At 62.6% G+C, this 56,456-nt stretch carries 53 protein-coding genes, 1 pseudogene and 1 riboswitch (1 of these 55 running past the window's edge); of the genes and pseudogenes, 26 read left to right on the plus strand and 28 right to left on the minus strand.

The genetic code is table 11. The features are described from left to right. Positions 1-586 precede the first annotated feature (586 nt). The 5 genes and pseudogenes from gspD to gspG all read right to left on the minus strand — a co-directional run bounded on the left by gspD (position 587) and on the right by gspG (position 5,911). Positions 587-2,895: pseudogene (gene gspD / locus D109_RS01000000131660) on the minus strand (type II secretion system secretin GspD). Then, the gene (gene gspM / locus D109_RS0101480) at positions 2,892-3,416 is read right to left on the minus strand and encodes a type II secretion system protein GspM (protein WP_017475325.1); all 525 of its coding nucleotides are present in this window, start codon (positions 3,414-3,416) and stop codon (positions 2,892-2,894) included. Before gspM ends, gspD begins: the two are co-directional and overlap by 4 nt. After that, positions 3,409-4,521 carry a type II secretion system protein GspL gene (gene gspL / locus D109_RS0101485; RefSeq protein ID WP_017475326.1) on the minus strand — a complete coding sequence of 371 codons (1,113 nt, stop codon included), beginning with the start codon at positions 4,519-4,521 and terminating at the stop codon, positions 3,409-3,411. Before gspL ends, gspM begins: the two co-directional genes overlap by 8 nt. Next, positions 4,518-5,465: a type II secretion system minor pseudopilin GspK gene (gspK, locus tag D109_RS0101490; RefSeq protein WP_026077708.1), complete on the minus strand. Its 948-nt coding sequence runs from the start codon at positions 5,463-5,465 to the stop codon at positions 4,518-4,520. Before gspK ends, gspL begins: the two co-directional genes overlap by 4 nt. Positions 5,466-5,473: 8 nt before the next feature. Continuing rightward, complete coding sequence (gene gspG, locus D109_RS0101495; RefSeq protein WP_017475328.1) at positions 5,474-5,911, minus strand: type II secretion system major pseudopilin GspG; 438 nt, start codon at positions 5,909-5,911, stop codon at positions 5,474-5,476. Positions 5,912-6,059: 148 nt separating this feature from the next. On the opposite strand from gspG, the gene gspI reads away from it, so the two are divergent. Then, complete coding sequence (gene gspI / locus D109_RS0101500) at positions 6,060-6,458, plus strand: type II secretion system minor pseudopilin GspI (RefSeq protein ID WP_017475329.1); 399 nt, start codon at positions 6,060-6,062, stop codon at positions 6,456-6,458. Here gspI and D109_RS0101505 read toward each other — a convergent pair. Further along, positions 6,445-6,876: a type II secretion system protein N gene (locus D109_RS0101505; protein WP_017475330.1), complete on the minus strand. Its 432-nt coding sequence runs from the start codon at positions 6,874-6,876 to the stop codon at positions 6,445-6,447. The genes gspI and D109_RS0101505 overlap by 14 nt on opposite strands. An 85-nt stretch (positions 6,877-6,961) precedes the next feature. On the opposite strand from D109_RS0101505, the gene gspH reads away from it, so the two are divergent. After that, the gene (gene gspH / locus D109_RS0101510) at positions 6,962-7,414 is read left to right on the plus strand and encodes a type II secretion system minor pseudopilin GspH (protein WP_017475331.1); all 453 of its coding nucleotides are present in this window, start codon (positions 6,962-6,964) and stop codon (positions 7,412-7,414) included. Beyond that, entirely contained in the window at positions 7,407-8,003 is a 597-nt protein-coding gene (locus D109_RS0101515; RefSeq protein ID WP_017475332.1) for a type II secretion system protein GspJ, read from the plus strand. Before gspH ends, D109_RS0101515 begins: the two co-directional genes overlap by 8 nt. A 623-nt stretch (positions 8,004-8,626) precedes the next feature. On the opposite strand, the gene D109_RS0101520 is transcribed toward D109_RS0101515, so the two are convergent. From D109_RS0101520 to D109_RS0101530, 3 genes are read right to left on the minus strand one after another with little or no spacing between them, the layout of a single operon-like run. After that, complete coding sequence (locus D109_RS0101520; RefSeq protein ID WP_017475333.1) at positions 8,627-9,553, minus strand: FecR domain-containing protein; 927 nt, start codon at positions 9,551-9,553, stop codon at positions 8,627-8,629. 38 nt (positions 9,554-9,591) lie between these two features. Continuing rightward, complete coding sequence (locus tag D109_RS0101525; RefSeq protein WP_017475334.1) at positions 9,592-10,137, minus strand: RNA polymerase sigma factor; 546 nt, start codon at positions 10,135-10,137, stop codon at positions 9,592-9,594. Next, on the minus strand, positions 10,134-10,808 hold the full coding sequence (locus D109_RS0101530) for a secretin and TonB N-terminal domain-containing protein (protein ID WP_050555035.1): 675 nt from the start codon (positions 10,806-10,808) through the stop codon (positions 10,134-10,136). The genes D109_RS0101525 and D109_RS0101530 overlap by 4 nt, the downstream gene beginning before the upstream one ends. A 162-nt stretch (positions 10,809-10,970) precedes the next feature. Between D109_RS0101530 and D109_RS0101535 the strand changes: the two genes are divergently transcribed. From D109_RS0101535 to D109_RS0101570, 8 genes are all read left to right on the plus strand, one after another. Further along, positions 10,971-11,282 (plus strand): hypothetical protein, encoded by a 312-nt coding sequence (locus D109_RS0101535; protein ID WP_017475336.1) that lies wholly within the window; start codon positions 10,971-10,973, stop codon positions 11,280-11,282. A 137-nt stretch (positions 11,283-11,419) separates the two neighbouring features. Further along, positions 11,420-12,274: a MurR/RpiR family transcriptional regulator gene (locus D109_RS0101540; protein WP_026077710.1), complete on the plus strand. Its 855-nt coding sequence runs from the start codon at positions 11,420-11,422 to the stop codon at positions 12,272-12,274. Positions 12,275-12,295: 21 nt separating this feature from the next. Continuing rightward, positions 12,296-12,838 carry a D-alanyl-D-alanine dipeptidase gene (gene ddpX / locus D109_RS0101545; RefSeq protein ID WP_017475338.1) on the plus strand — a complete coding sequence of 181 codons (543 nt, stop codon included), beginning with the start codon at positions 12,296-12,298 and terminating at the stop codon, positions 12,836-12,838. Between the two features lie 118 nt (positions 12,839-12,956). Further along, complete coding sequence (locus tag D109_RS0101550) at positions 12,957-14,507, plus strand: ABC transporter substrate-binding protein (RefSeq protein WP_017475339.1); 1,551 nt, start codon at positions 12,957-12,959, stop codon at positions 14,505-14,507. A 166-nt stretch (positions 14,508-14,673) separates the two neighbouring features. Beyond that, positions 14,674-15,690, plus strand: coding sequence for an ABC transporter permease (locus D109_RS0101555; RefSeq protein ID WP_017475340.1), 1,017 nt, complete (start codon positions 14,674-14,676; stop codon positions 15,688-15,690). A gap of 19 nt (positions 15,691-15,709) precedes the next feature. After that, positions 15,710-16,591: a D,D-dipeptide ABC transporter permease gene (ddpC, locus tag D109_RS0101560; protein WP_032868129.1), complete on the plus strand. Its 882-nt coding sequence runs from the start codon at positions 15,710-15,712 to the stop codon at positions 16,589-16,591. Continuing rightward, on the plus strand, positions 16,588-17,580 hold the full coding sequence (locus D109_RS0101565) for an ABC transporter ATP-binding protein (protein ID WP_017475342.1): 993 nt from the start codon (positions 16,588-16,590) through the stop codon (positions 17,578-17,580). The genes ddpC and D109_RS0101565 overlap by 4 nt, the downstream gene beginning before the upstream one ends. Continuing rightward, positions 17,580-18,530, plus strand: a complete 951-nt coding sequence (locus D109_RS0101570) for an oligopeptide/dipeptide ABC transporter ATP-binding protein (protein ID WP_017475343.1) — start codon at positions 17,580-17,582, stop codon at positions 18,528-18,530. Before D109_RS0101565 ends, D109_RS0101570 begins: the two co-directional genes overlap by 1 nt. An 18-nt stretch (positions 18,531-18,548) precedes the next feature. On the opposite strand, the gene D109_RS0101575 is transcribed toward D109_RS0101570, so the two are convergent. From D109_RS0101575 to D109_RS0101585, 3 genes are read right to left on the minus strand one after another with little or no spacing between them, the layout of a single operon-like run. Next, a complete protein-coding gene (locus D109_RS0101575) occupies positions 18,549-19,889 on the minus strand; it encodes an MFS transporter (RefSeq protein ID WP_017475344.1) in 1,341 nt (446 codons plus the stop codon). Positions 19,890-19,931: 42 nt separating this feature from the next. Beyond that, positions 19,932-21,464 (minus strand): class I adenylate-forming enzyme family protein, encoded by a 1,533-nt coding sequence (locus tag D109_RS0101580; protein WP_017475345.1) that lies wholly within the window; start codon positions 21,462-21,464, stop codon positions 19,932-19,934. A gap of 1 nt (position 21,465) precedes the next feature. Next, entirely contained in the window at positions 21,466-22,644 is a 1,179-nt protein-coding gene (locus D109_RS0101585) for an acetyl-CoA acetyltransferase (protein ID WP_017475346.1), read from the minus strand. 130 nt (positions 22,645-22,774) lie between these two features. Here D109_RS0101585 and D109_RS0101590 point away from each other — a divergent pair, with 130 nt between their 5' ends. After that, the gene (locus D109_RS0101590) at positions 22,775-23,347 is read left to right on the plus strand and encodes a LuxR C-terminal-related transcriptional regulator (protein ID WP_017475347.1); all 573 of its coding nucleotides are present in this window, start codon (positions 22,775-22,777) and stop codon (positions 23,345-23,347) included. Positions 23,348-23,372: 25 nt separating this feature from the next. Here the strand turns inward: D109_RS0101590 and D109_RS0101595 are convergent, their stop codons facing one another. Further along, positions 23,373-24,287, minus strand: a complete 915-nt coding sequence (locus tag D109_RS0101595; RefSeq protein WP_017475348.1) for a LysR substrate-binding domain-containing protein — start codon at positions 24,285-24,287, stop codon at positions 23,373-23,375. Positions 24,288-24,447: 160 nt separating this feature from the next. On the opposite strand from D109_RS0101595, the gene D109_RS0101600 reads away from it, so the two are divergent. The 4 genes from D109_RS0101600 to mntP all read left to right on the plus strand — a co-directional run bounded on the left by D109_RS0101600 (position 24,448) and on the right by mntP (position 28,552). Further along, entirely contained in the window at positions 24,448-25,749 is a 1,302-nt protein-coding gene (locus D109_RS0101600; RefSeq protein ID WP_017475349.1) for an MFS transporter, read from the plus strand. 18 nt (positions 25,750-25,767) lie between these two features. Further along, entirely contained in the window at positions 25,768-26,991 is a 1,224-nt protein-coding gene (locus D109_RS0101605) for a CaiB/BaiF CoA-transferase family protein (protein ID WP_017475350.1), read from the plus strand. After that, a complete protein-coding gene (scpB, locus tag D109_RS0101610; protein ID WP_017475351.1) occupies positions 26,988-27,770 on the plus strand; it encodes a methylmalonyl-CoA decarboxylase in 783 nt (260 codons plus the stop codon). The genes D109_RS0101605 and scpB overlap by 4 nt, the downstream gene beginning before the upstream one ends. Before the next feature lie 41 nt (positions 27,771-27,811). After that, positions 27,812-27,978, plus strand: a riboswitch (yybP-ykoY riboswitch). Positions 27,979-27,988: 10 nt separating this feature from the next. Further along, a complete protein-coding gene (gene mntP, locus D109_RS0101615) occupies positions 27,989-28,552 on the plus strand; it encodes a manganese efflux pump MntP (protein ID WP_017475352.1) in 564 nt (187 codons plus the stop codon). Between the two features lie 144 nt (positions 28,553-28,696). On the opposite strand, the gene D109_RS0101620 is transcribed toward mntP, so the two are convergent. Continuing rightward, positions 28,697-29,764, minus strand: coding sequence for an NAD(P)-dependent alcohol dehydrogenase (locus D109_RS0101620; protein ID WP_017475353.1), 1,068 nt, complete (start codon positions 29,762-29,764; stop codon positions 28,697-28,699). Between the two features lie 150 nt (positions 29,765-29,914). Between D109_RS0101620 and D109_RS0101625 the strand changes: the two genes are divergently transcribed. The 3 genes from D109_RS0101625 to D109_RS0101635 all read left to right on the plus strand — a co-directional run bounded on the left by D109_RS0101625 (position 29,915) and on the right by D109_RS0101635 (position 33,105). Next, positions 29,915-30,811 (plus strand): hypothetical protein, encoded by an 897-nt coding sequence (locus tag D109_RS0101625; protein ID WP_017475354.1) that lies wholly within the window; start codon positions 29,915-29,917, stop codon positions 30,809-30,811. Beyond that, positions 30,808-32,199 carry an alginate export family protein gene (locus D109_RS0101630; protein WP_017475355.1) on the plus strand — a complete coding sequence of 464 codons (1,392 nt, stop codon included), beginning with the start codon at positions 30,808-30,810 and terminating at the stop codon, positions 32,197-32,199. The genes D109_RS0101625 and D109_RS0101630 overlap by 4 nt, the downstream gene beginning before the upstream one ends. 87 nt (positions 32,200-32,286) lie before the next feature. Continuing rightward, positions 32,287-33,105, plus strand: a complete 819-nt coding sequence (locus D109_RS0101635; protein ID WP_017475356.1) for an alpha/beta fold hydrolase — start codon at positions 32,287-32,289, stop codon at positions 33,103-33,105. Between the two features lie 60 nt (positions 33,106-33,165). Here D109_RS0101635 and D109_RS0101640 read toward each other — a convergent pair whose 3' ends face one another. After that, positions 33,166-33,582, minus strand: coding sequence for a DoxX family protein (locus D109_RS0101640; protein ID WP_017475357.1), 417 nt, complete (start codon positions 33,580-33,582; stop codon positions 33,166-33,168). 108 nt (positions 33,583-33,690) lie between these two features. Then, the gene (locus tag D109_RS0101645) at positions 33,691-34,566 is read right to left on the minus strand and encodes a LysR family transcriptional regulator (protein ID WP_017475358.1); all 876 of its coding nucleotides are present in this window, start codon (positions 34,564-34,566) and stop codon (positions 33,691-33,693) included. A gap of 176 nt (positions 34,567-34,742) precedes the next feature. On the opposite strand from D109_RS0101645, the gene D109_RS0101650 reads away from it, so the two are divergent. Beyond that, the gene (locus tag D109_RS0101650; protein WP_017475359.1) at positions 34,743-35,741 is read left to right on the plus strand and encodes an NAD(P)H-quinone oxidoreductase; all 999 of its coding nucleotides are present in this window, start codon (positions 34,743-34,745) and stop codon (positions 35,739-35,741) included. A 15-nt stretch (positions 35,742-35,756) separates the two neighbouring features. Here the strand turns inward: D109_RS0101650 and D109_RS0101655 are convergent, their stop codons facing one another. Next, positions 35,757-36,656, minus strand: coding sequence for a LysR substrate-binding domain-containing protein (locus tag D109_RS0101655; protein WP_026077712.1), 900 nt, complete (start codon positions 36,654-36,656; stop codon positions 35,757-35,759). Between the two features lie 101 nt (positions 36,657-36,757). Here D109_RS0101655 and D109_RS0101660 point away from each other — a divergent pair, with 101 nt between their 5' ends. Further along, a complete protein-coding gene (locus D109_RS0101660) occupies positions 36,758-37,363 on the plus strand; it encodes a glutathione S-transferase (protein WP_017475361.1) in 606 nt (201 codons plus the stop codon). Between the two features lie 6 nt (positions 37,364-37,369). Here D109_RS0101660 and D109_RS0101665 read toward each other — a convergent pair whose 3' ends face one another. Both D109_RS0101665 and D109_RS0101670 read right to left on the minus strand, forming a co-directional pair. Beyond that, complete coding sequence (locus tag D109_RS0101665; RefSeq protein WP_017475362.1) at positions 37,370-38,494, minus strand: alkene reductase; 1,125 nt, start codon at positions 38,492-38,494, stop codon at positions 37,370-37,372. Positions 38,495-38,589: 95 nt separating this feature from the next. Beyond that, entirely contained in the window at positions 38,590-39,267 is a 678-nt protein-coding gene (locus D109_RS0101670) for a type 1 glutamine amidotransferase domain-containing protein (RefSeq protein WP_026077713.1), read from the minus strand. 167 nt (positions 39,268-39,434) lie between these two features. Here D109_RS0101670 and D109_RS0101675 point away from each other — a divergent pair, with 167 nt between their 5' ends. Then, complete coding sequence (locus D109_RS0101675) at positions 39,435-40,391, plus strand: GlxA family transcriptional regulator (RefSeq protein WP_017475364.1); 957 nt, start codon at positions 39,435-39,437, stop codon at positions 40,389-40,391. 4 nt (positions 40,392-40,395) lie between these two features. Here the strand turns inward: D109_RS0101675 and D109_RS0101680 are convergent, their stop codons facing one another. Further along, positions 40,396-40,911, minus strand: a complete 516-nt coding sequence (locus D109_RS0101680) for a GNAT family N-acetyltransferase (protein WP_081253123.1) — start codon at positions 40,909-40,911, stop codon at positions 40,396-40,398. A 180-nt stretch (positions 40,912-41,091) separates the two neighbouring features. On the opposite strand from D109_RS0101680, the gene D109_RS0101685 reads away from it, so the two are divergent. Further along, positions 41,092-41,961: an undecaprenyl-diphosphate phosphatase gene (locus D109_RS0101685; protein ID WP_017475366.1), complete on the plus strand. Its 870-nt coding sequence runs from the start codon at positions 41,092-41,094 to the stop codon at positions 41,959-41,961. A gap of 90 nt (positions 41,962-42,051) precedes the next feature. On the opposite strand, the gene D109_RS0101690 is transcribed toward D109_RS0101685, so the two are convergent. The 5 genes from D109_RS0101690 to D109_RS0101710 all read right to left on the minus strand — a co-directional run bounded on the left by D109_RS0101690 (position 42,052) and on the right by D109_RS0101710 (position 48,086). After that, positions 42,052-43,008: a Dyp-type peroxidase gene (locus D109_RS0101690; RefSeq protein ID WP_017475367.1), complete on the minus strand. Its 957-nt coding sequence runs from the start codon at positions 43,006-43,008 to the stop codon at positions 42,052-42,054. Between the two features lie 103 nt (positions 43,009-43,111). After that, the gene (rtcA, locus tag D109_RS0101695; protein WP_017475368.1) at positions 43,112-44,137 is read right to left on the minus strand and encodes an RNA 3'-terminal phosphate cyclase; all 1,026 of its coding nucleotides are present in this window, start codon (positions 44,135-44,137) and stop codon (positions 43,112-43,114) included. 9 nt (positions 44,138-44,146) lie between these two features. After that, positions 44,147-44,941, minus strand: coding sequence for a nucleotidyltransferase domain-containing protein (locus tag D109_RS0101700; protein ID WP_026077715.1), 795 nt, complete (start codon positions 44,939-44,941; stop codon positions 44,147-44,149). Positions 44,942-44,977: 36 nt separating this feature from the next. Beyond that, positions 44,978-46,204 (minus strand): RtcB family protein, encoded by a 1,227-nt coding sequence (locus D109_RS0101705; RefSeq protein ID WP_017475370.1) that lies wholly within the window; start codon positions 46,202-46,204, stop codon positions 44,978-44,980. A gap of 331 nt (positions 46,205-46,535) precedes the next feature. Beyond that, positions 46,536-48,086, minus strand: a complete 1,551-nt coding sequence (locus D109_RS0101710) for a TROVE domain-containing protein (protein WP_017475371.1) — start codon at positions 48,084-48,086, stop codon at positions 46,536-46,538. 204 nt (positions 48,087-48,290) lie between these two features. Between D109_RS0101710 and rtcR the strand changes: the two genes are divergently transcribed. Beyond that, positions 48,291-49,898 (plus strand): RNA repair transcriptional activator RtcR, encoded by a 1,608-nt coding sequence (rtcR, locus tag D109_RS0101715; protein ID WP_017475372.1) that lies wholly within the window; start codon positions 48,291-48,293, stop codon positions 49,896-49,898. Between the two features lie 7 nt (positions 49,899-49,905). Here rtcR and D109_RS0101720 read toward each other — a convergent pair whose 3' ends face one another. Continuing rightward, a complete protein-coding gene (locus D109_RS0101720; RefSeq protein WP_017475373.1) occupies positions 49,906-50,823 on the minus strand; it encodes an ADP-ribosylglycohydrolase family protein in 918 nt (305 codons plus the stop codon). A 205-nt stretch (positions 50,824-51,028) separates the two neighbouring features. Here D109_RS0101720 and D109_RS0101725 point away from each other — a divergent pair, with 205 nt between their 5' ends. Continuing rightward, positions 51,029-52,768, plus strand: coding sequence for a dipeptidase (locus D109_RS0101725; RefSeq protein ID WP_017475374.1), 1,740 nt, complete (start codon positions 51,029-51,031; stop codon positions 52,766-52,768). 174 nt (positions 52,769-52,942) lie between these two features. Beyond that, positions 52,943-53,692 (plus strand): carbonic anhydrase, encoded by a 750-nt coding sequence (locus tag D109_RS0101730; RefSeq protein ID WP_017475375.1) that lies wholly within the window; start codon positions 52,943-52,945, stop codon positions 53,690-53,692. A gap of 18 nt (positions 53,693-53,710) precedes the next feature. Here the strand turns inward: D109_RS0101730 and D109_RS0101735 are convergent, their stop codons facing one another. Both D109_RS0101735 and D109_RS0101740 read right to left on the minus strand, forming a co-directional pair. Further along, entirely contained in the window at positions 53,711-55,450 is a 1,740-nt protein-coding gene (locus D109_RS0101735) for an ABC transporter ATP-binding protein (RefSeq protein ID WP_017475376.1), read from the minus strand. Then, positions 55,444-56,456 carry the 3' portion of an ABC transporter ATP-binding protein gene (locus D109_RS0101740; RefSeq protein WP_017475377.1) on the minus strand. Its footprint extends 781 nt past the window's final position, so the window shows 1,013 of its 1,794 coding nt (coding positions 782-1,794); the start codon falls outside the window, past its right edge; it ends in the stop codon at positions 55,444-55,446. The genes D109_RS0101735 and D109_RS0101740 overlap by 7 nt, the downstream gene beginning before the upstream one ends.

Genomic DNA, 56,456 nt, shown 5'->3' on the forward strand with positions numbered 1-56,456 from the left:
ACGGGGCGCCTAAGATCAAGATCAAGATCAAAAGCAAGAGCACAGCGGCCTACCGGCCGACTTGAGTGCTGAAGAGCAAAATCAAAATCTAAAGCGGGCACGGTCAAATGTGGGAGCTGGCTTGCCTGCGATAGCATCAACTGGGTACACCTGATGCACCGAGGTGTCTGCATCGCAGGCAAGCCAGCTCCCACAGAAAAGCAGAGCTGCTTTCGCTCTGGCTCTGGCTTTTGATCTGGCTTCTAACACTCAAGCCGGCCGGTAGGCCGCTGTGCTCTGCTTTTGATCTGCTTTTGATTTTGATCTTCGGGCCCCGTCAACCACGATGGCCGCAAGTAGGCACGGTGGAGCGGGTAAATCGGCAGGGATGCCGATTTAGCCGCGCCGGGCCATGGATGGCCCGTCGCGGCGGCCCGCGGAACCGGGCCGGAGTGCGGGCATGCCGAGCCTAGGCGAGGCACCAAGTGGTGGGGCAAAGACCTTTTGGTTACTTTTGGGGCGTTTGCCAAAAGTGACCCGCTGTAAGAGCGGAACCATAGGTGGCCGTTACCGCAGCAACGGATATGCCCCCCATCCAAAACCCAAATCACCGCGGCACCGCCCGAATCACCGCCCTAACACCCTGCGCCTCGGGAATCGCCTTATCCACCGAAGGCAACTGCGGCGCCTGCACATCGGGCATCGCCCAACTGCGCTCCGGCTGCAACCCACCCTGGGCCCTGCGCATAAACTCATAGCGATTGAGCGTAATACTGCGCCCCGCCCCACTGTCGCGAATAATGTAAGGCCGCAAAAACACCATCAAATTGGTCTTCGTCACACTGCGCTTTTCATTCCTGAACAACGCCCCCAACCCCGGGATATCCGACAACCACGGCACCGCGTCGTTACCCTGGCTGTACCCATCCTGCAACAGCCCGCCGAGCACCATGATCTGCCCGTCATCCAGCAAAATACTCGTATCAATCGCCCGCTTGTTCGTCACCGTCCCGGCGTCCACCGAACCCCGCGTGTCGACACTGCTGACCTCCTGGTAAATATCCAGCTTCACCGTCCCACCCTCGGAAATCTGCGGCCGCACGTTCAGCTTCAGCCCCACCTCCTCCCGCTGCACCGTCTGGAACGGGTTATTACTGGTGCCGCCACCACCGGTCACATAACTGCCGGTGACAAACGGAATCGTCTGCCCCACAAAAATACTCGCCGCCTCGTTATCCAGGGTCAGCAGGTTCGGCGTCGACAACACATTGGTCCCGCCCTTGCTCTTCAACGCCCGGGCCAGCACCTTGAGGTCGAGCACCTTGCCGATCCCGGGAATATCCACCGTGCCGTTCACCAGCCCGATGTTCAAACCCTTGGGCAGCACATCAATGCTGGTCTTGCTGGTGGGGGTTCCATTCAAGCCGCTGCCCCCCAGGTTCACCCCGCCAAAGCCACCCTTCCCACCCAGGTTCCCCGCCTGCCACTGCACCCCGAATTCGCTGGCATCGTCCTCGCTGACTTCGACAATCAAACTCTCGATCACCACCTGGGCGCGACGCTGGTCGAGCATGTCGATCACTTCCCGCAGGTTGCGATACAGCGGGTCCGGCGCGGAGATCAATAAGGTGTTGGTGGTGGCGTCCGCCTGGATGGTCACGCCACCGGCGCTGAACGCGGTGTTCTGGTCGCTGGAGGAAGAGGCGCCGGTGGCACTGGTGTCTTGCCCGTAACCGCTGGGCTGGGCAGTGCCGCTGCCGGTGGGGGTGCCACTGCTGTTCTGGGTACTGCCCTGGCCAGTCTGGGTGTTGCCGCCCATGCTGCTCAACTTGCCCCGCGCATTGTCACTGGTACCGGTGTCGCTCTCGCCAGTGAGCAAGCCCCGCAGGGACTGCGCCAACTTGCCGGCTGGGCGTTGCGCAGGTACACCACGTGCATATTGCTCGGGTTGCTCTGGGCGTTGTCGAGCTTGTAGATCAGGTTGCGCGCCAGTTCCGTGCGCTCCGGACTGCCGGCGCGGATGATGATGGAGTTGGAGCGCGGGTCACCGATCACGTTGATCTTCTGGGTCTGGTCGGCGCCCTGGGTTTCGAGGAGTTCCGAGACCATGGCGGCGATGTCCACGGCGATGCCGTTCTGCACCTTCACCACGTCGGTGTCGATGGCGCTCGGGGTGTCGATGCCGTCGATGATCTGTGCCACCCGTGCAAGGTTTTCTGCGTAGTCGGTGATGACGATGCTGTTGTTGCCGGGGTAGGCGTTGATCGGGTTGTTCGGCGACACGATGGGACGCAGCACCGGGATCAGGTTTACCGCGTTTTCGTATTGCAGGCGGAAGGTACGGGTTTGCATGCCCTGCCCGCCCGGGTTGGCGCCACTGTAGATCGGCCCGCCCAGCAACTTGGCATCTGCCTCCGGCACCACCTGGGCCACGCCGCCCACGTCGACCACGCTGAAGCCCTGCATGCGCAGCGCCGCCAGCAGCATGTCGTAGGCCTGATGCGCCGGTACCTGGCCTTCGCTGACCAGGGTCAGGTTGCCTTTCACCCGTGGGTCCACCAGGAATTGCTGGCCGGTGGCGCGGGACAAGGCGCGCACCACGGCCTGGATATCAGCGTCGACGAAGTTCAGTTGCACCGGCTGATCGCCCAGGGGGTTGCGCGCCTTCGCCGGGGCGGCGGCGTGGCTGCGGGCACTGTTGGTCACCGGGTGTTGCACTCGGGGTGGCGGCAGCGGTTCGCGCTGGCGGTCCAGTGGGGTATCACCGCTGCGCCGGGTGTCGGCCAGGGGCTGGCCGAGTTCGCTGTCCACCAGCAGCGGTGTGGGCGATTGGGGGTGGCTGCACGCTCCCAGCGCCAGCAACAGCAAAGGGGCGACCTTGCGATAAGGCGCAGCGTTGGGCAATGACCACTTCATGAAGCTTCCTTAGCGCCAGGCGCCTGATCCATGCGAACGGTCCCGGACAAGGTGCCGGCCGAGTTTGAAGGGGTGGCAGCGCCGGCGCGTTGCAGGCGAGCCTCGGAGACGTCCAGGGAGAATGGCCGAGGGTTGGCCAGCAGCCAGTCGACCACGGCATCCGCCGGGGCTTGCTCGAAGGTCAGGCGCCAACTACCGGCGTCCTGCGCCTGCAATTGATAGCGGCCCTGCAGCCCGGCGTTGTCGAGGGACTGCTGCAAGGCGGTTTCCAGATCACGGCTGCGCGGGGCTGCGGCGACGCCTTGCAGCAGCACCTGCAAGGCCTCGGCCTGGCTGCGCAGTTTCGGGGTTTCGGCTTGCCAGTAATCGATCTTCTTCAGCGGTGGCTGGATCAACAGCAACCAGGTCAGCAGCCCCGCCAACACCAGGCCGGCGCCCACCAGCAGACGTTTTTCACGTACGGCCAGGCCATCCCAGAACACCTGGGCCTGGCTACGCAGAAGCTGCCAGCGCTTATTCATCTTCAGCCTCATCGTCTGCATCGGCTTCAACGCGCTCGGCGAGCGGGCCGAGGGTCCAGCCCTGGTCGTCGCGGGTGGCGCTGAACCCGGCCTGGGCCAGCAGCGCCTGCGCGTCCGCCGCCAGCGCTGGACTGCGGGTGTCGGGCAGCAGGCTCACCTGCAAACGGCCTTGCTCGTAGCTCAGGCTCTCGACGCTGCCCGCCATGGACGGCAGGCTGCTACCCGCCAGCGCCAGCAAGCCGGTAAAGCGCTGGCCCGGCTCAGCCGCCGCGCCACTCTGGCGTGCGGCCAATTGCTGACGGGCTTGTTGCAGCGGGTTGAGAATCACCGGCAGCTCGGGGAAGGCCTGGCGCACTTGCTGGCTCATCTGCGCCTTGAGGCGCTGGCCTTCGTCGACCTGGCGGGCGGCGTAGAGGTTCAGGCCCAGGGTCCAGATGGCGACCGCCAGCGCCGTGCAAGCCGCCGCCCTGCCCCAGCCACCGGTGGCCGCCTGCTGAAGCCGACCGTGCAACCCCCAGCCCGGTAATGGCCCACTCCAACGAGCCTCGCCGGTCACTTGATGGACATCGAAGCCGGTGGCGAGCAGATCATCCAGCGCGGGCTGTCCCAACGGATGCACCGCACCCTGCTGGACACTGAGGCGCAGCAGCAAATGCCCGTCGCTGAATGCCGCGCTCGCTGGCTCGCTGACTGGCAACGCATACGGCGCCGGGTACAGGCCACGCACTTTGATTTTCAGTTGGGTGGTTATCCGGCCCAGGTGTTCAAGGCTGCTTTTGGGCAACCAGCCCACCTGCACCCGTCCGCTGCTTTCCCGTGGACCGTGGGCCACATGCATCAATTCCAACGAGCCAAGGATCAATGCCTGGGCCGCGCACGTCACTGCGTCGTCGACCTTGGCGGAGGGCAATTGCGGCAGCTCCAGGCTGGTCAGCAGGCTGTCCCGCGGGTGCAGAAAAAATGCCGCCGGGTTATTCGCCAGTTGCGCCAGACTGCCCTGGCCTTGCTGGCTGACCTGCCCGGCGCGGTCCAGCCAGGCGAACGGCACCTGGCTCTCGGTGGTGAGTTCATCCAGTGGCGGCAAGCCGATTCGCAAACGCTTCATACGCCCACCCGCGACCAGATCACCTGAGGCTGACGGTCTTCGGGGCGATACAGCAACGCCTCCAGCGTGACCCGACGCTGCTCGCGACGGACCTGGCCCTGCACGCGAAACCACTCACTGGTGATCCCCACCTGCACCGTATCCACCGCGACCTGTGGCATGCGCAACCGGTTGACGAAATCTCCGCGATTGATAAACCAGCGCCCGCCGTCGCGCTCGGCCACCAGGGCCTGGGCCTGCGACAGGCTAAGCCCCGGCACCACGCTACTGAGCACCTCGGCGCTGGCGGTATTGCCGTTGACCCAGGTATTGCCGGGCAGCACGCTGACGTAGCTCGCCATGCGCCGCAGTTGGCGCGGGTCGAGGCCTTCGATACCGCTGAGGTCAGTGAGACTGCGCAGCATCGGGTACTTGGCTGGAATCAATGGCGCCGCGGCTCCGGGCGAGGTATCGCGGCTGCTGTTGAAACCGCCGGTGAGTGAGGCGGTGACCTCGCGCTGGTCGTATGAGTCGATCACCCGCCGGCTGATGCGGCGGCTCACGGCCGGGTCGATGCCGATCAATTGGCACAGGCGCTCGAAGCTCTGCAATTGCACGGCGTCCGGGTGTTGTTGGGTCACCAGATTGCGCAGGTTGAACTTGCCCTGCTCGTCTTCTATGCGCCCCTCAAAAGCACCGCCGAGGGGGCGTGCCCACGGTTGATCGAGCCGGGTCAATACGTCCTGGCGGCGCGCGTCCCACAGCAGTTGGCGACTGATTTCCAGGCCGCCATTCAACAACCATTGACCCTGGATACGCCGCTGTTCGGCTTCCAGGCTGCGGGTGAACACGGTTTGCCGGGTGAGCATCGCACCGGCAATCACCGCAACCACGGCCGCGATCAGCAAGGCGCTGATAATCGCCATGCCGCACTGCTTCGCCGCTGGGGGCGAATGGCTGTTCATCGCCGGCCTTACAGCTGCCAGGAGCCGATATCGGCATTCACACCGTCACCATCGGGTTTCCCGTCGGCGCCGAGGGAGAACACGTCCACCTCACCGTTGGCCCCTGGGTTGAGGTAGTGATAAGGGTTGCCCCACGGGTCGTTGGGCAAGCGCTCGAGGTAGGCGCGCCAGTTGCTGTTTTTCGCGTCGGCCGGGCGCTCCACCAGCACCTTCAAGCCCTGGTTCATAGTGGGATAAGAACCGTGGTCAAGGCGGTAGAGTTTCAGGGCCTGCATCAGCCCGCCAATGTCCTGCTTGGCGGCTGTGGCCCGCGCCTGGTCCGGGCGGTCGAGCACCTTGGGCACCACCAGCGCCGCCAGAATCCCCAGGATCACCACGACCACCATGATCTCGATCAGGGTGAAACCACGCTGCCTGCGTGGGGAGGTGAAGTGTGCGATATCCATCTCGACATTCCTTGGCTTGAGTGCATTTCGTGGCGCAGTGTTGCAAGAACACATGTCAGTCATGTTGAAAATCCTCGGGAGCTTTGGTCGCCAATCGGTCAACTGCGGGGGCTAGTCTGCGGGCCTGATTCCCGGTTTTGAGTACGCCATGGGCGGCCCCCGCAACGAGCAAGGTTTCACCCTGATTGAAGTGTTGGTGGCACTGGCGATCATCGCCGTGGCCATGGCCGCAGCCGTGCGCGTGGCCGGGCTGATGACCACCAGCAACGGCCTGCTGCGGGACAAGTCGATGGCGCTACTGGCGGCCCAGAGTCGCCTGGCGGAACTGCGCCTGGAAGGTCGGGTGAGCCCCGGGCGCATGACCTTCGACTGCGACCAGGGTCGGCTGAAACTGCGCTGCGAACAGACCATCAATAACGGGCCGGAGGGTCGCCTGTTCCAAGTCAGCGTGCGGGTGCTGGACGCGACCCGTGAAGCGCCACCCCTGGCGCGCCTGGAAACCTTGATGGGGCGCCCGCCGGTGAAGCGCGCGGTTACTGCCGAGTGAGGTTGGGCAAGGCCGGGCCGTCGGGCAACTTGTCGAGGGGCACGCGGATTTTTTCCGCGCCGCGCTCGATCTCCACGCTATCGCCTTCAATGGCCGTCAAGCGCACGCCGGGGCTTAGCCGCTCACCCAACAAAAAACTGCGGGGCGGCCCGTCGTTGAGGCTGAGGATCGCCACCGCACCACGGGCACCGGCAAGCACCCCGGAGACCTTGATCTGCATCACCGCCGGGGTATTGGAAAACCACTGCACGGCAGGGTTGTCACTGCGGGCGACCAATGCCTGGGGCGCGGCCTGCGGGGTGTGGGACTCGGCCGACGTGAGCAGCAACGGCGTCCAGGTCGCCACCCCTGCCAGCGCTGCCAGCAACGCCAAGGCCTGGACGCCATGGGCGGGTGAAAAACGATGGGTGAATGCCATGGGCGGGACCTCCTGTTTGTCCGTTGCCTCAGGCTACAGGGCAATTCACACCTTTTTATTTCAGCGGTTGATCAGGGAGCAAAAAATGAAACAGCGGGGCTTCACGTTGATCGAGCTGATGGTGGTGTTGGTGATCATCGGCATCGCCAGTGCGGCCATCAGCCTGAGCATCAAGCCTGATCCGCTGCACCTGCTGCGCAAGGACGCGGAACGCTTGAGCCAGTTGCTGCAGGTGGCCCAGGCCGAGGCTCGCGCGGATGGCCGGGCGATTACCTGGAAGGCGGATGCCAAGGGGTTTCGCTTCAGCCGCGTTACCGATGATGGGCTGGGGTTGGAGGACTTCAGTGGCGATCAGCAACTGCGTCCGCGGGCCTGGGACAGCACGCCGATGCAGGTGCGCATCGAGCCTGGCAAGAACCTGGTGCTGGATGCTGAATGGGTGAATCCGCCGATGCGAGTGGTGCTGTCGGATGGGCAGCACAGCCTGAGTCTGCAACGGGATGCGGCGGGGTTGTTGCGGGTGGTGAGTCATGAGTGACCAGAAGGGTTTTACGCTGATCGAGGTGATGGTGGCGATCATGTTGATGGCGGTGGTCAGTGTGATTGCCTGGCGCGGGCTGGACAGTGTGACCCGGGCTGATCAGCACTTGCAGGTCAGCAGTGAGGAGACTGAGACCTTGTTGCGGGCGCTGAACCAGATGCAGCTGGATCTGAGTTTGCGTGCGGGGGTTGAGTTGGGGCCGCCGATTGGGGATGAGGCGCCGAAGCCTGGGGGGTTGGCGGCGGTGTCGGTGAGGAGTTCGGATAGCAAGGGGTTTAGGTTGGAGGTGATCCGGAGTGCGCCGGTTCCCGGGGATGGGTTGCAGCGGGTGCGGTGGTGGCTCAAGGGAGACACGCTGTATCGGGCGGCGGCACCGGCGCGGGATCGGTATCCGCTACCGGCGCCCAGGGACGCGGTGGCGGTGCTTGGGCAGGTCAGGGATTTGCAGGTGCGGGTTTGGGATAAAGGGTGGCGGCAGTTGAGTGGGAATCGGCAGGAGGAGCCGCTGGGGGTTGAGGTGGTTCTGGTGCGGGAGACGGGTCAGGGGGTGGAGCGGTATCGGCAGGTTTTTGGGCCCTTGCGGTAGGGCTTTTTGGGGGGCGTGTACATATCCGTTATTTGGGTGATGGCTTGTATGGGTTCCGCCCTTACGGCGGCTCACTTTTGAAGAGCGCACAGCAGCCTACCCGGCCTCCCGGCCGGCTTGAGTGTTAACAGCAAAATCAAAAGCTAAAGCGGGCACGGTCCAAATGTGGGAGCGGGCTTGCTCGCGAAGGTCGTTAACGATGACGCTGGCATTCTGGATGAACGCGGCGCCCTCAGGTTTTTCGCGAGCAAGCCCGCTCCCACAGAAAAGCAGCTCTGCTTTCGCTCTGGATCTTGCCTTTGCTTTTAACACTCAAGCCGGCCGGTAGGCCGCTGTGCTTTGCTTTTGATTTTGATCTGACTGCCCCAATAAGCCCGAGGCCGAACGCAGGTATTGCGGAGCGGGTAAACCGGCAGGACGCCGGTTTAGCCGCGCCGGGCCATGGATGGCCCGTCGCGGCGGCCCGCTTCGCGGTGCCGGAGTGAGGGAACGCCGAGCCTAAGCGAGGCGCCGACAGGCGGGGCAGAGCCCTTTGGTTACTTTGGGGCTTTTCCAAAGTGACTCGCTGTAAGAGCGAAACCATAAGCAGCCGTTACCTAAATAACGGATATTCACACCACCGCTTAACTCAACAAAACCACCCCCCCAGGCAACTCCGTACACTTGGCCCCATACGCATCGCGAATCAAAAGCGCCACCCCCGCCAACTGATGCAAACTAAACCGCGCCTGCACCCGCCGCTTGCCCAACTCCGCATTCATCAGCAGCAACATCCCCGGCCGATAGCGATTAATCTCATCCACCACCGTCGCCAAGGTCGCGTTATCAAACACCAGCACCTGCTCCCGCCAGGCCACTACCGCCTGCACATCCACCGCCAACGGCTCACCCACACCGCCAGCGTCATAAGTCAGTTGCCGCCCACCCTCAAGCCGAACCGTACGCCCACCCACAGCCACCGCCACCGCCCCATCAATACACGTCACACACACACTGTGATCCGTATTGCGCACATTGAACCGCGCCCGAGCCGCACTCAACCACCCTCCACCGGCCTGAACCTGGAGCGGCATCGCAGCATTGGCAACCACCTCAACCTCCCCCTCCACCAACTCAATCCCACCCTCACGCCGACTGATCCGCGTCTGGGTATTGAGCTCCAGCCGAACCCCCTCACTCAATTCCACCCGCCGCTGCTCCCCAACCTCGGTGCGATAATCCGCCGTCAACCCGGCAAACCCACCCGGCACGGTAAACCGCACCATCAACACCGCCGCCGACGCCGCAATCGCCCCACCCAAAAACGCCCGTCGCCCAAAATGCCGTGGACGGGAAACCTGCTCGGCGGCCGGCGCCAATTGCTGCCACAACACCTTGGCCTGCTCGAACGCCCGGGCATGTTCCGAACTCTGGGCGCACCACTGGCGCAAAGCTTTGGCGTCCGCGACGGTGGCCCGACCCGAAGACAGCAGCACCAGCCAATCACGCGCTTCATCGTGCAGGGGGCTGTCTGGCGTATTCCGAGCAGCGGAGAAGTTAAAAATGTTCAAGCGCGCAGGTACTCAACGGATTATCAGGGACTCAATCACTAAGACGGTTTTCCGGCCCCGGGACCGAACCGCTGGATCACTTTTCTTTCAAGGCGCTGCGCGCAGTGGCCCAGCCCAGCCTTGATTTCCTTTTCGACCATGCGCGTGGAAATCCCGAAACGCTTGGAGATTTCCAGGTGCGGCGCCTCTTCCAGGCGCGCAGCGATCAGGATCTGGCGCCGCCGCGCCGGCAGTTCGTAGAGGGCCTTGAGCAAGGACTGGATTTCCCGCTGGCCACCCACCACCCGCGAGGGGTCCTGGGCTTCATCGGCTGTCTGCAGCAGCTCTTCGACTTCACTGCCGGTCAGCAGCCGCGCATCCGCCTGGCGTCGGTCGGCGGCGATGTTCAGGGCCATGCGGTACAGGTAAGCATTGGGTTGCGCCAGGTTCGGCGGCACGTCCATGCGGTCGACCCGCAGGTAGGTTTCGTGCAGCACGTCGTTGGCCAGGTCCTCGGACCCGAGGCGCTTGCGCAGGCGTACCTTGAAGTCCTCGTAGGACGCCAGGAACAGGCTGACCATCGTGCTGTGGCCGGTGTCTTTCATGCCCCGGAAACTCCTTCCCCTGCTGTGCATTCCATGCGTGTTCCTGTTGAATCGGGCACCAAAAGTAAGGTCACCGGCAAGCGCAGTGAACTGGGCGCCGGGCGTTCGACACGGGTGGTGCCCAGGCCGCGCACCAGCGCTTCGTCACGCTGCAGGTCACCTGTGGAACTGACCAGGCGGCTGTGTTCGATCACCCCGTCACCGTTGACCCACACCTGCACCAGCGCGCGGTAACTGCCGGGGCGGGTCAGGGGCGAACGGCACAAACTGCGCTCGATCGCCTGCTGCAAGGCCGTGGCGTAGCTGTTGTTGATCCGTGCTGCATGGCCGGCCTTCAGTCCCCGCGTCGTTGCCGGCTGGCTGACCTCGGGGACTTGCAGGGTGAACGCATCGCTGCGGGCATAACGCGCCATCAAGCCACTCCCTGTCAGCAGCAGGCCCAGGGCTTGCTGCGCGCTGTAGCGGCCATGTACACCGATGGAACGCCGGCCCCGGGTCAATTCGCGATCCACCAGCACCGCCATGCCGGTGGCACGGCTGAACGCTTGGAGGGCGTTGTCCAGGTTCTGGGCAGGCAGGTCCAGGATCACTTCGGCGCGCACGCTCTGCGCCAGCCCCAACAACAGAGCCAGGCAGCAACCCGCGCGCCTCCAAGCCCCCCTGCTCAGCATCGCAACACGTCCGACATAGCCTACAAAACCGTCATCCTGAGGCCCGTTTATGAACCTGATGTTACGGTGCCAGCAAAAAAAACATCACGGTGACGGGCAGCCCGCTGCACTACACTTTCGCCCCATACCCGCCCGTTTCCCAAGGCGCGCCAGGAGGCACCGATGAACCTGTTCCCGACCCTCGCCAGCCTGTTGCTGTGTGCAACCCTGCCGCTGATGGCCCACGCCGAAGGCACACCCAGTGGCTGCGCCGAGGTCAATGTGGATGGCTACAAGGCGCCGGACTATGGCTGCCTGAGCCAGCAGATGGGCAACAGCCCGGACGCCGCCAAGGCCACGCAAAAGAACCAGGAAGCGCAACAGGTGCCCATCGAAAAACGCAAGCCGAACCAGATCGGGCTCTCTACCCCGGCGGCGACCAGCGTGCGCATGGGCAATACCTTTGGTACTTCGGTGAAACCCCAGCGGCCTTGATCGCCGCTTGTCCCCCTCCTGCGCGCCCGCTCGAAAAAAAGCCATTGTGTTATCGCGATTGCCGATGTTATGTTTCTAACAGACATCAAAATCATGAAACCTGAGTAACATCAATGACCGGTCTCCGCGAAAACGTCATGGATAAAAGCAGCTTCCAGCGCACGCTGGAACAGCAGTTCCCGACGCTGACGCCCACCGGCAAGCGCATCGCGACCTACCTGCTGGGCAACCTGCAACAGCTGCCGTTCGAAACCGCCGACAGCATCGCCCAGCAAGCCGGCACCACCGGGATTTCAGTGGGGCGTTTTTTGCGCGCCTTGGGTTATCGCAACCTCGATGACGTCAAGCAAGGCCTGCGCGGCGACCCGCAAGCGTCCTGGCTGATCACCGACCGCCTGGGTGCCTTTCGCCAGGAGAACGATCAGGAAGACGCCCTCGACCGTTCCCTCAACCGCGAGATCGAAGCCATCCAGCACGTCTACGGCCTGGCCCGCAGCCAGGGTTTCGCCGACATCGTGCAGCACATCGTGGACGCCGACGCCGTGTTCATCCTCGGCATCCAGTCCACCCGGGGCATCCTCAACGCGTTCCACAGTCACCTGGAATACATTCGCCCCAAGGTCTATTACGTCGATGGCCTGTCGGGGATCTACGCCGAGACCCTGAACTCCGGTTTTGAAAAGCCCTACGCCATCACGGCGGACTTCCGCGCGTATTCGAGCATCACGCCCACGTTTTGCGAGACCGCCAATGCCCAGGGTCTACCCTTGGCGCTGATCACCGATTTGCAATGCCCCTGGGCCCGGGACTACGACCTGGACCTGCTGCAACTGAAAACCGATGTCGGCCAGTTCTGGGACTCCATGGCGCCCCTGACGTGCCTGTTCAACCTGATGGTGTCTGCCGTCGCTGACCGCTACGGCGAGCGACTGGATGCACGCCTGGCAAAAAACCGCGCCCTGCAACAGGCCTTCGGCCAGTTCGAATCCTGACCCTGGAAAGGAAATCTTTGAGTGAATACCAGCCCATTGGTAGAAATCGCCCCACCGGAATACCCGGTACAGGTCGACCTGATCTACGCCAGTGCCGACAACCTGGCAGGCACCGTGATCTACCGCAACGCCCGCTGCCTGCTGCACACCGAAGCGGCGGCCTGCCTGCGCAAGGCGAGCCTGTTGGCACGCCAGGCCGGCATGACCCTGCTGATCTACGACGCCTATCGGCCGGCCTACGCCCAGCAACTGCTGTGGCAAGCCCTGCCCAACCCGGACTACGTGCGCGACCCGCGCCTGGGCTCGCACCACACCCGTGGCGTGGCCGTCGACCTGACGCTGATTGATGAACACGGCATCCCCCTGGACATGGGCACGGCGTTTGATGCCATGGAGCCGAAGTCCCACCCGTTCTACCCCGACCTGCCGCCGCAGGTGCAGCGCAACCGCCTGCTGTTGTTGGGCATCATGCTCGGCGCCGGCTTCAAGGCGATTGCCACCGAGTGGTGGCATTACGAATTGCCGGATGCCGAACTTTTCCCATTAATTGAGGAGTCGCACTGATCACAAGGACCGTACCATCACAATAATTAGCAGCACCCTTTAGCGCCAACTGCCCGGTTATAGATTTCATAAAAATAAACCAACCCGCTTTTTCCTCTAAATAATCAAGGAAACCGGCATGACCCCAAGCAACCGCAAGACCCTCGCACTCTCCCTGCTGTGCGCCGCCCTGAGCCTGGGCGCGTGGCAATCGGTAAGTGCCGCCGCCCCCAAAGACACCCTGATGATCGGCAAGGCCGCCGACCCGCAAACCCTCGACCCGGCCGTGACCATCGACAATAACGATTGGGCGGTGACGTACCCGGCGTACCAGAAACTGGTGGCCTACAAAGTCGAAAACGGCAAGGGCAGCACCGAGGTCAAGGGCGACCTGGCCGACAGCTGGACCACCTCGGCCGACGGCCTGGTGTGGGACTTCAAACTCAAGCCCGGCAACAAGTTCGATGACGGCGCCGAGGTCGACGCCAACGCAGTGAAGTTCTCCTTCGACCGCGTGATGCAGCTCAAGCAAGGCCCGTCGGGCGCGTTCCCGGATGACATGAAAGTCACCGTGGTCGACCCGCTCACCGTGCGCTTCACCCTGACCAAACCCTACGCGCCCTTCCTCTACACCCTCGCCCACAACGGCGCCGGCATCATCAACCCGGACGTGGTGAAACAGGGCGACGTCAACGCCTACCTCTCCACCCACACCGCCGGTTCCGGCGCGTTCCGCCTGACCAACTGGCAGAAAGGCCAGAGCCTGACCCTGGAACCCAACACCTACTACGCCGGCCCCAAGCCCGCGCTGAACAAGGTGGTGATCAAGATCATCAGCGAAGCCTCGGTACGCCGCCTGCAACTGGAACGCGGTGACCTGGACATTGCCGAAGACATGCCCCAGGACCAGCTCACCAACCTGGCCAAAAAGAAAGACGTGGTGATCAAGGAGTTCCCGTCGCTGCGGGTGACCTACCTGTACCTGAACAACCAGAAAGCCCCGCTGAACAACCAGAACGCCCGCCAGGCGATCGTTGATGCGGTGGACTACAAAGGCATTGTCGACGGCATCCTCAAGGGCCAGGCCAAGTTGATGAACGGGCCGATTCCTGCCGGCATGTGGGCCAATGACCCGAGCCTGCCAATGATGAAACAGGACCTGGACGGCGCGGGTGCGAACCTGAAGAAGCTCCCGACAAAAATCACCACCCTGAACTACATGTACTCCGACAAGGACCCGGACTGGGAATCCATCGGCCTGACCCTGCAAGCCAGCCTGGCGCCGCTGGGGATCAACCTGAAGATGGAAAAACTGGCCAACGCCACCATGCGCGAGCGCCTGGGCAAGGGTGACTTCGACGTGTCCATCGGCTCATGGGCGCCGGACTTCTCCGATCCCTACATGTACATGAACTTCTGGTTCGACTCGTCCCTGCAAGGGCTGCCGGGCAACCGCTCGTTCTACAGCAACCCGGTGGTGGACAAGCTGATTCGCGATGCGGCCGCCAACAACGACACGGCCAAACGCACCGAGCTGTACCAGGAAGCCCAGAAGATCGTGCTCAAGGACAGCGTGTACGCCTACCTGTATCAGAAGAACTACACCCTGCCGATGCGTGATTCGGTGAAGGGGTACGTGTTCCATCCGATGCTGGAGCAGGTGTTCAACGTGGCTGAGATCAGTAAGTAACACGCGATCAAATGTGGGAGCGGGCTTGCTCGCGAATACGGTGGATCAGTCATACATCGGGTAACTGATACACCGCTTTCGCGAGCAAGCCTGCTCCCACACGGGTCATGCTGTGTTTCCAGGCTGTATTCCTGATCCAAATGTCTCGCGTTACCGAGGAGCCCTCATGGCCTTCCTGAATATGTTGCGCAAACGCCTGTTCGGCCTGATTTTGGTCGTCGTCGGCGTTTCGCTGATTACCTTTTGCATCTCTCACCTGATCCCGGGTGACCCGGCACGCCTGATTGCCGGCGACCGGGCCAGCGACGCTATCGTCGAGAACATCCGTCATCAACTGGGCCTCGACCTGCCGCTGTACCAACAATATGGCCGCTACATGAGCGACCTGCTGCACGGCGATCTCGGCACATCGATCCGCACCAGCCGTCCGGTGCTGGAAGACCTGAAAGCCTTCTTCCCCGCGACCCTGGAACTGGCGGTTGCCGCCCTGTTGCTCTCCGTATTGGTAGGCGTGCCGCTTGGCGTGCTGTCAGCGGTGTATCACAACCGCGCCATCGACCAGATCGCCCGAACGCTGGCGGTCACCGGCATTTCCACGCCGGCCTTCTGGCTTGGCCTGGGCCTGATCGTGTTGTTCTACGGCCAGCTCGGCTGGTTGCCCGGCAGCGGTCGGCTGGATGAAGGCCTCGAACCACCCCGCACCATTACCGGGTTCTACCTGATCGACTCGCTGCTGGCCGGCGATATACCGCTGTTCCTGAATGCCCTGGAACACCTGATCCTGCCCGCCGTCACCCTGGGTTTCGTCAATCTCGGCGTGGTCGCCCGGCAGATCCGTTCGGCAATGCTCGACCAGTTGGGCGAGGACTACATTCGCACCGCCCGTGCCTATGGACTGTCGCGCTGGGCGGTGATTTTGCGCCACGCCCTGCCCAATGCGCTGATCCCGTCGATCACCGTGCTCGGCCTGACCCTCGGTGACCTGCTATACGGCGCGGTGCTGACGGAAACCGTGTTCGCCTGGCCGGGCATGGGCGCCTATGTGGTGAAGTCGATCCAGTCCCTGGATTTCCCGGCGGTAATGGGCTTCGCGATCATGGTGTCGTTTATTTATGTGCTGCTGAACATGCTGATCGACCTGCTCTACCGGGTGGTCGACCCACGCATCGGCGAGGTGAATTGAGATGACCGCCCCCGTGACCATGCCCGTACCGGTGCCCCTCGAGCAACGCCCCACCTGGCGTGCGCGAATGGAGTACCTGGGCTATCAAATACGCCGCAGCCCGCTGACCATCGCCGGCCTGACCATCACCTTGATCGTGCTGATCTGCATGGCCTTCGCTCCGTGGCTGGCCAGCCATGACCCCAACGCGTTGAACCTGGCCCAGCGCCTGGCCGAGCCCTCCGCCGAACATTGGTTCGGCACTGATGAAGTCGGCCGCGACCTGTTCAGCCGGGTGCTGTACGGCAGCCGCCAGTCGGTGGGCGTCGGCTTGTTCGTGGCGTTTTCTTCGTGCCTGGTGGGCGGGCTGCTGGGCTGCCTGTCGGGGATCATCGGCGGGCGTTTCGACAGCCTGATCATGCGCCTGATGGACATCATGCTGTCGGTGCCGTCCCTGGTGCTAATCATGGCGCTGGCCGCCGCCCTGGGCCCGAGCCTGTTCAACGCGATGCTGGCGATCACCGTGGTGCGCATTCCGTTCTATGTGCGCCTGGCCCGCGGGCAAGCCCTGAGCATTCGCCAGATGGGCTACGTCAAGGCGTCCCAGACCTTCGGCGCCGGGCGCTGGCACATCGTGTCGTGGCACGTGGGCCGCAACGCCATGCCGCCGTTGCTGGTGCAACTGAGCCTGGACATCGGCAGCGCGATCCTGATGGCCTCGGCCCTGGGCTTCATCGGCCTGGGCGCGCAACAGCCCACCGCCGAATGGGGCGCGATGGTTGCCACCGGGCGCAATTTCATTCTCGACAACTGGTGGTACTCGACCTTTCCGGGGCTGGCGATCCTGGTCACCGCGACCGGTTTCAACCTGCTGGGTGACGGTGTTCGTGACCTGCTCGACCCACGGCAACAGGGGAAATGACCATGTCCAGTCCGGCAGTCCTTGCCATCGATAACCTGAGCCTGGAATTCCCGGCTTACCGTAACAACGTCCAGGCACTCAACGGCGTGTCGTTACACGTCAACCCCGGCGAAGTGGTCGGCGTGGTGGGAGAGTCCGGCTCCGGCAAATCCGTGACCGCCATGCTCAGCCTGCGCCTGCTGCCGGAGCGCAGTTACCGGATCACCGCCGGCAGCTTGCAGATGCTTGGCCGCGACATGCTCGGCGCCAGCGAAAAAGAGCTGTTGCAGATTCGCGGGCGGGACGCGGCGATGATCTTCCAGGAGCCGATGACCGCGCTGAACCCGACCCGGCGCATTGGCCGGCAGATGCTCGACGTGATCATCCATCACCAGCGCCTGAGCAAGGCTGCCGCCCGCGCCAAGGCCATCGCCCTGCTGCGGGACATGCACATCGCCGACCCCGAGCAAGTGCTCGACAGTTACCCTTTCGAACTGTCCGGCGGCATGCGCCAGCGGGTGATGATCGCCCTGGCGTTTTCCTGCGACCCGCAGTTGCTGATCGCCGACGAACCCACCACCGCCCTCGACGTCACCGTGCAACGCCAGGTGCTGTTGCTGCTGCGGGAAAAAGCCCGGGAGCGCGGCACCGCGATCTTGCTGATCACCCACGACATGGCCGTGGTCTCGCAGTTCTGCGACCGGGTCTACGTGATGTACACCGGCGCGGTGGTAGAAGAAGGCCCGACCGCCCAGGTGATGAGCGATCCGCGCCATCCCTACACCCAAGGCCTGCTCAGCGGCTTGCCGGAACAGGTAAAGCCCGGCGACGACCTGCTGACCATCCCCGGCCAGGTGCCCAACCTCGCCGCCCTGCCCTCAGGCTGCACCTTCCGCGAACGCTGCCCCCAGGCCATGAGCCAATGCATCGAGCGCCCGCGCCTGAACCTGATCAACCCTGTCGGCACTCGCAAAAGCGCGTGCTGGCTGACTTCCGGGGAGTCGGTGTAATGACAGTGCCTCAAGATTCACTGCTGGCCCTGCGGGATGTACGGGTCAAGTTCCCGGTGAAAACCGACTGGCTGGGCCGCCCGCGCGGTTATGCCCACGCCTTGAACGGCATCGACTTGCAGGTGCGCCGTGGGGAAACCCTGGGGATTGTCGGCGAATCCGGCTGCGGTAAAAGCACCCTCGCCCAATTGCTGATGGGCCTGGTCAAGCCCAGTGACGGCGAAGTGGACTGGGTCTACGAAAGCGCCCGGGAACGTCACCGCCATGTGCAGATCGTGTTCCAGGATCCGCAATCGTCCCTCGACCCGCGCCTGCCCATCTGGAAAATCATCACCGAGCCGCTGTTCGCCCTCGGCGACACGCCCAAGGGTGAAATGCGCACCATCGCCGCCAAGGTCGCCGCCCAAGTGGGCATCCGCGCCGAATACCTGGACCGCTACCCGCACCAGTTTTCCGGTGGCCAGCGCCAACGCATCGCCATCGCCCGCGCGCTCGCCTCCAACCCGAGCATCCTGGTGCTGGACGAACCGACCTCGGCCCTGGATATCTCGGTGCAGGCGCAAATCCTCAACCTGCTGGCCGAGCTGCAACGCCGGCTGGGGCTGACCTACATCCTGATCTCCCACAACGTGTCCGTGGTGCGGCACATGGCCGACCGGGTGGCGGTGATGTACCTGGGGCAGATTGTGGAACTGGGGTGTGCCGAGCAAGTGCTGGAGCAGCCGAAGCATCCCTACACCCAGCTGCTGCTGGAGGCCGTCCCCAAGCTGGGGGTGGCACTGGATGATGCCTACGTCAGTGCGCCCACCGAGTTGCCGGGGAACCGGGTATTGCCGGGCGGGTGCTTTTTCCTTGATCGCTGTCCGAGGCGTACACAAGGATGCGAGCGGCCGCAGCGGTTGACCGGCGGGATGAGTCAGCAGGTGCGGTGTCATCTGGAACATCCATAAACCGCACCTGCCGAGGCTTCAGGGTGTAGGTTCCATCCCCAGTGTTGCCGACGCGACACTGGGGACTGCGGCTGGACTGCCGCTGGCGACAAAATCCTCTTTGCGCAGCACCACCAATGCAATCAACGACACCGCCCCGGTCGCCACATAAAAGTACCAGGGTGACGTGATGTCGCCGGTGACCTTGATCAGCCAGGTGGAGATCAGCGGCGCACTGCCGCCGAACACCGCCACCGGGATGTTGTACGCCACCGCGATCCCGGTGGAGCGAATGCGCGTGGGCAGCAGCTCGCTCATCAACGCGTACGTCGACGAGGCATACAGCCCGAACAGAATCGCCACCGCCATCAGCGGCCAGAAGAACGAGGCCGGCGTGGCCGTGGGCGCCGATTTGAACATCCAGAACATGGCCAGGGTGGCCAGCGTGCCGATCACCAGCAAGAACGGTTTGCGCCCGTATTTGTCGGTGAAGGCACCACCAAACGGCATCACGAATGCCGCCGAGAAGCTGGCGACGAAGACGTAGAGCAAAGTGGTGCCGCTGTCGAACTTGAGGATTTTCGACATGTAGGTCGAGGCGAAGGTCAGCACGAGGTAAAAGATCGAGCTGTGCAGGGTGATGATGAAGAACACCAGGGCGATCGCCCGCTTCCACTGCCAGACTTCACGCAGGGGCGCCTTGGAGGTTTCACCGGCGCGTTGCAGGGCCAGGAACTCGGGGCTGTCTTCCAGCTTCAGGCGGATGTACATGGAGATCATGCCCAGTGGCGCAGCGATCAGAAAGGGAATGCGCCATGCCCATTCCTGCATCAAATCAGCGCCCAGGATCCAGGTCATGCCATTGGCGACCGCACCGCCGAGCAACAGGCCGAGCACCGCCGTGACCATCAGCCAGCAAGTGGCAAACCCGCGGCGGCCGGGACCGGCGTATTCAGAGATAAAGCTGGTGACAGTGCCAATCTCGCCGCCGGCTGAGAAGCCCTGCACGCAACGCACCAGGATCAGCAACACCGGCGCGGCGATGCCCAGGGTCGCGTAAGTCGGCAACAGCCCCAGCAGGCAGGTCGAGCCGGTCATCATCACCAGGGCCATGATCAGGGTTTTGCGTCGACCGATCTTGTCCGCCAGCGGGCCGAAAAAAAGCCCGCCCAGAGGCCGGATGAAGAAGCTCAGGGCAAATGCCGCAAAGCTCGCCAGCAGGCTGGTGGTGGGGTCGTCGGAGACAAAAAACGCCTGGCCGATGTAGACCGCCAGAAAGCCGTAGACGCCGTAGTCGTACCACTCGATCAAGTGACCGGAAGTGGCACCGAGAAACGCACGGCGCCGCTTGCGGGCCGTGTCTTGCTGTTGAATGCCCATCGATGGGACTCCTTGTCTGATGTCTATCCATGAAAAGCGGGGTCAGTGAGCGGCGGTGATGCTCTGCTGTTTCAGCCACGCCCGCAAGTCGGTCTTGAGGATCTTGCCGTAACTGTTCTTGGGAAGTTCGTCGCGAAACACGTATTTCCTGGGCTTTTTGAACGAAGCCATGCGCTCGATAAACCAGGCACCCAGTAGCTTTTCATCGAGGGTTTGCGCGCCGCGGGTCACCACAAAAGCTACCACCGACTCGCCCCACTGCGCATCGGGCTCGCCCACCACGCACACTTCAAACACATCGGGATGCTGGGCCAAAACCTCTTCCACTTCACGGGGGTAGACGTTGCTGCCACCGGTAATGATGACGTCCTTGGAGCGATCCGTGAGGGTCAGGTAGCCGGCCGAATCGAGAAAACCGATGTCGCCGGTCAAGAGCCAGCCATCCACCAGGGCCTGGCGGGAGGCCGCTTCGTTGCGCCAGTAACCCTGCATGACGGTCGCGCCACGCACGGCAATTTCACCGCGCTGCCCCGCCGGCAGGGGCTGGTGATCGGCGTCCAGGATGCGGATTTCCATACAGGACTGCGCCTGGCCAACGGAGGCCGCCAGGGTTGCCCAGTCCGGGCGCTGCCGGTCGGCGATCAGTGCGCGGGGCAGCACGCTGATGGTCATCGGGGTTTCGCCCTGGCCGTAGATCTGCACCAGGCGCGGGCCGAACGTGTCGACGGCCTCTTGCAGGTCCGCCAGGTACATCGGGCCACCACCGTAGACGATGGTCTTGATCCCTTCCCCGCCATAGCCCTCGCGCCGCGCCTGTTCCACCATCCGCTTGACCATGGTGGGCGCGGCAAACAGCGAGACATTGCCCAGTCCGGCAGCCAGCCCGAACAACTCGCCAGCGTCGAAACCACGGGACCCAGGGACCACGTGCCGTGCCCCGCAGCGCACATGGATAAAGTTGTAGAGCCCGGCTCCATGGGACATCGGCGCGGCGTACACCACCGCGTCATCGCCGCTGACCGGGTCAACATCTGTGGGGTAACACAGCGACATGGCGATCAGATTGCCGTGACACAGCATCACCCCCTTGGAACGCCCGGTGGTGCCGGAGGTGTAGAACAGCCACGCCAGGTCCTGATCCTCGCGGCGGCAAGGCTGATCCAGCGACGGGCCGGCGAGCGCGGTCGGCAAGACACGCCCATCCCACTCGCTACAGCCTTCAGGCAAAGCCCCGTGCGCAAACACCTGGCCACCGTCGGTAAAGATCAATCGCGCCTGGGCGTTATCGGTAATCCAGGCCGCTTCCGCCGGGTGCAATTTGCTGTTGATCGGCACTGCTACACCGCCGATCCACCAGATGGCGTAGAGCAGTTCCAGGTACTCGCAGCAATTCTTCATCAGCAGCGCCACATGATCGCCGGGCACCAGGCCGTGCTGGTCGACCAAGGCGGCAGCGCGTTGCCGCACCCGTGCCGCGAAGGTCCCATAGTCCGCCACCTGGCGAGTCCCTTCGAACAACGCAGGTCGTTGCGGATCGCGACGTTGGGTGTCGTGCAGCCAGTTGGCAATATTCATCTCAGTACCGCCGTGCTTGCAGCACCGAGGCGTAGTTGGCCACGGCCATTCCGCCCATGTTGAACACCAGGCCGAACTCGGGATTGGGCACCGACAGGCCGATTGCCTCCCCCGTCAGTTGCCGAAATGCCAGAGCATGCATCGACACGCCCGTGGCGCCTACCGGATGCCCCTTGGCCTTGAGCCCGCCGGACAGGTTCACCGGCAAACGCCCTCCCGCCCGCACGGAGCCGTTATCCAGGGCACGATGCCCTTCGCCCTTGGGCGCAAGGCCCATGGCTTCGTAGATCAGCAACTCGGCGATGGTAAAGCAGTCATGCACCTCGGCAAAACTCAGGTCTGCCAGGGTTACATTGGCCCCACGCAACGCCGAGTGGATCGCCCGCTGCGGGCCCTCAAACGCCAGGATGTCGCGCTGGGCGATCGGCAGAAAGTCGTTCACTTGGGTCATTGCCCTGATCTGCACATCACGACGAAACGCCCGGGCCCGCTGGGGCGAGGCCAGGATAATGGCCGCAGCGCCGTCGCTGATCAGCGAGCAGTCCGTCAGGCGCAACGACGGCGCCACCAGCGGATTGCCCTGGGAGACGTTGTTGCAGTATTCGAAATCCATCACCCGGTGCATCTGCGCCAAGGGGTTGGCCATGGCATTGGAGTGGTTCTTGGTGGCGATGGCCGCCATGGATGACAGCGGGCAATGGTAGCGCTCGGCGTATTGGCGCGCCGCCATGCCGAACAGTTGCGGAAAACTCAGGCCCGCCTCGGCCGGATCATTCTGATAGCCGGCGCCGGCCAGCGCGTGGGTCACCTGCGCGGTGGTGTTGTGGGTCATTTTTTCGGCCCCCACCACCAGCACCAGTTCGGCGCTGCCGGACAGGATGGCATTGACCCCCGCCTGAATCGCTGCCGAACCGGATGCGCAGGCATTTTCACAACGGCTGGCAGGCGTGAAACGAAATCCCGGGTCGGCTTGCAGCAGCAACGAGGCGGCGAAACCGTCGGGCACCATCCCCGCGTTGAAATGCCCGAGAAACAACGCGTCGATTTCCGACGCATCAAGGGCGGCATCCGCCAGGGCTTCGCGGGTGACCTGAACGATCAAGTCTTCCAGGGTAGAGCCTTCCAGGCGGCCAAACCGTGAGTGGCCAGCGGCAACAATCGAAACGCAATCAACGGGCATGTGTATTTTCTTCTGTGCTTGGTGCGGACATTCCTTAGAATGACCCACCGAACAGCCCCCTTGCCAGTTCGTGCAACTACTTACATGGATAAGTAGCGTGGGCCGGATACCCCCTGAGGCAGGATGCCCGATGAGCGTTTTCGCACACCAACTCCAAGACATCGAACGCCTGGCGTTCAGAGTGTCCCCGGCCCCACAACTGATCACCAGCCACCGGGTGATACTCGATTGCAATGAAGCCTTCCTGCAGCTGTTCGGCTACCCGCGTGAAGCACTGCTCAACCAGTTGACCCTGTTGATCTACCCCTCCCAGGCCGACTATCACGCCATCGGCAAGCGCAGCCATGACTGGTTGCTCGACAGCAAGAACGGCTCCTACTCCGATGAGCGCTTCATGCAGCACCGCAGCGGCGAAGTGTTTTGGGCCAGGTCCCACGGCTACACGTTGACCCCGCACGACCCTTTCAAGCTGATGGTCTGGCACTTCGAGCGCCTCAACCGTACCCACCAGGGCACGGACGACCTGACGCCCCGGGAGCGGGAAATCGCCATGCACATCGTCAACGGGCTCAAGTCCAAGGAAATCGCCCAGCGCCTGGGCATCTCCCACCGCACCGTGGAGGTTCACCGGGCACGCCTGATGAAAAAGTTGCAGGCGAAGACCATTGTCGAGCTGGTATCGAAAATTATCCGGGTGGGCTGAAGCACCTGGCTTGAACCACAGAGGATTACCCCGCCGCCCACACCGGCTGGCGTTCAAACTCCTCGAACAACTCCAGGATCGTCTCCCTGACTTTCTGCACCGCGTTGCTCTGCACCGCCGTGTCCGGCCAGCACAGGGACAGTTCACGGGTGAACAACCGGTGATCGATCCGCGCCAGCTTGAGTTGCTGCTGCTCCAGCTCAACATGGGCCGCCGCCCACGGCAAAATCGTCACCCCCAACCGCGCCTGCACCGCCGAGAACAACAGGTTGGTGGAGTTGGCTTCGAACTCCACCTCAAACGGCAACCCGGCTTCCTGCATGGCGGCCTCTACGCGACTGCGAATGGTGTTGGGCGCACACGGCAGCACCAGCGGCATATTCGCCAGCGCCTCGATGCTGACGGGCATGTCCGCCAGGGCAAACTCCGGCCACGCCACCAGGTACAGGGTTTCGGTGAGCAAGCGTCGGGACGCCACGCTCCGGGTCGGCACCCCGTCGACAATCACCGCCATCGCCACCCGCCCCACGGTAATCAGCCCACCCAGGTCGGCGCTGGGAGCGTCGATCAGTTCCAGCTTGATCCCCGGATAGCGGCTGCGGATGGTGCGTGCCAGGGGAATCGCGAGCATCCGTGCGGTACTCGATGGCATGCCGACCGAGACCTTGCCCTGGGGGTATTCGGCGTCCTGGCGCAGCAGTTCGCGGGTGCCGTCGGCCTGGCGCAACAGCTCGATGGCATGCCGGTACAACGTCTGGCCCGCGGCGGTGGGCACCACGCCCTGCACGCTGCGCTCGAGCAGTTGCATGTCCATGTCCCGCTCCAGGTTACGCATCTGCTGGCTGATGGCGGGCTGGGCGATGTGCAGCGCCTCGCTGGCGCGGGTGATGTTGGCGCACTCGACCACTTTGACGAAGTAGCGCAACTGGCGCAGGTCCATGGGAGCCTCCCCAAAAAAATCGACTCTATATAAAAATCCGATGGGACCAAAGGAATTTCATATTTGTTACTTATGTAGGACCGGCATAGATTGATTTCACAATAAACGAAGCGCCTCGCCGCGCTTCTATAGGCCCGATCAGGGTCAATGGGAGGTCGTCATGTCCAAAGCGTTAACCGCATCGGCAACGAGGGTAAAACCCCACAAAACACCGCTGTCCCGCGAGCAGATTCGTGGCTTCTGGGCGGTGTACCTGGGCTGGGTCCTGGATGGTGTGGATTCGGTGATCTTCGCCCTGGTGCTGATCCCCGCCCTGACCGAGTTGCTGCCCAATTCCGGGCTCGCCCCCACGGCGGCGAACATCGCCATGTATGGCTCGATCATGTTCGGCCTGTTCCTGGTGGGCTGGGGCTTGTCGTTTATCTGGGGCCCGCTGGCCGACCGCTTCGGACGGGTCAAGGTGCTGGCCGCGAGCATCCTGGTGTACTCGATTTTTACCGGTGCGGCAGCCTTCTCCGACAACATCTGGCAACTGGCGATTTTCCGCTTGATCGCCGGGATTGGCGTCGGCGGTGAGTGGGCGCTGGCGGGCACCTACGTGGCCGAGAGCTGGCCCGAGGACCGGCGCAAGATGGGCGCCGGGTATCTGCAAACTGGTTACTACCTGGGCTTTTTCATCGCCGCGCTGCTCAATTACACCGTCGGCGCCACTTACGGCTGGCGCGTGATGTTCTTGTGCGGGCTGTTTCCGGCGGTCGTGGCGATCTACACCGCGCTGAAGGTCAAGGAGCCGCAAGCCGTGCGCAGCACACCCAAGGCAGGTGCATCTGCGCCCTGGTGGGAAATTTTCGCCCCGGCCTTTCGCCGTCGCACCTTGACCAGCTCGGCCTTGGTCGGGGTGGCAATTGTCGGTCTATGGGCCGGTTCCGTGTATGAAGCCACCGCCGTGGTCACCCTGGCGACCCGCGCCGGTATCGACCACGTGGGCGCCGTGCACCTGGCGTCGATTGGCGCGGCGGTGCTGTCCCTGAGCACCATTCTCGGTTGCCTGGTAGCGCCCTGGTTGGCCGAACAACTCGGTCGGCGAATGGCCCTGGGGATTTATTTCAGCGGCATGGCGGCGTCGATCATCTTTGCTTTTGGCTGGGTGTTTTACCTGGACGATGGCCTGCACCTGTTCATGGTGTCGCTGGTCTTCCTCGGCTTTTTCGGCGGCAATTTCGCGATCTTTTCCCTGTGGTTGCCGGAACAATATCCCACCCGGATCCGCGCCACCGCATTTGCCTTCAACGCGTCGGTGGGGCGTTTCATCGGCGCCGGCGTCAACTTCCTGCTGGCCGCCGCCATTCATTGGTATGGCTCCATCGGCGCGCCGATTGCCTGGACCGCCGCAGCCTTTGTACTGGGCGTGCTGATCCTGCCGTTTGCCGTCGAAACCCGTCATCAGACATTGCCGCAATAACCCCGACTGGAGAAGTCCATGCAAGCGTTGCAAGGCATCAAGATCATCGACCTCAGTCGCGCCCTCTCGGGACCGTTCTGCACCATGGTGCTGGCGGATCTGGGCGCCGATGTGATCAAGGTAGAGCCCGGGCCGGCCGGCGACATGAGCCGGACCTGGGGCCCGTTCGACCGGGGTACCAGCACCTACTACCTCTCGTGCAACCGCAACAAGCGTGGCCTGTGCGTGGACTATCGCAACCCCAAGGGCCTGGACACGATCCAGCAGTTGATCGACGACGCCGACGTGGTCATCGAGAACTTCAAGCCCGGCACCCTGGAGAGCATGGGCCTGGGTTATGAGGTGCTCAGCGCGCGTAATCCAAGGCTGATCCTGGGCAGTATCAACGCGTTTGGCAGCGACGGGCCGATGAGCAGTTGGCCGGGATTCGACCAGATTGCCCAAGGCTATTCCGGGCTGATGAGCCTGACGGGTTTCAACGAGGGCGACCCGACCCGTACCGGCACCGCCATCGGCGACCTGACTTCGGGCATGTGGCTGGTGAGTGCGGTGCTGGCGGCACTGCTGGAACGCGAGCGCACCGGGCGCGGCCAGCACGTCAACACGTCGCTGCTGGCCAGCCTGGTGGGCCTGCTGAGTGTGCACGGCCAGCGTTACCTGAGCCTGGGCGATGTGCCTCGGCGCACCGGCAATGCCCATGCGGTGATTGCACCCTACGGCGTGTTCCAGACCCTGGATGGCCCGTTGAACCTGGCGCCGATCACCTCGGCGATGTGGGGCCGGTTGTGCGTGTTGCTGGACCTGCCCGAGCTGCCGGACGACCCGCGCTTCGCCAGCAACGAAGCCCGGGTGGAACGCCGGGATGAGTTGAAAGCGATCCTGGAAACCCGCCTGAAAACCCGCGGCAAGCGTGACTGGACCGAACGCTTTATCGCCGCCGGATTGCCTGCCGGCCCGATCAACACCCTCGACGAAGTGTTCGCCGACCCGCAGGTGCTGCACAGCCAGTTGACCCGCACCCTGAACCATCCCAACCTGGGTGCATTGCGCCAGGTCGTCACGCCGATCTTCAGCGACGCCGCGCCGACCGAGCTGCAACGCCCCCCGCCGCTGCTTGGGGAGCACAGTGTCGAAATCCTCCAGCAAGCCGGTTTCGACCCGGCCTCGATCCAGGCCTTGCTCAACTCCCATGTCATCTTGCAAGCCACGCACCCCGAACACGCCACAGGAGTCGCACCATGACCGTTAACGTTTCCCTCACACTGCTCGACAAGCGTATCGCCCGCCTGGTGTTCAGCAACCCCAGCCAGCGCAATGCCCTCAGCGCGCAACTGCTCAACGGTCTCGACGAAAGCCTGGTCGCCCTCGCCGCCCAGGGCGTCGGCGTGGTGATCCTCGGCGCTGAGGTGGGCCATTCGGTGTGGAGCGCCGGCCACGACATCGGCGAAGTGGCGCACGACCGCGACCCGGTGGCCTACGGCAAGCCGCTGGAGCAAGTGCTGCGGCGCATCCGCGCCTACCCCGGCGTGGTGATCGCGGCGATCTCGGGCTCAGCCTGGGGCGGCGCCGTGGACCTGGCCATGAGCTGCGATATGGTGGTCGCCGACCACAACGCCAGCTTCGCCATGACCCCGGCCAATATCGGCCTGCCCTACACCACCAGCGGCCTGCTGCGGTTCTTCAACAACCTGCCGATTCACGTGCTCAAGGAAATGTTCTTCTGCGCCCAGAAGCTCGACGCCGAACGCGCCGAACGCTTCGGCGTGATCAACCGCTTGGTGGCCACCGACGCCCTGGAAGCCACCGCTCTGGAGATCGCCCGGGGCATTGCCGCCAAGGCACCGTTGGCAATCCAGGCAGTGAAGGAGCAACTGCGTATCCTCGAAGACCTGCAACCAATGCCGGTACAGGCCATGGAGCAGATCGCCGAACTGCGACGCCAGGCCTGTGAGAGTGCCGACTTCGGCGAAGGGTTGGCGGCGTTTGCCGAACGGCGACCGCCGGTGTTTGAGGGGCGCTGATGCGTTATTAACAAAATTTTCATGTTTGCGCGGCTATGATCCGCCACCTCGTTGGGGAGTAGCCTGCTTCGGATTCTCGAAGCGTTCGTATCAACATTCTCGGCAACATGCCGTGGTGCGAACACCATTTTGGTTGGTGAGACCAGCGACACATCCATGCCTAAAGTCGGGCGTGTGGTTGTGTCGTTGACTCATATAGCCCGACTGGAAGTCTTACCGTGAACCCCATTTCCCTCATCCTTCTCGCCCTTGCCATGTCCACGGACGCCTTTGCGGCGGCCATCGGCAAAGGTTCCAGCCTGCACAAACCCCGTTTGACCGAAGCCCTGCGGGCCGGTCTGATCTTTGGTGTGATTGAAGCCATCACGCCGATCATCGGCTGGGCTATCGGCCAGGCGGCCACCCGCTGGGTGGAACAGTGGGACCACTGGATCGCCTTTACCCTGCTGGTAGCCTTGGGCCTGCACATGATCTACAACGGCTTGAAAGCCGATGATCCAGAAGAAGAGAAACCGAGCCAGCACTCGTTCATGATTCTTGCCGTAACGGCGTTTGCCACCAGCATTGATGCCCTGGCGGTCGGTGTGGGCCTGGCGTTTGTTGACGTGAATATTCTGGTGGCCGCTGCGTCGATCGGCTTGGCGACCATGACCATGGTGACCATCGGCATGATGCTCGGCCGGGTGCTGGGGACGGTGGTGGGCAAGCGCGCCGAGATGGTCGGCGGCGTGGTGCTGATGCTGGTGGGTGCGACGATTTTGTATGAGCACCTGTCGGTCTAGACACTGGCGAAGATCAAAATGTGGGAGCGGGCTTGCTCGCGAAGGCGGTGTGTCAGTCGCTGAATATGCCAGCTGAACCACCGATTTCGCGAGCAAGCCCGCTCCCGCACAAGCGCGCTCCCACAGGGGATCTGCGGCGATCAATCAGGCCGCGTGTTTTTCTTTCTTCAGGCTCTCGATGTCGATCACAAACCGATACTTCACATCGCCCTTGAGCATGCGCTCGTAGGCTTCATTGATGCTCTGGATGTCGATCATCTCAATGTCCGAGACGATCCCGTGCCTGGCGCAGAAATCCAGCATGTCCTGGGTTTCCTGGATGCCGCCGATCAACGATCCGGCCAGGCTGCGGCGCTTGAAGATCAGGTTGAACACCGTCGGTGACGGGTGTGGGCTGTCCGGCGCGCCTACCAGGGTCATGGTGCCGTCGCGCTTGAGCAGGTTGAGGAAGGCATCGAGGTTGTGGGACGCGGCCACGGTGTTGAGGATGAAGTCCAGGGAGTTGGCAACCTTGGCCATTTCATCCGGGTTTTTCGACACCACTACTTCGTCGGCACCCAGGCGCAGGCCGCCTTCGCGCTTGTTCGGCGAGGTCGTGAACAGCACCACGTAGGCGCCCATGGCGTGGGCGATTTTCACCGCCATATGCCCCAGGCCACCCAGGCCGACGACGCCGACGCGCTTGCCCGGCCCGACCTTCCAGTGGTGCAGCGGTGAGTAGGTGGTAATGCCTGCACACAGCAGCGGCGCGACCGCCGCCAGGTTGCTCTCGTCGTGGGAGATGCGCAGGACGAACTTCTCCTTGACCACGATAGTGTCCGAGTAGCCGCCGAAGGTGTTTTCGCCGCCAAACACCGGGCCGTTGTAAGTGCCGGTGAAGCCGTTTTCACAGTACTGCTCTTCGCCCTCGACGCAGGATTCGCAGTGTTGGCAACTGTCGACCATGCAGCCGACGCCGGCCAGGTCGCCCACCTTGAACTTGCTGACATTGGCGCCCACGGCGGTCACTCGGCCAACGATTTCATGGCCCGGCACCGATGGGTACAGGGTGTTGTGCCATTCGTCGCGTACGGTGTGCAGGTCCGAGTGGCAGACGCCGCAATAGAGAATGTCGATCTGCACGTCATCGGCCCCGGGGGCGCGACGTTCGAATGTGAAGGGTTTGAGTGAGTCCTTGGAGTCACGAGCGGCGTAGCTGTAAGTCTTGGCCATTTCGTTCACCTGTTTGTTCAGACGGTTGAAGTCAGTTGACCAGCATAGACGCTGAACCGTTCAACCGAGCACGCCCATACAATCCGCACGGCAGCCCGGCCCCTAAGCTGGCGACTTTTCGATCACGCTGAAAAGTGCTGGAGAATGGGCATGTGCAAGAAAGTGACGACGATATCCCTGGCCTTGACGCTGTTGGGCGCGCAGATGATGGGCAGCGCGTTGGCGGCAACACCGAATGTGGCCGTGGCGCCGCAATACGACACCAGTCACGTCTACGTCGCCCCGGCTGACGTGGACCGCTTTGCCCAGAGTTTTCTCGCCACATTCGGCGGCAAAAGCACGCCCCAGGTGGTGGTGAATGTCCTGCCGGTGCCCAGCAGCACCACCTCGCAACTCCTGCAGACACCGGCGGGCACGGTGTCGCTGTTCGGCTTCACCACACCTGTCCCGCACCCGTTCGGCCTGGAGCGCAACGGCTACCTGGTCAAGGACATGGACGTTGCACTCAAGGCGGCCCGGGAAAACGGCGCGGCGGTGATTGTCAGTGATTTTCCCGACCCCATCGGCCGTGATGCGGTGATCCAGTGGCCGGGCGGCGTGAATATGCAGCTCTACTGGCACACCAAGGCCCCGGATTACGCGGCGTTCCAGACCGTTCCGGAGAACCGCGTGTATGTCTCCAGCGACCGCGCCGACACGTTCATCAAGTCTTTCGTCGGATTTTCTCACGGCAAGGTCCTGGCCGATGACAAGCATGCCCCGGCGGTGGAGATCGGCCAGGCCAGCGGCAGTTATCGCCGCGTCGATATCGAGTCGCCGTTCGGACGCATGGCGGTGCTGGTCACCAACGGTCACCTGCCCTACCCCTTCGGCCATGAAACCACCGGCTATCAGGTGGCCGACCTGACCGACACGCTGGGCAAAGCCACTGGTTCCGGCGCCAAGGTGCTGGTCCCGGCGTTTGACACTAAGGGCCGGCGCAGCGCGCTGGTGGAATTCCCGGGCGGTTACGTCGCGGAGATTCACCAGCTCAGCGGCGCAAAATGATCCGCGGCACAGGCTGGGGCCTGGCGGTGCTGTGGCCGTTGCTGGCCGGCAGCGCCCACGCTGACGATCAGCCGACGCGGCCGGACATCAAAGCCAACCGCTGGCAGGAAGACTGGTCCGTGCTCAAGGACCCGACGCTGCGCACCCAACCCCTGGACAGCCTGAAGTACATCCCGCTGTCCAGTGCCAACCCGTTCACTTACCTGTCCCTGGGCGCGACCTTGCGTGAGCGCTTCGAGATGAACGACGCCGCCGGTTTCGGCGCGAAGAACGTGGCCCGTGACCAGTACCTGATCCAGCGTTTCCAGGTACACGCCGACCTGCATCTGGATGAAAACTGGCGGGTGTTTACCCAGCTGGAGGATGCGCGGGCCTATGACAAGACGACGATCGGCGGCGCCGACCAGAACCGGGTCGACCTGCGCCTGGCCTTTGCCGAATACATCAACACCTTCAGTACCGGTACGTTCAAGGGCCGCGTCGGTCGGCAGGACTTTGCCTTCGACTTGCAGCGCTTCATCTCCTCGCGGGACGGGCCGAACGTGCGCCAGTCCTTTGATGCGCTATGGGCTGACTGGGAAACCTCGAACTGGCGTTTTATCGGGATCGCCAGCCACCCGGTGCAGTACCAGGACGAGCGGCACTTCGACGATAAATCCAACGCTGACGTGCAGTTTCACCTGCTGCGGGTCGAGCGGCTGGTGGGTGGCAAGAATGAGCTGTCGGCCTATTACGGGGTGTATGAGCGCAGCGATGCCCACTACCTGGACGGCGACGGCGATGAGAAACGCCAGTTGTTCGACGCCCGGCTGGGGGGCGCTGCCCTGGGGTTCGATTGGGACATCGAAGCCATGCTGCAAGGTGGCTCGGTGGGCCACAAGGATATTCGCGCCTGGGGTGGCGGCAGCCGCGTGGGCTACACCTTCGACAACCTGGCCTGGACCCCGCGCCTGGGACTGCAAATGGATATCGCCTCGGGGGACCGCCACGCCGGTGACGGCACGGTGGGGACGTTCAACCCGCTGTTCCCCAATGGCTACTACTTTTCCCTGGCGGGTTATACGGGGTACAGCAACCTGATTCACGTCAAGTCGTCGATCACCGTCAAGCCCATCGCCAAGCTCAGCGTTCAGACCGCCGTGGGCCTGCTCTGGCGGCAAACCACCGCAGACGCGGTCTACACTCAGCCCAACCTGCCGGTGGCCGGCACCGCAGGCCAGGGTGAACGCTGGACCGGCGCCTACGCTCAAGTTCGCACCGACTATGGGTTTACCCCCAACCTCACCGGCGCCGTCGAGGCCGTGCACTACGCGGTCGGCCAGACGCTGCGGGATGCGGGCGGCCATGACAGCAATTACCTGGGGGTGGAACTCAAGTTCAGCTGGTAACCCCAACCAAGCACACCCGTACAAGCGCTGCCTGCGCCTGTTCGACAATAGTCAGCCTTTGCCTTCGTACTCACCCAAGGAGTTTCCATGAGCACATTCCTCGCCAAAGACGGTACCGAAATCTACTTCAAGGACTGGGGCAGCGGTAAACCCGTGCTGTTCAGCCATGGCTGGCCGCTGGACGCCGACATGTGGGAATACCAGATGGAATACCTGAGCAGCCGCGGCTACCGCACCATCGCGTTTGACCGCCGTGGTTTTGGCCGCTCGGACCAGCCCTGGACCGGTAACGACTACGACACCTTCGCCGACGATATCGCCGAACTGATCAACCATCTGGACCTGCAGGACGTGACGCTGGTGGGCTTTTCCATGGGCGGTGGCGACGTCGCCCGCTATATCGCGCGCCATGGCAGCGCGCGCGTGGCCGGCCTGGTGTTGCTGGGGGCGGTGACGCCGCTGTTCGGCCAGAAAGACGACTATCCGCAAGGCGTTCCCACCTCTACGTTCGACGGCATCAAGGCCGGCCTACTGAAGGACCGCGCGCAGTTCATTTCCGACTTCAACACACCGTTCTTCGGCATCAATAAGGGCCAGAAAGTCTCCGACGGTGTACTGACCCAGAGCTTGCAGATCGCCCTGCTCGCCTCGCTCAAGTCCACCGTGGATTGCGTCACTGCGTTCTCGGAAACCGACTTCCGTCCAGACATGGCCAAGATCGACGTACCGACCCTGGTCATCCACGGAGACGGCGACCAGATCGTACCGTTCGAAACCACCGGCAAGGTGGCTGCCGAGATGATCAAGAACGCTGAATTGAAAGTGTACAAGGATGCGCCACATGGCTTCGCGGTCACCCACGCCGAAGCCTTGAACGCCGACCTGCTGGCGTTCCTGAAGCGCTGAAGCGACTGCATCACGCTGCTACACCTCCTTTTGGCCGGGCTTGCACCCGGCCTTTTTTATTCAGGCGTAACGCAGCGCGCCGGCCCACCGCTGGTTGAACGCTATTCGCCCGGGCCCGACAATCAGGATGCTGGTGAAAATGATCAACAGCAGCCAGCCAAACTGCCCTTCGAGCAGCGTCCACTGCGGATGCACCACCAGCATGGCAATCAGCAGCACACTCAGGATCGGCAAGCAGGCCAGGCGCACCAGCACCCCGGCGATGATCAACAGCGGGCACAGTACCTCGGCAAAAATCGCCAGCAACAGTGTCACGCTCGCCCCCAGGTGGAAGGGATCCTCGATCACCTTCAACTGTTCGCCATAGTCCAGCAGCTTGGGCAGGCCATGGACCCACAGCAGGAACAATCCCCCGCTGACCCGCAAAAACAGCAGCCCGAAATCCCGTGCCCATTCTTCCCGTTGTGATGCGTTCATAGGCGACCTGTCTCCGTGACGTTCACCGGCGTTTTTTACGCCGGAACCGGAGCTGATTGTGCCGCCACGGACGCCTCGGAAATTGCAGCGATGTGCTGACCTGGGAGCTCACTCACCCGTGCCGGCAAACCCCGCGACGATCTCGTCGATCACCACCCGCACCCGCGCGGTGTGCCGCAGGTCGGCATGGGTCACCAGCCACACGTCGTAGGGCAACGGTCGCGTACGCTCCGGCCACAGCCGCACCAGCCCGTCCCGCTCGCCGGAAATCAGCGGAATTTCACCGATGCCCAGGCCCGCGGCGATGGACCGGCGCACCAGCAGGCTGGAACTCATGGCCGCAACGATGCGCCCGCGCCCCAACGGCTCGGAGACCAGGGTCAGGTCTTTCTGGCTTTGCAGGTGCGGCTGGTACACCACCAGGTCGTGTCCTTCGAACAGGCTGCCCGGCTCCGGTGCGCCGTGCCGATCGATATACGCCTGCGAGGCAAACAGCCCCACCGGCCAGCGAGCGATGCGCCGGGCGATCAGGTCGGGGTTGTCCGGGCGGGTGTTTCGCACGGCGATGTCAGCTTCGCGCTTGGCCAGGTTAAGGAACTGGGTCGAGGCGTCCATCTGCACGCTTACGTCAGGGTGCGCGTCATGCAGCCGGGCCATGGCCGGGATCAGGAAGTCGATGGCCAGGGAGTCGGTGGTGGTCACCCGCACGGTGCCGGTCAGGCGGTCGTCCAGGCCTTGGACCTGACGTTCCAGGTCGAGGGCCGAGCGCTCCATTTTCTCCACCGATTGCAAGGCGGCTTCACCCACGGCCGTCAGCGCGTAGCCCTCGGACGTACGCAGGAACAACGTTGCGTTCAGGGACTTTTCCAGGGCATTGACCCGTCGCCCCACCGTGGCCTGATCCACCCCCAGCACCCGCGCGGCCCCGCGCAATGTGGACTCACGGCACACCGCGAGAAACACCCGCGCATCGTCCCAGTTCATGATTTTCCCCTTTGATGCATTTATGCATCACCGTGACGTGTAATCGCAGCATTATTGCATCACCCATCGCGGATATGCTGGGCGCCAGAGAAAATCCTCAGGATCGCCAGCCTGCTGAACCGCCCGGTACCGGGCGCGGTCCCAACCCATACGTTCATTGCTACAGGTGCACTCACATGAATCTGCCCCACGAAATGACCCTGATCGAAATCACGAGCCCCGGCGGCCCCGAGGTTCTGCAACCGCGCCAGGAGCCCATGCCGGTTGCCGGCCCCGGCGAAGTACTGATCCGCGTGCACGCCGCCGGCGTCAATCGCCCGGACGCCCTGCAACGCGCCGGCACGTACCCGATGAAACCCGGTATGAGCCCGTTCCCCGGGCTGGAAGTGGCCGGTGTGGTGGCCGCGCTGGGCGAAGGCGTCAGCGAGTACGCATTGGGCGACAAGGTCTGCGCCCTGACCAATGGCGGCGGGTATGCCCAGTACTGTGCGGTACCCGCCAGCCAGACCTTGCCGGTTCCCGAGGGGCTGGACTGGATTCAGGCGGCAGCGATTCCGGAGACCTTCTTCACGGTGTGGGCCAACCTGTTCGGCATCGGCGGCGCGCATAAAGACCAGCGCGTGCTGATCCACGGCGGCACCAGCGGCATCGGCACCACCGCGCTGATGCTGTGCCGCGAGTTTGGTATCGAAGCCTTCGCCACCGCCGGCAGTGCAGAAAAATGCGCCACCATCCGCGAACTGGGGGCCGAGCCGATAAACTACCGGGAACAGGATTTCGCCGAGGTCATCGCTGACAAAACCGCTGGCGAGGGCGTCAACGTGATCCTCGACATCATGGGTGGCTCCTACCTGAACAACAACATCAGCGCCCTGGCCATGGAGGGTCGGCTGGTGATGCTGGGCTTCCTGGGCGGCGCACGCGCCAAGGATATCGACCTGCTGGCGATCCTCGGCAAGCGCGCGATCGTGACCGGCTCGTTGCTGCGCTCGCGCACCCGGGAAGAAAAAGCCGCGATTGCCGCACAGCTGCGCGAACACGTGTGGCCGGTGCTGTCGGCCGGGCGTTGCCTGCCGATGATCGATGAGGTGTATGCCTATACCGACGCCGCGAAGGCCCATGCGCGGATGGAAGGTGGTGACCATATCGGCAAGATTGTGTTGCGGGTGGACTGAAAAAAACGCTGCGGGTCAGGCCTGGGGTTTCAACAGGGCCTGATACGCTTGCGCCTCGGCGAACAACCACTCGGAAAACTCCCGCTGCTTGTTCGCCGCACGCTCCCGGGGCGGCCACACCAGCCAATACGGATAAGGGTACGGTGCGGTGATCTCACTCAACTGCACCAACTCACCTCGCCCAATGGCGTCCTGCACCAGGCTGCGCCGGTCCAGCGCGATGCCCTGCCCCAGCCGCACCGCCTCCAGCACCAGGTTCGAATCGTTGCTGCACAGGCCTTGGCGCTCCACGGCCATTTCCACACCCGCCGCCTGGCACCAGGGCAACCAGGATTCGGTGCTGTGAATAATCCGGCTTGCGATGATCTGCGCAGGCGTGCACGGCAGATGCCCACCATTGAAATGTGGCGCCGCGACTACCACCACTTCGTCATAAAACAGTAACGCCTGTTCCACCCCCTCCCAATCGCCTTTGCCCATGCGAATGCCGATATCCACCGACTCCTGATGCAGGTTGGAAACCGTCAGGCTGGCTTGCAGGCGGATGTTGATGTCCGGGTAACGCTGCTGAAACGCCGGCAGCCTGGGGATCAACCACGCGCGGGCAAACGAGGGGATGACGGCCACCACCAGTTCGCCCATTTTCGGCTGGGCCTGGATCGTGCGGGTAGCGTGCTCAATGTCCGCCAGCGCCTGGCGGATTTGCAGCGCGTACAAGCGGCCATCCTCGCTGACACGCAGCCCGCGACCTTCACGCACAAACAGGGTAAGGCCGACCATCTCCTCCAGCGCCTTGATCTGCTGGCTGATTGCCGAGTGGGTGACGTGCAATTCCTTGGCGGCCAGGGTCACGCTCCCAAGCCTGGAGGTGGCTTCGAAACTGCGCAATGCGGTCAAGGGCGGGAAAGGGTTCATGTAAGCGTGGCTAACCTTTCGTGATAAAAAAGATCGATATTGCGGGGGCGAATCCCCCGATAAAGTAATCTGAATTTAACACTGCGGTAAATGGAGGCTACATGAAACTGGTCGGCATGCTGGACTCGCCCTACGTGCGCCGCGTGGCAATTTCCCTGGAGCTTTATGGTGTCGCGTTTGAACACCAGGCACTGTCGGTGTTCAGTACCTTCGATGAGTTCTCCAGGATCAACCCGGTGGTCAAGGCCCCGACACTGGTGCTCGACGACGGGACGGTGCTGATGGATTCCGGCCTGATACTCGAGTACCTGGAAGCCCTGGCGCCGGCGGACAAAAAGCTGTTGCCCCAGCAAACAGTGGCGCTTGCCCGGGATCTGCAAGTGATCGGCCTGGCGCTGGCCGCGTGCGAAAAAACCGTGCAGATCGTCTACGAACATCACCTGCGACCTGCCGAAAAACTTCACCAGCCGTGGATCGACCGTGTGACCGGGCAACTGCTGGCCGCTTATTCGTTATTGGAGACGCTGGTGGCCGAGCGCGACAGCGACACGCCGCTGAACCAGGCGAGCCTGACGGTGGCGGTCGCCTGGTCCTTCACCCAGCTCAAGATAGCCGACGTCGTGAAGGCCGATGCGCTCCCGCACTTGCAGCGCCATGCGGCACGTGCGGAACAGCATTCGGCGTTTCACAAGTACCCGACCGAGTAGCCGCGTTTACCCGGCGTACACCGGATAATCGGTAAAGCCCACTTCCGTGCCGCCATACAGGCCGGCAGCGTTCAACGGGTTCAGCGGCCAACCGTTGAGCAGGCGCTGAGGCAAGTCGGGGTTGGCAATGTATGGCCGGCCAAATGCAATCAGGTCCGCCAGCCCCGCCTCTACCAGTCGTACGCCGCGCTCTGCGGTGTAGCGGCCGGCGTAGATGATGCGACCGGTGAAGGTGTCGCGCATAGCCCGGCGGAACGACTCGGGCAATTCCGGCGCGTTGTCCCAGTCAGCCTCGGCGATGGACACGTAGGCGATGCCGGAAGCCTCAAGCACCTTGATCGCTTCGATGTAGGTGTGATGGGGGTCTTCCTCGACCAGGCCGATGTAAACCCGGTCCTGGTCAGTGCCGCTGAACAACGGCGCAAAGCGCACGCCCAGGCGTTGCGGGCCGACCACTTCGGCCACCGCCTCGACGATTTCCCGCAAAAAACGCAGGCGATTGTGCAGCGAGCCGCCGTATTCATCGTCGCGCTGGTTGGAATGCGCCGAGATGAACTGGTTGACCAGGTAGCCGTTGGCCGAATGAATCTCCACGCCATCGAACCCGGCGGCCAACGCGTTTTTTGCAGCCTGGGCATACAGCCCCACCAGCTCCTTGACCTCTGCGGTAGTCAAGGCGCGGGGCACTGGTGGCTGCACCAACTGACCGGTACCGGGCCCGGTTGCAACGAATGCCTTGGCTTGCTGCGGCTGGATCGCCGACGGCGCGATGGGGGCTGCGCCGTCAGGTTGCAGGTCGTGATGGGACACGCGGCCCACGTGCCAAAGCTGGGCGAAGATCACACCGCCTTCGGCATGCACGGCATCGGTCACGGTGCGCCACCCGTCGATTTGCTCCGGCGTGTAGATGCCCGGAGTCCAGGCATAACCCTGGCCGCGAGGCTCGATCTGCGTGCCTTCGCTGACCATGAAGCCGGCGGTGGCGCGCTGGCGGTAATAGAGCGCCATCAAGTCCGTGGCAATATCGCCGGGCTGGGCACTTCGCTGGCGGGTCAGTGGCGGCAGGACGATGCGGTTTTTCAGGGTGTGGTGCCCCAGTTTGATCGGGGTACCTAAAGCGCTGTTACTCATGATGGGGGTTCCAGAAGCGAATTTCGGGCGTGCAGAAGTGGCCGGCTCCCGCTCAGGGGAGCCGCCAACCACTTACTTTTGGGGGATTTAGCGGGTTACGCGGTCAGCTTCAACAGCGCTTTGGCGACGTCGCTGGAACTGGCAGGATTCTGCCCGGTGACCAGCAGGCCATCTTCAATCACAAAGGACTGCCAATCGGCACCCTTTTCATACTTGCCGCCCAGTGCCTTGAAATCGTCCTCGATCAGGAACGGCACTACGTCGGTCAGGCCAACCGCGGCTTCTTCGGAGTTGGAGAAGCCGGTGACGCGTCGACCCTTGACCAGCGGTTCGCCGTTGACGGCCTTGACGTGACGCAAGGCGCCCGGGGCATGGCACACAAAGCCAATCGGCTTGCCGGCACGCTCGAAGGCTTCGATCAGGGCGATGGAGGTTTTCGACTCTGCCAGGTCCCACAGCGGGCCGTGGCCGCCTGGGTAGAAGACGGTGTCGAAGTCGTCGGCGTTGACCGAGTCCAGCTTCAGCGTGGTGGCCAGGGCCTGCTGTGCCGCCGGGTCGGTGGCGAAGCGGCGGGTCTGGTCGGTTTGCGAATCCGGCAGGTCGCTGACCGGATCCAGTGGCGGCTGACCACCGGCTGGCGAGGCCAGGGTCACGTCGGCCCCGGCGTCCTTGAACGCGTAGTAGGGAGCAGCAAATTCTTCGAGCCAGAACCCGGTCTTGCGGCCGGTGTTGCCAAGCTGGTCGTGAGAAGTCAAAACCATCAATACTTTCATGTGCCAATGCCTCGGGGTGATGTGGGATGGAATGGAGTAAAGCTTAGGAGCCGGGCCAACACCGCACAATGTCATGTCCGCAAGGATTCCGGACATTGTGCCAAGCCGGTTGCCGTTTACCTGTTACACGCCGACAATCTCCGCTCCGCGCCCCTTGGAGAGATGAGATGCACAGCATTGCGCTGATGGTTTACCCGAACTTTCAATCCCTCAGCCTTAGCCTGGGCTCGGTGTTCGAGTGCGCGAATCTGCTGCGGGGCGAGCAGGCCTATGAGTTTCACCTGGTGTCGGAGAGTGGCGGCCCGATCATGACGTCCCAGGGGTTCTCGGTGAACAGCACGCCGATCCGGCCCGAGGGTTATGACACATTGATCGTCAGCGGCTACCTGGAGTTCCAACTGCCTGATGCTAACCTGCTGCGGCTGGTCCAGGCGGCCTCCAAGCAATCCCGGCGCATTGCTTCGCTGTGCATGGGCATCTTCGTGCTGGCCGAAGCCGGGTTGCTCGAGGGCAAGCGCGCCACCACCCACTGGCTGCATGCGCCGGCGTTCGCCAAGCGTTACCCGCAGATTCGCCTGGAAGAAGACAAACTGTTCGTCGTCGACGGCCAGATATGGACTGGTGCCGGCATGAGCGCCGGGGTGGACCTGGCCCTGGCGATGGTGGAGAACGACTTGGGCAGCGACCTCGCCCGCCGCATCGCGCGCAAGCTGGTGATTGCCCAGCGGCGTGGCAGCGAACAGTCGCAACTGTCGGCGCTGCTGGAACTGGACCCCAAATCCGACCGCGTGCAACTGGCACTGGCCTACGCTCGGGAGAACCTGACTCACGACCTTTCAGTCGAAGCGCTGGCGGCCGTGGCGCGGCTCAGCCCGCGCCAGTTCAGCCGGGTGTTTCGCGAGGAGACCGGGCAAACCCCGGCCAAGGCCATTGAGTCCCTGCGGGTGGAAGCGGCCCGGACGATGATGGAAACCAGCCGGCATCCGGTGGAAGTGGTCGCCCGCGAGACCGGATTCGGTGATCGCGAACGGATGCGCCAGGCGTTCCTGCGCGCATTCGGGCAGCCGCCTCAGACGATGCAGGCGGCGCTGTTCAGTGCAGGGGCTGGCGCAGCGTTTAGCTGATGCCTCAGTGCAGCGCCGCCCGCGTCACCAGGAAGCTCAGCAGGTTCGGCTCATCATCCAGTTCAATGGCCTGCACCGGGCGCGGCAGGTTATCCAGCACCGTGCGCCAGAACGCCTGGCTCACTTCATCCTGGTCATAGAACCGCACCAGCCAATTCGCCTCGCCGCTGCTCAATACCTGAGTAGCGATGGCGCGGCCAATGCCCTTGCGGCGGTAGCGTTTCAAGATGAACAGGTCCGCCAGTTCCAGCGCATCAATCCCCGGCAATTCGCTGCCTTCAATCAGCAGGAAGCCGGCGATATAGCCGTCCACCAGCAGCAGGTTGGCGCTCCACTGCGGGTCTTCCCAATAGCGGGCCAGGTGCTCCTCATGGATGTAGAAGCGGCCGTCCACCTCGACGTCTTCCTGTTCCCAGTCCGAGGACTCGTAGGCGTAGAACTGGTAAAGGTTGGCGATCAGCGCGGCGTGTTCCGGGCCGGCCTCGATCAATTCGACGGTGGTATCGGGGATTGCAGGCATGGGCATCTCGGCAAAAAAACAGGGCGCCATTGTCAACAAAGCCACAGGCAATGCCAATACACCGGCGAAGCTTTCTGTTGGCTGAACCGATCGCGCTTTTCTCTTGTCAACGACAAAATCATTACAAAGTTAGACTAAACTCCGCAGCACTTCCCTCCCCTCGTTTTCAGGATAAGTACTTTGACAAACGTCTGCACCAGCGGCCTCGATGTCGGCTTTGCATCCCTGGATTACCTGCAAATCGGCATCCTGGGCATCATTCAGGGCATCACCGAATTGCTGCCCGTGTCTTCCACCGCCCACATGCGCATCGTGCCCGCCCTGCTCGGCTGGCCGGATCCCGGCTCGGCGTTTTCCGCGGCCATGCAACTGGCCGCACTGGCAGCGGTGGTCAGTTACTTCTGGAAGGATGTGCGCCAGGTCACCGTGGGCAGCATCAGCGCGGTGCGCCAGGGCGACTACAACAACCAGTGGTTCAAGCTGGCGGTGGCCATTGTGCTGGCGACGATTCCGATCGGTATCGCCGGCATTGCCTTGTCGTCGACGCTCAACTCATGCAACTCGCCGTTGCGCGGGCTGATGGTGATCGGGATTTCCTGCCTGGTGATGGCGGTGCTGCTGGCCGCGGCCGAACTCAGCGCAAGGCATAAGCGCACGGTGGGCGAAATGCGCCTGCGGGATGCACTGATTGTCGGCATTGCGCAAATCGGCGCGCTGATTCCGGGGGTTTCCCGCTCGGGTTCAACCCTGACCGCCGCACTGTTCCTCAACTTCAAGCGTGAAGAAGCGGCACGGTTTTCGTTCCTGCTGGGCTTGCCGGCAATCGCCCTCGCGGGGTTGAAGGAGCTGTGGGTGTTGTTCCACGCCGACCTTCCGGCCCATGCCTGGCCGCACCTGATCTTTGGCCTGGTGGTCGCCAGTGTCTCGGCGTTCTTCGCGATCTGGGGCCTGATGAAGTTCCTGGAGCGGTTCTCCACCTGGCCATTCGTGATCTACCGTGCGGTGCTGGGGGTGTTCCTGATTGTGGCGGTGAGCACCGGGTTCCTGTAGGAGCGAGCTTGCTCGCGATGGTCGTTAACGATGACGCGCCCAGCCTGGATAAACACGGTGCCTGGGCGTTTTTCGCGAGCAAGCTCGCGCCTACGGAGCGCGGTCGGCCAGTTCTTCGAGCAAATCCGCTGACGGTATGAAAAACAGGCCGCCGGTGACCGCCGTGCTGAAGTCCAGCAGGCGGTCATAGTTGCCGGCCGGGCGACCGACAAACATGTTCTCCAGCATCAACTCCAAAGGCTCCGGCGACCGCGCGTAGCCGATGAAGTACGTCCCGAATTCCCCCGCACCCGGCCGGCCAAAGGGCATGTTGTCCCGCAGGATCTTCACTTCCTCGCCGTCCTTGGTGATGGTGGTCAGCGCACTGTGGGAATTGGTCGGCTTGGCCGCGTCGTCGAGTTCGATGTCCGACAGCTTGGTCCGCCCGATCACACGCTCCTGCGCCTCCACCGACAATTCATTCCAGGCCTTCATGTTGTGCAGGTACTTCTGCACCATTACATAGCTGCCGCCGCTGAACGCCGGATCCTCTTCCCCGACGATGGTGAACCCCACCGCCTTGCGCCCGACCGGGTTCTCGGTACCGTCGACAAAACCGATGATGCTGCGCATGTCGAAGTAGCGGAACCCCTGGACCTCGTCCACCACTGTCACTGAATCGCCCAGCGCGGCCATCAACTGCGTGGCCAACTCAAAACACAGGTCCATCTGATCGGCACGGATGTGCAGCAGGATATCCCCCGGCGTGGCCGGTGCCAGGCGCCCTGCCACGCCGACCTCCTTGAACGGATGCAATGCCGCCGGGCGCGGGCTGCCGAACAGCGCGTCCCACGCCTTTGAGCCGAAACCTGCGACACAGGAAAGGTTGCCCGCCGGCACACGCTTGCCGACTGAACGCACCAGGCCGGCAACATCGGCGCACCAACTGCGTACTGCTTCGGCCGAGTCGCTGCCAGGAGCCAGGGTGGCGACCATGAAAATGGCGCTGCTGGTGATCGGGCTGCAGACGGATTGGGGTTCAAGGCTTGAATCGGTTGGGGTTGTCATTGAGAGGTCCACGGGTGGCGGTCGAGATTTCAACGAACGCAGATTAGCAGACAGAAGAAGGACGGTCGCGGCTCGGCGCTAGAGGGTGGTCCCGCCTGCCGGGCTACAACGCCCGGCATTCAATCCTCAGTAATTGAGGGCCTTGTTCGTGGATCTCAATTACCACCGGCAAAAACCGCTGAATCACCGCCATGTTGCTCTGCAGGTGCTCGGTCATCCGCAACGTGGTGAAACTGCCGCCGCCTGCGAGCGCCATCGGCAGCAATAGCTGGTCGGCCAGATGCTCGGCGACGACCGCTTCGCTGGCAAGCCACTCGAGCGCCTGCTCGATGGCTTGATCGGCCACCGCCTCTGCGCGCAACCTGGCCTGGCCAAATGCGCTGAACATTTCAGTGACGTGCTCATGTGCATATTCCAGCATCAGGACATTGCCTGGCCCGTGCTCCGCGTCAAGGTTCACCGCGTGCAACTGCTCTTGCTTGATCGCCAGCCGCTGACGAACACGCGCCAGCTCACGCTCGGCCACATGCACGGGCAACCCGGCACTCAGTGTGGTGGCGTGGGAGCCCTGCAACTCACCGCGCTCGATGAGGTGCAATGGCATCAATGTGCTTGGATGGATAAACGCCACCAGCTCGCCACCGCCCGCCGGCACAAAGCCATGACGCACCAGCGTCAGCTCGGCCCTGGCCCCCATGCGCCGCAACTGCGGCAACCACGCGCGCTCAAGAAAATCCACCGGCGGCGCCAGCGGATTGTGGGTACCTCCGCAAATGCTGATGCGACTGGCTTGCGAAGCCAGCAGCAACGCCGGCAAGACTGTCTGCAATACCAGCGAGCAACTGCCTGCCGTGCCGATAGAGAACTTAAAGTCCCCACCCTGGATAGGCCCCGGCTCAAACAGCAACGCCTGGGAGCCCAGCTCGGCGCCTTCGATCCGAGCGCCGCATACCCGGGCGCCTGCCAGCACTGCTGTCAGGTGCTGGCGCAGCAGCCCTGGCCGACTGCGCCTGGCGCGAATGTTTTTAATCCGCAGCGTGCGCCCCGTCACCATCGACAGGCTCAGGCCACTGCGCAACACCTGGCCGCCGCCCATGGCGCCGTCCAGCTCGATCACATCCTGGTTCATATCCATTCCTTATGCGTAGTGCTTTACCGTTTCCCTCAGGTAGTGGTCCAGCAAGTGAGTGTGTTCCTGGGTACGTGGCAATTTTGGGACTTCGCGCTCAAGCTCCGCCGAGATAAACCGGTGCAACGCCGGGCGCCTGGGTCCATAGGCGGCTTCCCCGGCATTACGCTTGAGGGCCAGCAGCGTCGCCACTTCATCCAGCAAGAGCGGGTCCGTGACCGTCGACAACAGGTCGGCAAATGTCATCGGTGGCCGCCCTAGACCAAGGTCGATCCAGCGCACCGCCAGCAACGGCCGCAGCACATAGAAGTACTTCTTGAAGCGCACCGTGTCGCCTTGCAGGTACCCACGAAAACTCTTCCTGGCCATCGACAAATAGTGACCGCGGGCGGCTGGCGGGCTGTAGAACGCTTCCGCCAGAGCCCGCAGGCGCGAAGTCGCAGGCGTTTCGCTGCGATAGACCAGCGGCGAATCGAGCCACTCCAGCAGCGTCGGGTTGGATTTACGCAGCAGGCCGAGGGTCTTGCGCAACTCCCAGCCGCTGATATCCAGCTCATCGTCCAGCGGGCGTTCGATCACGTCCCGTGGCGTATCCACCTGGACAAACCAGTCCGGCTTTTCCACATAGACGAAACGCACGTCGTAATCACTGTCGGTGGACGCAAAGCCCCAGGCACGACTGCCGGATTCACAGGCATACAGCACCGTAACGTTTCGCTCGCGCTCTATGCGCTCCAGCTCAAGCAAGACCCTTTCGCGCATGGCGAGACTGAGGGGATGACGGTCGTCCTGTTCCCTATTCATGTTTAATGCTCCTGTACAAACATCAAATTCCAGACTTTATCCCTTCACGCACACCACCTGACGCAAGGTGTGCAGCACTTCCACCAGCTCGCGCTGGGCGTGCATGACTTGGTCGATGTCCTTGTAGGCCATCGGAATCTCATCGATTACCGAGGCGTCCTTGCGGCATTCCACGTGGGCCGTTGCCCGAACCTGGTCGGCCACCGTGAAGGTGTTTTTGGCCTTGGTGCGGCTCATGGTCCGGCCAGCACCATGGCTGCAGGAGCAAAACGACTCCTCGTTACCCAGCCCGCGCACGATGAAACTTTTCGCACCCATGGAGCCGGGAATAATCCCCAGCTCACCCTTCTTTGCCGACACCGCACCCTTGCGAGTGACCAGAATGTCCTCACCGAAATGCCGCTCTTTTTGCACATAGTTGTGGTGGCAGTTCACCGCCTCCAGCGCCACTTCAAACGGTTTGTGGATCACCTTGCGCGTCGCCTCAACCACCGCCCGCATCATCATCTCGCGGTTCTGACGGGCAAAATCCTGGGCCCAGCCGACCGCTTCCACATAGTCATCGAAGTGCTGGCTGCCTTCCTCGAAGTAAGCCAGGTCGCGATCCGGCAGGTTGGCGATGTGCTGACGCATGTCCTGTTGAGCCAACTGGATAAACAGGTTACCGATGGCGTTGCCGACGCCACGGGAGCCGCTGTGCAACATGAACCAGACCCGGTTGGCTTCATCCAGGCAAACTTCGACAAAGTGGTTACCCGAACCCAGCGTCCCCAAGTGTTGGCGGTTGTTGGTGTTCTTCAGTTTCGGGTGCTTGTCGGTGATCGTTTTGAAGCGTGGCTGCAACGCCGCCCAAGCCTGGTCGGCCTGCTGCGGAACAGTGTCCCAGGCACCCTTGTCACGCCCGTTACGGCCACTGGTGCGACCATGGGGCACCGCCGCCTCGATCGCGCAGCGCAGGCCGTGGAGGTTATCCGGCAGGTCGGCGGCAGTCAGCGAGGTCCGTGCCGCAATCATGCCGCAGCCGATATCGACGCCAACCGCGGCTGGGATAATCGCGCCCACGGTGGGGATCACGCTGCCAATGGTCGAGCCCTTGCCCAGATGCACATCCGGCATCACCGCGAGGTGTTTGAAAATGAACGGCATCTTCGCCGTGTTCATCAGTTGCTGGCGAGCCTCTGGTTCAACCGGTACCCCTTGGGTCCAGAGCTTGATGGGCTTGCCGTTGGCAACTTCCAGCAGTTGGTAGGTCTTCTCTTGCATGATCTCGATTCTTTTTTATGTGCCGCAGGCGCGGCGTTTCTAATAAACAGACGGCGACAAAAGAGGGGTGAAACATGCGGCACGCTCTCCCTCTGAGCTACAGTCTTGCGACTGGCGGGACTCGAACCCGCGACCATTCCGTACTGTAGTTTCACCGGCATTCGCCGAGGCAATCGTAATAAGGTGGCACGACAAAAAGTGTAACTGAGCGCCGGAACATACCGGCTTACCAAAGATGTACAGCCACAGGCATTCGTGCCTTCACTGGCGCTGACAAGGGTCTGACGAGACGTCTTGGATGTAGTCCCGTCGGCATTCAGCGCCGGTGAAATCAAACGTCTACTGCTTCAATCGCCTGCACCCAATGTTGAGCACCGTAGCGCCCTTCGGCGAACTGCGCGACCACATCAAATACCGCATCACTGAAGCCTCCCACATTCAAAATATCCTGGCGGTCTGCAGCCTGCGTGGTTGCACCGGGCTGCATATCGATACACACCAACCGCGCTTGCGGGTTGACCTGCTTGATCAGCTCCCACTGGCGCATGGTTTCGGTACCACGTTGACGCCTTGCGTCAATCCACGACTCGTTGTCAGACACCAGGATCACCGTATCCACTTTCATTTTGGCGCTGGCTATTTTCGCCAGCGGAGCCGAACAGTTAGTCCCGCCTCCGCCGATGGCTGCCAGCTTCTGCGCATTGCTCATCACGCTGTCGCGCGGGTTGAGGCGGATATCCACCACATGGTTCTCAAACGGCATCAAGCGTGCGTCTGGCTGCTTGCGCAAGATCGCCGCGCCGATCAAGGCCGCCACATCAATGCAACGCACAGCGCTGGTGGCTCCCTCGCGATACCCGGTGACCGAGCTGTGCATCGAGCCCGACACATCAGGGCAAACCACCACCGAACCTTGCAACACCGGCACGTTGGCCAGGGACAACTCAAGGGCGTCTTGCAAAGCTTCACGTACACAGGCTGGCACGTCATCCCCCGCCATCCGATACGCCGCCAGCAACTGGTACGGGTAAACCCGCGCCTTAGCGATCGCCTCTGCCTCCGCCAACCGCGCTGCCACTTGCCATGCGAACCCTGGCACCTCGAACGCGCCTTGGCGTGCAAAGGTATTAAGGTTCATGCGCAGCGCCTGCCAACCCATGTTATCGGCCTGGGCAGCCCATTGTTCTTTGCTGAGCTTCTCGTTCCCCAGTAACTGGAACGGCACCGCCGGCACTTCAGTGGTCGAACCACTACGGAAGGCGAGCAAGGCCCGCGTCAACTCCGGCAAGGCTTGTACGTCCACCGGCCGCCCGATCAACCAGGCGAAGAACGCTTCACGCCATGGCTCAGTGGGCTTGGGGTGAACCATTTTCACCACGTCCGCCAGCGACGGCTGATTACCTACCGCCGCCTGCAGAAGCTGACGCTCCGTCGCCGTGTTCAACCAGTTCTGCACCAAGCGCTTGGGCTGCGAGCCCAGGGACTTGCGCCCCGTCACACCGCTGCGCAGGATTTGCACGAAGTTGCGCAACATCTTGCCGCTGTCCACTACCTTCTCGAACACCTGCGGCACCATCACCGAACGCTGGGCCACCAACGCGGCCAACAGCAGCGCCGGCATGTCTTTCATGTGGCCTTGGCGGCGGGCATAGCACGCAACCTTGGCGACATAGCGGCTGTCCAGCTCGCCGGCCAACTGCAACACGCTCTCCAGCTGGCTTTCAGCCGACGCGTGGAAGGTCTGGTTCAGGCAACCGGTGACTGCCAACTGGGCCAGCTTGTGCTTGGCGCTGTAGGCATAAGCCGGTACCTGTGTAGCGTTCAAGGTGTCGCATGCAGGCAGTTTCGCCTGCTGGGTGTTGAAGATCTGGGAGTTGGCCATCGCGGCGTCTCGCTCTGTTGTGTGTTCCGTTGCGAGAGTTATTGCAGCTGCCATGCCAGTTTTTTATTTCCGCCGTTAAATATTTTTATCTATTTGTTTTATATGAATATTTTTAATTTAAATAACTAATCGACTCGACTGCGATGACATTCCCCTCAGAAATTACTTATCCTTACATATCGCCATCTATATTTTGGTATCGCTATGATTCAAAAGCGCACGGTCGCCATTGGTTTTATCGGTTCAACCCTGGACCGGGTCGGCAAAGGCGCCAATCGCTGGAACCATTGGCGGCCCAGCGTGGGCCTCTGCCAGCAACAGGAAGTACTGATTGATCGACTGGAGTTGATTCACGGCGTCGACGCACGAGACATCAGCCTGGCGCAGCGAGTACGCGACGATATCCAGCAGGTATCACCGGAAACCGAGGTGCGGCTACACCCCATGCACCTGAAGAACCCTTGGGATTTCGAGGAGGTGTACGGCGCGCTGCACGACTTCACCACCGGCTACCGCTTCGATACCGACCACGAGGACTACCTGGTTCACATCACGACCGGCACCCACGTTGCGCAAATCTGCTGGTTCCTGCTGACGGAAGCGCGCTATCTGCCAGCGCGCTTGATCCAGACGTCCCCGGCTCGCCGCCGCAACGAAGAGGAACGTGCCACCGGCACCCATGCGCTGATCGACCTCGACCTGTCGCGTTACGACCGCATCGCTTCACGCTTCGCCCACAAGCGCCTGGAAAGCCTGGCCTTCCTCAAATCCGGAATCGCTACACGCAATCCGGCCTTCAACCGCTCCATCGAACAGATCGAACGCGTGGCCGTGCGCTCCAAGGCGCCGATGCTGCTGATCGGTCCTACCGGTGCCGGCAAGTCATTCCTCGCGCGGCGCATCTACGAACTCAAGCGCAGCCGGCATCAGGTCCAGGGGCGTTTTGTTGAAGTGAACTGCGCCACCTTGCGCGGCGATGGCGCGATGTCGGCGCTGTTTGGCCATATCAAAGGCGCCTTCACCGGCGCCCAGAACGCCCGCGAGGGTTTGCTGCGCGCGGCAGATGGCGGCATGTTGTTCCTGGATGAAATTGGCGAGCTTGGGCTCGACGAACAGGCGATGCTGCTCAAGGCCGTCGAAGAGAAACGCTTCTTCCCCCTCGGTGGCGACCAGGAAGTCACCAGCGACTTCCTGATCATCGCCGGCACCCACCGCGACCTGCGCGGCCGCGTCGCCGAAGGGCTGTTCCGCGAAGACCTGTACGCCCGGATCAACCTTTGGACCTTCGACCTGCCAGGCCTTGCTGGACGCCGCGAAGACATCGAGCCCAACATCGACTTCGAACTGGAACGCCACGCCCGCGAACAGGGCCAAGTGGTGCGCTTCAACCTCGAAGCCCGGCGGCGCTACCTCGCCTTTGCCTGCTCCAGCGAAGCGGTATGGCTGGGCAACTTTCGCGAACTGTCTGCCTCCATCACGCGCATGGCCACCCTGGCGGACAGCGGGCGCATCGACGAAAACCAGACCCAGGAAGAAATCGACCGACTGCGTTACGCCTGGGGCCTGGCGTCGCCGCAAAACGATTGGCTGTCACGCCTGGGCGTCGATACCGAACTGGACCTGTTCGACCAGTTGCAACTCAACGCCGTCATAGAAACCTGCCGCCAGTGCGACAGTATTTCCGAAGCCGGACGCCGCCTGTTCGGCGTCTCCCGGCAGGCCAAGGCGCAACCGAACGATGCCGACCGACTACGCAAATACCTGGCGCGGTTTTCGATTGAGTGGAAACAGTTGGCGGAGTTGAAGGGCTGACGGACACCTATAGTGCGGCAGCCTGACCTTGTGCCGCCTGAAACAACGCATCGGCAGTCTCCTGAATTTCTTCACGCTGCCACACCTTGCCCAACCACTCGATTGGAATGCCCTGAACGCCGTAATACGCACCAGCCAACTGACCCACGATCGCCGCAGTAGTGTCGGCGTCATCCCCCAGGTTTGCCGCAGCCAGCACGGCCTCGGCAAAGCTGTTGCTGTGATGAAAACACCATAGCGCAGCTTCAAGCGAAGCCACCGCGTAACCTGAACCAACGATGTCGCTGCGCGCCTTATCGAGGTAGTGCCCATCAGCAATGTCCACAACGTTGGGTTCGCTCAAGTCCAGATAGTCAACCTTTAGTACCTGCGCTTTCGAAGCCCCACGCAGCGCATTGGAAATACACTCCGCCAGCACCAGGCAACATTCAATCGCCTCCAACGCGCCATGAGTGGTGCGGGAACTGTCGACGGTAAACTCCCGCAAACGCTCGGCATCAGGGAAACAGAACAGCACCACCGGGGCCAGACGCATCATTGACCCGTTACCCGCCGAGTACGGGTCGGTAGAGCCCGCGAACGGATCGCCCGTGTACTGATACTTCGTCAATGCATCACGAACGGTTGTGCCGATATCGAAACACTCCCCCGTAGCACTCAGGTAGCCCCACTTCCACCAGTTCAAATAACGCCCCATCTGATCGCCAGCGTCGAAACCATTCTTGCGCAGCAGGCTTTCGGCCAGACACAGCGCCATGGACGTATCATCCGTCCACTGGCCATGCAAAAGCTGGAACGGCCCACCTCCCACCATATCGGTGACCGGGGCAAACGACCCACGGCGCATGAACTCAACCGTGGTCCCTACTGCATCACCACAGGCCAGCCCAAGCAGGCTGCCGCGGTAACGGTCTGAAAGCATCATCAATCTCACTCCTTTGCACAACTAACACCCTGACAGAAAAACCATACCGGAGCTTTCCGCTCAATGGGTTGCCGTGCATTTCTATGGGAAATTTCCCACTCAGGCACTCCCCTCCTACGGCCTCCCGATGGTAGTGTGTGAAATTGTTTCTGACCTTTCGATCAGACATTTCTCACTCACTCTCTGCAAAGGAATGCCCCCAGCAATGGATTTTTCCCTCAAGCAACTGGCCGTAGCCACCCTGATGGCCGCCAGCCTTTCGGTGTTCACCACCCAAGCTCAAGCCAACCTCACCCCGCAACAGAACGCGATCATCCTGAAGACCTTCAGTGACGCTTCAGTCAAGGATTTCAGGCAGTTTCTCGGCAGCCTGGCCAAGAGCGACGTGGCGAAGAGCGACAACCTCGGCCCGGCTATCAGTGGCTTCCTCGACAACAAGGACCTGACCGCCGACCAGCAGAATGAAATCCATCGCCTGCTGGGCCTTTATGCGCGGGTGAAGTACGGCGCTGCCGCCACTGAAACCCTGCGTGAACTGGTGGAGATCCCGACCTTTCAGGTGGCCGGCGTGGCCCAGCACGACAACCCCGAGTTCATCAAGATCGCCGCCAAGATCAAGAGCCTGGCCGAGTCGTTCAACCTGAACTTCCGCAACATCGACAACCGCGTGTATGAGATCTCCCTGGAAGGCAGCGGCGATGAAGTCGTCGGTATCCATGCTCACGCCGACGTGGTACCGGTCACCCCGGAAAACTGGGTGCTCAAGGACGGCACCAAGCTCGATCCGTTCAAGGTCACGCTGATCGGCGACCGCATGTATGGCCGCGGTACCGAGGATGACAAGAACGGCATCGTGGTGGCGATGTACGCGATGAAGGTGATCAAGGAAGAGAAGCTGCCGCTGGCACGCAACTTCAAGCTGCTGGTGGACACCACCGAGGAAACCTCCGGCGACGCGATCCCGTACTATTTCGAGCACAACCCCACGCCCAACTACAACCTGGCGCTGGATGGCGGCTACCCGGTGGTGATCGCCGAGAAAGGCTACGGCACGGTGATGGCCAAGTTCCCCAAGCGCAAGGCTGACGGCAAAGGCGCAGAAATCATCTCGATGACCGGCGGCAAGGCCACCAACCAGATTCCATCGGCGTCGGTGGTGACATTGCTCAGCGACAAACCTGCCGAACTGGCCGCCAGCCTGCAAAAGGCCGGTAGCGAATACGCCAAGCGCAATGGCGGCGACTTTGAAGTGGCGGCCAAGGTGGTCGGCAAGGACGTTCAGTTGACCGTCACCGGTGTGTCTGCCCACTCCTCCGAGCCAGAATCCGGGGTAAACCCGGTGGCCCGAATGCTCGACTTCCTCAACAGCCTCGACGGCAAGGTCGCGCTCAAGCACAACCAGTTCACCGACGCCGCGCGTTATGCCGCCAACAACTGGGGCCTGGATTACCTGGGTGGCAAGTTGGGTGTGGGCTTCTCCGATGCGTTCATGGGGCCGCTGACTACGTCGCTGACCTATGTGGGTGAGGATGACAAAGCCTTCAAGCTTGCAGTGAACCTGCGGGTGCCAAAAGGCAAGTCGCCAGAAGCGCTCAAGGCTGAAATCGCCGACAAACTGGCAGCCTGGACCAAACAGAACCACGTGGCCGTGAGCTTCGACTATTCGATCGCCGAGCCGATGTACCGCAACCCTGAAGGCGAGTGGGTCAAGGCGCTGTTGGCGGTGGCCAGCGAGAACCTGGGCATGGAGCACAAGTACGGCACTTCCGCCGGCGCTACCTCGGTGCATGAGTTACCGAATGGCGTGCAATTCGGCCTGGCACGGCCGGAGGTCAAGTACACCGGCCATACCGACAGCGAGTTCAAGACCGTTGACCAGTTCCTGCTGGACCTGCAGATCGTCACTGAAATGATGGGCCGCATCGGGCAACTGCCGAAGCTCTGACGAACTTTTTTTCGGACCCGCCTGCCTGGCGGGTCCACACTCGGCGACGAATCAGCCGAGGCTTAAGATAAGTCCCACATTCCCCGCACACTTGTATTCGCACACTGCGCTGATGGAATTACCCCGCCTGTCTCATCGGGGTAGCCGTCATCTTCCCCCAGGAGTGCTCAAGTGATGTGCAAACCTTGCGAATCCGCATCAAAGCCCACCGTCAATCAACGACGCAACTTCCTGCGCCTGGCCGGCGTCGGTGCTGGCGCGTTGATGCTGGCCAGCGCACTGCCGACGCAACTGGCCCATGCCGCCAGTGACTCACCTCCCCCCAAACCCGAGAACACGCTGGATCCGAAACATGCATTGGCTCGCCTGATGGCTGGCAACGCCCGCTATGTCAACGGCGTGACCCGGCGCTATGATTTTCTGACTGAGCGTGAAGCCCTGGTGGATGGGCAAAACCCCTACGCCGCCGTGCTGGGCTGCGCCGATTCGCGAATTGCCCCGGAGTACGCATTCGACACCGCCCGAGGTGACCTTTTCACGATACGTGTGGCCGGTAACTTCCTCACCACCGACGGCCTGGCCAGCCTGGAATACGCCGTAGCGGTACTCGGCACGCCACTGATCATGGTGCTCGGCCACGACCGCTGCGGCGCCGTCTCGGCGGGCGTCAAGACACTGAAAGACGGGGTGAAATTTCCAGGGCAGATCCAGGGCCTTGCAGACGCGATCAAACCCTCGGTGGAGAAAGTCGTGAAACAACCCGGCGACCTGCTGGACAACGCCATCGCGCAAAACGTCAAAGACACCGTAGCCCGCCTGAAGAGCGAGTCCAACCTGTTATCGGAGGCGTTGGCCAGCGGCAAGCTGAGCATCGTCGGTGGCCTCTACAGACTCGACAGCGGGAAGGTCGAACTGGTCGCTTAGTGCCGCTTACACAGCACGCTAAGCGATACGCCAGCCCTTCGACGCCCGCCGCTGCGCCAGGAACCGGGCATAGCGCCCCTGGCGGGTCGTCAGTTGTTCAGGCGCGCCGTGCTCTACGATCCGGCCCTCTTCAAGCACCACGATCTGGTCGGCCATCACCACCGTCGACAGCTGATGCGCGATCACGATCAACGTGCACGTGCCGCGCAGCCGTGCCAGGGTTTCGGCGATGACCGCCTGGTTCTCGGCGTCCAGTGCAGCGGTGGCTTCGTCCACCAACAGGATCGGCGCGCCCTTGATCAGCGCCCGGGCGATCGCAACACGCTGGCGCTCGCCACCGGACAGGCGTGCCCCGCCCTCACCCACGATGGTCGACAGGCCCATGGGCAGACGCTCGATGATGTCTTGCACGCCGGCCTGTCGCGCGGCCTTCAGCACTTGTGCATCGCTGGCGTCGGGCTTGCCGAGGCGAATGTTGTCGGCGACGCTGCCCTGGAACAGGTAGGTGTCCTGGAAAATCTGGCTGATCTGCGCGTTGAGTTGCTCGCTGGACATCTGTCGCACATCCACGCCACCGATACACACCTGGCCCTGGCTGACCTCGAAAAAACGCGCGACCAACCGCAAGAGCGTGGTCTTGCCGGAGCCGGATTCCCCTACGAGTGCGGTCATGCTGCCAGGCTCAATACGCAGGTTCACGCCGCGCAGTACGTCCCGAGGACTACCCGGGTGACGAAAGCTGACGTCGCACAATTCCACTGAGGCATCCCGAGGACACTGCGGCGCGCTTGGCTCCTTCATCGGCGATGCCGCAAGGATCTCGCGCACCGCCTCAAGTTGCATCCCGGCGCCGCGCAAGGTCTCGCCATAGCCGGCCACCTCCAGCAGCGGGTCAATGAAGCGGCTGACCAGCAACAGCGAGACCATCACCGCGATCACCGAGCCCATGTACACGGCATTCCCCAGGTACGCGTCAAGCCACAATGCGGCGGCGATCAACAAGGCAGCGAACACCATTTGTACCAGCCACATATTCAGCAGTACCGAGGTTGCGGACAGCAGGATCAAGCGTGCCCCTGTCGCGTGTTGCTGTTCAATCGCCCGCTGCAGGAACACCGAGCTACCGCCGCCGCTGAATGCACGCAACACCGACTGCGATTGGGCGAACTCCAGCATGCGTTGGCTGGTGTCGGCCGAGCTGCGCTGGAACGCCCGGTCGGCACGCCGGCCCAGCCGCGCGCTGAGCCAGAACGCAGCACCGAGAATCGGCAATGCCAACAAGGCGATCAGGCCCATTTTCCAGTTCAACACACACAACGCCAACACCAACACCAACGGCGTCACCACGCCGCTGAGTACCGGGGTAAATACATGGGCCGGCAGTTGGGCGACGTTCATCATGCCTTGGGTCACCACCTGGTTGAGCCGCGCGGTGTTACGCGGCGTAAACCAGCCGACAGGCAGCCCGGCCACATGATCGCCCATCCGCTGGCGACCGCCTTGCAGCACCGCCACGCCCACCGCGACGCCGGCCTTTTCAACTTCCCGTCGCGTAGCCCAACACGTCGCCACCGCCGCCAGAAACACCACCAGCCACAACGCGGCTTCGGCAAGATCACCGTTGAGCATATCGGTCAGTACCGGCACCAGCGCCGCGATGGTCAGCCCGCACAGCGCACCGTAGAACACCACTTTTCCCACATAGCGACGCAAGACTGGCCCGTCATCGCCCAACAGTTCGATAAAGGTTTTCAGCATATCGGCAGCGCCTGTTCGCGGGTCTGTTTGTAGCCGCCCGACGCCCACAGGCGCGCGTAGCGGCCCTCCTGCGCGATCAGTCGGGGATGGTTGCCCTGTTCAACGATGCGGCCGTTTTCCAGCACGATGATGTGGTCGGCGTGCATCACGGTGTCGAGCCGGTGGGCAATCACCAGCAGCGTGCGCCCTTGGGCAACGCGCGACAGCGCGTCCTGGATCGCCACCTCGTTCCCGGCATCGGCGGCGGCCGTGGGTTCATCCAGCACCAGCACCGGCGGCGCCAGCAATACCGCGCGGGCGATGCTGATACGCTGCTGCTCGCCACCGGACAGCTGCGCGTCCTCGCCGATTACCGAGGCGTAGCCCCGTGGCAAGCCGATGATGCATTCGTGGATATTCGCGGCCCGGGCGGCCGCCTCGATTTCCTTGCGGCTCGCGCTGGGCCGGCCGAGGGCGATGTTTTCCGCAATGCTGGCGTGGACCAGGCGCACCTCTTGCAACACGAAGCCAATCAGGTTGTAGAGCTGCGAGGTCTCGATCTGCCGCAGGTCGACGCCGCCCAGGGTGATACGCCCCTCGGTCGGGTCAAAAAAACGCAGCAGCAGGCGCGCCAGGGTCGATTTTCCCGAACCCGAGGCGCCGACGATGGCGGTGACGGTGCCGGGCTTGAGGGTGAAGCTGATGTTCGACAGTACCGGGTTCTGCGAGTCGTAGCCGTACCCGAGGTTTTCCACGCGTACCTCGGCGTCCTTGGGCAGCCGCTCGGAACCCGGTTCCACCTGTGCCAGCACCGGTGTCGCCAGCAGTGCCTGTACACGCTCGGCGGCGCCAACGGCGTTGTTCAGGTCGTGAGTGATGTAACTCAGCAACATCAGCGGCGCACAAATACCCGGCGCGACAATCGCGAACGGCAGCACCTCCACGGCGTTGATCCAGCCTAGGCTGATAAACACCAGGCCGAACGTCAGCACCGTTGCGAGCACCGTCACCGGGGCGATCATTGCGT

The organism is Pseudomonas sp. PAMC 26793 (genome assembly GCF_000313235.1).
GTDB classification, from domain to species: Bacteria; Pseudomonadota; Gammaproteobacteria; order Pseudomonadales; family Pseudomonadaceae; genus Aquipseudomonas; species Aquipseudomonas yamanorum.

Bases quoted from the DNA above. Each gene is read 5' to 3' on its own strand.
- D109_RS0101620 (WP_017475353.1), bottom strand. From the start codon at position 29,764: ATGGCCAAGACTTACAGCTACGCCGCTCGTGACTCCAAGGACTCACTC.
- rtcR (WP_017475372.1), top strand. From the start codon at position 48,291: ATGATTCAAAAGCGCACGGTCGCCATTGGTTTTATCGGTTCAACCCTG.
- D109_RS0101585 (WP_017475346.1), bottom strand. From the start codon at position 22,644: ATGCCCGTTGATTGCGTTTCGATTGTTGCCGCTGGCCACTCACGGTTT.
- D109_RS0101680 (WP_081253123.1), bottom strand. From the start codon at position 40,911: ATGCCTGCAATCCCCGATACCACCGTCGAATTGATCGAGGCCGGCCCG.
- D109_RS0101525 (WP_017475334.1), bottom strand. From the start codon at position 10,137: ATGAAAGACACCGGCCACAGCACGATGGTCAGCCTGTTCCTGGCGTCC.
- D109_RS0101535 (WP_017475336.1), top strand. From the start codon at position 10,971: ATGAACCTGTTCCCGACCCTCGCCAGCCTGTTGCTGTGTGCAACCCTG.
- D109_RS0101675 (WP_017475364.1), top strand. From the start codon at position 39,435: ATGCACAGCATTGCGCTGATGGTTTACCCGAACTTTCAATCCCTCAGC.
- D109_RS0101730 (WP_017475375.1), top strand. From the start codon at position 52,943: ATGTGCAAACCTTGCGAATCCGCATCAAAGCCCACCGTCAATCAACGA.
- D109_RS0101565 (WP_017475342.1), top strand. From the start codon at position 16,588: ATGACCATGTCCAGTCCGGCAGTCCTTGCCATCGATAACCTGAGCCTG.
- D109_RS0101600 (WP_017475349.1), top strand. From the start codon at position 24,448: ATGTCCAAAGCGTTAACCGCATCGGCAACGAGGGTAAAACCCCACAAA.
- D109_RS0101625 (WP_017475354.1), top strand. From the start codon at position 29,915: ATGTGCAAGAAAGTGACGACGATATCCCTGGCCTTGACGCTGTTGGGC.
- rtcA (WP_017475368.1), bottom strand. From the start codon at position 44,137: ATGAACCAGGATGTGATCGAGCTGGACGGCGCCATGGGCGGCGGCCAG.
- D109_RS0101555 (WP_017475340.1), top strand. From the start codon at position 14,674: ATGGCCTTCCTGAATATGTTGCGCAAACGCCTGTTCGGCCTGATTTTG.
- D109_RS0101540 (WP_026077710.1), top strand. From the start codon at position 11,420: ATGGATAAAAGCAGCTTCCAGCGCACGCTGGAACAGCAGTTCCCGACG.
- D109_RS0101670 (WP_026077713.1), bottom strand. From the start codon at position 39,267: ATGAAAGTATTGATGGTTTTGACTTCTCACGACCAGCTTGGCAACACC.
- D109_RS0101665 (WP_017475362.1), bottom strand. From the start codon at position 38,494: ATGAGTAACAGCGCTTTAGGTACCCCGATCAAACTGGGGCACCACACC.
- D109_RS0101700 (WP_026077715.1), bottom strand. From the start codon at position 44,941: ATGAATAGGGAACAGGACGACCGTCATCCCCTCAGTCTCGCCATGCGC.
- D109_RS0101505 (WP_017475330.1), bottom strand. From the start codon at position 6,876: ATGGCATTCACCCATCGTTTTTCACCCGCCCATGGCGTCCAGGCCTTG.
- D109_RS0101580 (WP_017475345.1), bottom strand. From the start codon at position 21,464: ATGAATATTGCCAACTGGCTGCACGACACCCAACGTCGCGATCCGCAA.
- D109_RS0101570 (WP_017475343.1), top strand. From the start codon at position 17,580: ATGACAGTGCCTCAAGATTCACTGCTGGCCCTGCGGGATGTACGGGTC.
- D109_RS0101710 (WP_017475371.1), bottom strand. From the start codon at position 48,086: ATGGCCAACTCCCAGATCTTCAACACCCAGCAGGCGAAACTGCCTGCA.
- scpB (WP_017475351.1), top strand. From the start codon at position 26,988: ATGACCGTTAACGTTTCCCTCACACTGCTCGACAAGCGTATCGCCCGC.
- ddpC (WP_032868129.1), top strand. From the start codon at position 15,710: ATGCCCGTACCGGTGCCCCTCGAGCAACGCCCCACCTGGCGTGCGCGA.
- D109_RS0101655 (WP_026077712.1), bottom strand. From the start codon at position 36,656: ATGAACCCTTTCCCGCCCTTGACCGCATTGCGCAGTTTCGAAGCCACC.
- D109_RS0101515 (WP_017475332.1), top strand. From the start codon at position 7,407: ATGAGTGACCAGAAGGGTTTTACGCTGATCGAGGTGATGGTGGCGATC.
- D109_RS0101590 (WP_017475347.1), top strand. From the start codon at position 22,775: ATGAGCGTTTTCGCACACCAACTCCAAGACATCGAACGCCTGGCGTTC.
- D109_RS0101735 (WP_017475376.1), bottom strand. From the start codon at position 55,450: ATGCTGAAAACCTTTATCGAACTGTTGGGCGATGACGGGCCAGTCTTG.
- D109_RS0101605 (WP_017475350.1), top strand. From the start codon at position 25,768: ATGCAAGCGTTGCAAGGCATCAAGATCATCGACCTCAGTCGCGCCCTC.
- D109_RS0101705 (WP_017475370.1), bottom strand. From the start codon at position 46,204: ATGCAAGAGAAGACCTACCAACTGCTGGAAGTTGCCAACGGCAAGCCC.
- D109_RS0101595 (WP_017475348.1), bottom strand. From the start codon at position 24,287: ATGGACCTGCGCCAGTTGCGCTACTTCGTCAAAGTGGTCGAGTGCGCC.
- D109_RS0101650 (WP_017475359.1), top strand. From the start codon at position 34,743: ATGAATCTGCCCCACGAAATGACCCTGATCGAAATCACGAGCCCCGGC.
- D109_RS0101660 (WP_017475361.1), top strand. From the start codon at position 36,758: ATGAAACTGGTCGGCATGCTGGACTCGCCCTACGTGCGCCGCGTGGCA.
- D109_RS0101635 (WP_017475356.1), top strand. From the start codon at position 32,287: ATGAGCACATTCCTCGCCAAAGACGGTACCGAAATCTACTTCAAGGAC.
- gspL (WP_017475326.1), bottom strand. From the start codon at position 4,521: ATGAAGCGTTTGCGAATCGGCTTGCCGCCACTGGATGAACTCACCACC.
- D109_RS0101630 (WP_017475355.1), top strand. From the start codon at position 30,808: ATGATCCGCGGCACAGGCTGGGGCCTGGCGGTGCTGTGGCCGTTGCTG.
- D109_RS0101530 (WP_050555035.1), bottom strand. From the start codon at position 10,808: ATGCTGAGCAGGGGGGCTTGGAGGCGCGCGGGTTGCTGCCTGGCTCTG.
- gspM (WP_017475325.1), bottom strand. From the start codon at position 3,416: ATGAATAAGCGCTGGCAGCTTCTGCGTAGCCAGGCCCAGGTGTTCTGG.
- D109_RS0101645 (WP_017475358.1), bottom strand. From the start codon at position 34,566: ATGAACTGGGACGATGCGCGGGTGTTTCTCGCGGTGTGCCGTGAGTCC.
- D109_RS0101720 (WP_017475373.1), bottom strand. From the start codon at position 50,823: ATGATGCTTTCAGACCGTTACCGCGGCAGCCTGCTTGGGCTGGCCTGT.
- D109_RS0101690 (WP_017475367.1), bottom strand. From the start codon at position 43,008: ATGACAACCCCAACCGATTCAAGCCTTGAACCCCAATCCGTCTGCAGC.
- gspG (WP_017475328.1), bottom strand. From the start codon at position 5,911: ATGGATATCGCACACTTCACCTCCCCACGCAGGCAGCGTGGTTTCACC.
- D109_RS0101575 (WP_017475344.1), bottom strand. From the start codon at position 19,889: ATGGGCATTCAACAGCAAGACACGGCCCGCAAGCGGCGCCGTGCGTTT.
- gspK (WP_026077708.1), bottom strand. From the start codon at position 5,465: ATGAACAGCCATTCGCCCCCAGCGGCGAAGCAGTGCGGCATGGCGATT.
- gspH (WP_017475331.1), top strand. From the start codon at position 6,962: ATGAAACAGCGGGGCTTCACGTTGATCGAGCTGATGGTGGTGTTGGTG.
- gspI (WP_017475329.1), top strand. From the start codon at position 6,060: ATGGGCGGCCCCCGCAACGAGCAAGGTTTCACCCTGATTGAAGTGTTG.
- D109_RS0101725 (WP_017475374.1), top strand. From the start codon at position 51,029: ATGGATTTTTCCCTCAAGCAACTGGCCGTAGCCACCCTGATGGCCGCC.
- D109_RS0101640 (WP_017475357.1), bottom strand. From the start codon at position 33,582: ATGAACGCATCACAACGGGAAGAATGGGCACGGGATTTCGGGCTGCTG.
- D109_RS0101550 (WP_017475339.1), top strand. From the start codon at position 12,957: ATGACCCCAAGCAACCGCAAGACCCTCGCACTCTCCCTGCTGTGCGCC.